This window comes from uncultured Fluviicola sp. (assembly GCF_902168135.1).
Taxonomy (GTDB): Bacteria; Bacteroidota; Bacteroidia; order Flavobacteriales_D; family Crocinitomicaceae; genus Fluviicola.
Window position 1 is genome coordinate 115343 of record NZ_CABHOL010000015.1, and the last position, 57671, is coordinate 173013.

The window sequence follows — 57671 nt, forward strand, 5'->3', positions numbered from 1 at the left end:
GCAAATCCGGTTGAGAACCAGGGAATGACAGGAACATGCTGGAGCTTTTCATCTTTGTCTTTCTTTGAAAGCGAATTGATCCGTTTAGGTCACAAAAATCCGGCTGAGCTGGCTGAAATGTATATTGTTCGCAAAGCTTACGAATCAAAAGCAGACCGTTTTATCCGTATGGACGGAAAAATTAACTTTAGCGAAGGTGGTGCATTCCACGATATTCCATACGTGATCAAGCGTTACGGAATTGTTCCGAAAAGTGTTTACACGGGATTGATGAACGGAAAAACGACTTATAACCATGAAGAATTGTTCGCTGTTTTGAACAGTTTCATGCAAACAGTTCTTGCTGAAGTTCAGAAAGGTCACGGAATCGGGAAAGAGTGGAAAAAAGCATTTTCTTCTCTTTTAGATGCTTATTTAGGTCCGGATGTAACAGAATTCACATTCGAAGGAAAAAAATACACACCGATGACTTACGCCAGTTCTTTGGGATTGAAAATGGACGATTATGTTTCCATTACTTCTTTCAGCAACGACCCGTTCTATGAGCCGTGTGAAATTGCTATTCCTGACAACTGGGCTTGGGGTGACAGCTACAACGTTCCTTTGGAAGATATGGTAACCGTTGCAGAAACTGCATTGAAAAATGGCTACACTTTGGCTTGGGGAGCTGACGTTTCCGAGAAAGGGTTCAACTTCCGCCAGGGTATTGCAATCGTACCGGAAGATGAATCTACGATCCAAACCCGTGGAAAAGACAACAAGTCGTTCAACGATGCCGGAGCTGCAAAATCATCCAATGCATTTTTAGAGCCGGTAAAAGAAAAAGTGATTACACAGGAGCTGCGCCAGGATGGTTACGACGGAAAAGTAACAACAGACGATCATGGAATGCACATTGTTGGGTTATTCAAGGATCAAAACGGTACGCGTTACTTCCTGGTGAAAAATTCCTGGGGGACGGATAATTTACCACAAGGTTATCTGTATGTTTCCGAGAACTATTTCCGTTTAAAAACGATTAACATTTACTTAAACAAAAACGGTTTAGATAAGGATTTAAAGGTAAAACTAAAATTATAAGTAAATAGTTTGGTGGAATCAGTTTTTTTGTTAGATTTGTCACATTACCACAAATTATTATAACATGGAAAGACTAACACCCGCTGAAGAGAAAGTCATGTTAAGACTTTGGAAACTGGAGAAAGCAACAGTAAAGGAAATTGTTGATATGTACCCAAATCCGAAACCCGCTTACAACACTGTCTCTACTATTGTAAGAATCCTTGAACGTAAAAAATTCATCAAGCACAAACCAATGGGAAGAGGTTACATCTACCTTCCGAAAATTGGCCGCGAGCAGTACCGCGATTACCTGGCGGACTACATTTTGAAGTTTTACTTTGACGGAAGCCGAAACGAGATTGTTTCTTTTTACAACAGCACTGTTTCACTCAACGAAATTTTATAATACACCTAAGGAAACCCTGGCGATACATGTCAGGGTTTTTTTAGTTCGTTTATTTCGAGACCACTATTTCCGGGTTGCGTTCCAGGATCGCCGATAGAAACAACTCATTCGTAGCCGGACTGATGTAAATTTCATCGTATTTCCCGAATTTGATGATCAACCCTTTCGCTGCAGTTGCCGGTTTTAATCCTGCGTACATGGTTTTTCCTTTTGCAATTTCACGGATTTCAGGGATCCTGATTTTCCCCCTGATCGGTCCGCTGCGGTAGATCAATTCTGTTTCCGTCAATTGATAGTACGTTCCGAAATAAATCCAAAGCAATAAAGCACTAATTAGCGAGAAAGGAATCACGACCCAAAAATCTGAGCGCTCAATCCAACCAAAGATGAGTCCGCAAATTGAAAACCCCATGAGAAATACCACTGATCCTAAAACCAAAAGACTGAAGAAAACACTTTTTCTACTGGAGAATTTCATACTTCGTTAGAATTGAGTGGTTTAAACTATTTACTCTATGATCAACCGCGTCAGGAATTGAGATCCGTTTTGGGTAATCTCCACCAAATAACACCCGGATTGCAAACTCGTATTCAGTTCCGCTTCGTTTCCGGAGAGTTCTTTTTGGTAAACCAATTTTCCCTGGATATCTCTAATTGCTAAAAGGGCATTTGAACTGCTCAAGCCTGAAATCCCAATCATTCCGCCTTTTTGAGAAGGATTCGGGAAGATGCTGACTCCCGAAAGTTCGTTGTCCGAAATTCCCAATACGCCGTCAATCACAAAGTTGTCGAAATAGAAGTTGTTCGAATAATTTGACGCAACAAACTCAAATTTAAAGCGTGTTTTGGTATCCATCGCAGTAGAAGTGTGTGGGAATGAAACATGCTTCCAGTGATTTTGAGCAGGTGTATATGCCGAGTTCTGCGCTGCAAAAGCGGTGATCAAAGCCGTATCTTCCATGATGATATTCTTCTGAATCCAGGTTTTACCGCAATCCCTGGAATAATAGATCTTCAATACTTCTGTAGCAGAATCCGGAATTGCTGCCGAACCATAAGCATAATCAAATGAAACTGTTACTCCGGTTGTGTTAGACAAATCAAACGCCGGCGAAACCAGGTTATCTTTATTTCCATTAATCTGCATCGGATCTGCCAAACAAGGATTCGTTGTATCCGGTTCATAGTGGTTTCCCAGGAGAAAACAACCCGAATTCTGCGTTCCGCTGGTTGGAATTCGCTGGAAATAACCACTGTCGTTATTTACATTCTCGCTCTGCCAAAAATTTCCCGACTGGTCAAAGTGCTGCACCGTTGGTCCTGTGTACTCCGGCCAGCTGCCACTTACGTAAACAACACCGCTTTTGGTGGTTGTACTCGATCCGTTTGCGTTGGTAACCGTCAATGTAACATCATAATATCCCGGATTCATGTAAGCAGTTTTCGGATTGGCAAGCGTGGAGCCAGACGGACTTCCACCGGGAAACGACCACTGATAACTCACCACATTCCCCTGACCGGAAGCATTTAAAAAGGATACCGAATCACCCACACAGGTAAACATTCCGAAAGTGGTTCCTAATCCGTAAGTTTTCACCCCAAAATCTGAAGACGGAACGGCTGTTGAAGCAGGCGGGGTTGCGCCAGCAGTTCCGGTTGCTGCTAAGTTTGCAGGTGTCCAAAGCTGATCCCGGCCATACAACGGGCTTTCAGCCACACTGCGCATCAATGCTGCCTGGCCTTTTGTAAACATGGCCCTGCAATATCCAAGCACCATAAAATTTTGATACATGTCCGGAACATCGTATCCCCAATAATTAAAGCTTTCCGCGTAGAGTGAATCGTTACAAGAATTTTGCGGGATCGAACACACATAATTCATGGAATGATGCGGCGTGTCAAAAATCCCGTCGGAGTAACCGCAATCATTGTTGGAAGGAATGGAGCTCTCGGTTTCCGTTAAATCAAACAAGCCAAAATAATGACCCATTTCATGCGTCAGGAAATGACGCATTGCGTTCCCTGCAGTTCCTATGCTTCCTACGTATGAATTCAGTAGCACAATGCCTTGCGTACAGGAGTCTGCATCTGATAAAGGATTCGTTGAAAAACCTGCTATCCCGGAATAATTTAATGTTTTAACCACCCAAATATTGACATAGTGATCGGAATCCCACTCATAAATCATAGAGTTTTCATCAGCCCTATTCGTCAGCGAACTAAAAATCCGATTTATTCCATTCGTCGGATTTCCGCTAGGGTCAATGGTTGCCAAGCGAAATTCGAAGTTTACGTCCCCCAGAATGGTATCAAAAGGAGCTGTTACAAGCGTAGTATCGTTATTCAATTTCTGAAAATCTGCATTGAGGTTTTCCAGTGCGTCCAAAATCTGCAGATCAGAAATATTTTCACTTCCGTATTGATGCAACACGTGAAAAACCACCGGAATGATCTTCAAATCAGTTGATTTCTGAGAATGAGTCAAAAGCGATTTGATTTGTTTGAGCGATTCTGTATCGGTATTCGGATGCTGACAAGTCAGAGTTTGCTGTGCGTTTAGCTGCAAAACTGCCCCCAGCAAACAAGCGATTAGCAAGGTAGATTTTGTTTTCATAACCGTAGTTTGGTGCAAGCTAAGGGTTTTTGCCGATAGTTGAAAGACAGGTGTTTGGAAATTGATTGAAGGGGGGATGTGGTTGAGGGAAGGGGGGGGAAGCATTAGAGAATGATTTCGTATTATTGATGTTTATTAAACTACTTCACTTTAATATTCTATTTATGACTTGGCAAGAATATCAAGCAGCCGTAGGAAAACTATACGAGCAAATGAACGAAATGGGAGTTGTCAAAAACAATGTTTATTTACCAGATAAGATCACTAATCAAAAACGACAAATTGATACTTTATGGGAGTTACAATTAGGAGATCACCAAATACGTATTATAATTGACGCGAAGAAAAGCGAAGAAAAAATTGATGTTAAAGATTTAGAAGGGGTTATGGGTTTAGCTCATTCAGTTAATGCTAACAAAGTTATTATCGTCACAAACAATGGTTGGACGGAGCCGACAGAAATCAAAGCAAAATTTCACGATGTCGATCTAAAGATTCTCACAATAGAGGAAGCTTTGGATCTTGTTGTTCCTAATAAATGGTTTATGTGCTATGAATGTCCGGATGAATGCGTAGTAATGGATAGTGATGGAGTATTGTACAGAGAAAATATAGACTTATTCTATGATTGGTACGCCGGTAAATGTAGAAGTTGTAATGATATTTATTTTCATTGCCCACAATGTGGAGATCGTAAAATATTTGAAGATAAGGAAGAAGAATACGAATGTAATTGCGAGCATGTTTGGAAAAAAGAAGGTGATAAATTATTTATTAAGTTCAACGATCTTCTTGACTTTCGAAGAATTGATAATGTAAAGCAAGTTCCGGTGGAATTCATTTTTTGTATGTTACGTTATCCAAAAGAGTATTGGGCACATTTAATATTCTCAGTTTTTAACATAGATACCGATAAAGGAAACGATGTTTTTGTTTCCATCGGTCCAAACGGACAATTTTCATTACCCGATGGTGTTGACGAGGATGGTCCTTATTTTTCTTGGAACATTAATTAATATTCAACTTAATAAGACAAATTAATAGGGAATACTACTTTATTATCATTTAAAAGTCAATATCTTTCATATTACGTAAATATTTTACGTTCAACAAAAAGTATTTTTGTATATATTACGTAGTTTCTATGAGTAGAACCAAATTTGATTTCACAGATTCATTGATTCAGAATCCAATTTTAAATAATCAGCAAATTAATCCCTCTTATAATTATATTGATTTATTTGCAGGTTGCGGAGGATTGTCTCTTGGTCTGCACAATGCTGGATGGAATGGTATTTTTGCTGTCGAGAAAAGCCCAGACGCATTTCAAACACTTGAGTATAATTTAATTATCAATAAAAAACACTTTTCGTGGCCTGAATGGTTACCTCAGAAAAACCTTGAAATTAACGAGGTAATTGATCGATATCGCTCAGAATTAAAGCTTCTAAGAGGAAATGTTGACTTGGTTGCCGGAGGTCCGCCCTGTCAAGGTTTTTCGATGGCAGGTCGCCGCAATGAAAATGATCTTAGAAACAACTTAATTAACTCGTACATAGAATTTGTAAAACTTGTACAACCTAAAATGATTTTTTTTGAAAATGTAAAGGGCTTCACAATGGAATTTAAAAAGAATAAAGAAAAAGGTGTCGCATACTCTACATTAGTAACTCAAAGCTTACGAAAAGCTGGATACATTGTGAAAGGACGATTGGTGAATTTTGGTGACTATGGTATCCCTCAAAAAAGAACACGTTTTATCCTTGTAGGATTACAAGAAAACAATCCAGAAGTAACCCAAGAAAAAGTTGATTCTTTTTTTGAAATGCTGGAGAGCAATAAATTTTCTTTCTTAAAGAAAAAAGGAATAACTCCAAATACAAGTTTAGAAAATGCAATATCTGATTTAGTAAAATCTAATGGACAGGCATCAACTCCAGACTATAAGAACTTTAAATCTGGAATATATGGTAAATCTTCTTGTGGTTTTCAAAAACTAATGCGTAAAGGAGTAAAAGATAATATTCCCGATAGCCATCGCTTTCCTAATCATTCCTCAGAAATTATAAAACGATTTTCAGAAATTTTGGAATCCACCAAGGACAGAAGAAATTTTGATGTTAGTAAAACCATTCGTGAGAAATTCAATATTAAAAAACACACTATTATTCCACTAAACAGTCAAGATAAAAGTCCAACAATTACTACCTTGCCAGACGACTATATCCATTATTGCGAACCCAGAATTCTAACAGTTCGTGAATATGCACGAATTCAGAGTTTCCCCGACACATATATTTTTAAAGGAAAGTATACTACAGGAGGAAAAAGGAGAACACAGGAGGTCCCAAGATACACGCAGATTGGAAATGCTATTCCTCCACTTTTTGGTGAACAAAGTGGTACAATACTAAAGCAATTATTAGCACCTCATGTCAAAGGTTAAATTTCGTACTAATGTACTTTTGAAAAGTATTATTGGTAAGGATTTAATTACCGACGATAATATTGCTGTATTAGAGCTTCTTAAAAATTCTTTCGATGCAGGATCAAATAATGTGGAAATTATTTTCAGGAAAGTTGTCTCACCTCTTGATGATGAATCTTATAAAAAAGAAAATGATTCTGAAATTTTAATTCACGACTCGGGAAAAGGAATGTCCCAATATGATTTGGAGAATAAGTGGCTTAATATTGCATATTCTGAGAAAAAGGAAAAGCGAGAGGAATATGGGAGAATTTTAGCTGGAAATAAAGGCGTGGGTCGCTTTTCTTGTGATCGTTTAGGAAAACATTTGGCTATTTACACCAAAAAACGCGGAAATTCTATCATTAAATTAGTTATACATTGGGAGCAATTTGAAATTTCAGATGATATTAACCTAAACATTCAGGATGTAGAATTAGATTTAATCGAGGTTTCTCAAAAAACTTTTGTAGCAGAAACAGGATTTCCACCTATGAGAAGTGGAACCTTATTATGGATATCATCTTTGAGAGAGAGATGGGATCGTGGAAAAATTTTATCATTAAAACGACAAATTGAACGATTGATAAATCCTAATCAATCGTTCAATGCATCTAAATTTGACATTATGCTTAAAGCAGATGAATTTTTAGATCTTGAGAAAGGCATATCTTATTCCGAAAGGGTTAATGGGCCTGTGAAAAATCGTATTTTTGAAAAACTTGATTTTAAATCAACTAGTATCCAATCTAAAATAAACAGTAGTGGAAAGTACATCATCACTGTTTTACAAGATCGAGGAAATACGATTTTTACTTTGGTAGAAAAAAACCCTTTTCATCATCTAAAGAATATAAGAATTCATTTATATTATCTAAATCCATATTCCAAAGCTTATTTTACAAAACAAACAGGGATGAGATCTTTTGAATTTGGATCAATATTCTTATTTATAAATGGTTTTAGAATTCCCCCATACGGTGATTATGGCGATGATTGGTTGGGGATGGAAAGTCGGAAAGGGCAAGGAAGAACAAGATATTTAGGAACCCGAGAAGTTATCGGTAGAATTGAAATCACTGATGAAGACGATGATTTCAAGATTATTTCCAATCGTTCGGGTGTTGTACATGATGAGATTTTCACGCAACTTACTAAAAGTAGTTCCCCTTTCGGATATTACTATAAAATATTCAGACGATTGGAGCGATTCGTCGTTGAGGGTATAAAATGGGATAGCGTTGTTGAAAAGAACAGTTTTAAATTAGAAGATGAAGTTTTGAATGATCCAACATGGGATGAAAGCAGAGAACTTTATACTGAAGATTCACTAACACGAAATAAGCGAATCCTAAGGGTTGTCGAAAATATAATTGATTCAAAAAAAGACGATATTTTACGTTTGAAAATAAACCAAAATTTTGTGGCTGAATTAATTGAAGTTCAGGCAAATAAAGCAAGGTTAGATCTTGAATTTATCATCGATGAATTGTCGAATAAAGAATTATCTCCCAAAGAACTTTCCACTTTTATACAACGTTTACAGATTACACAAAAAGAAGTAGATTCTTTCCCCGCTAATTCTAAATCTAAAGATCTTAATGAGGTTAATGATGACTTAAAAAATAAAATCGAAGAACTTGAGACATTGAACCAAATACTAGAAGAAAAAGAACGAGATCGACAAAGATTAGAAGCTGAACTTCAAATAGAAAAAGAAAAAAACACTTATCTACTTGCATCCAAAAGAACATTAAGTGATGATGCTAAGGGTCTTATTCATAACGTTAAATTAACAAGTAAGCGATCAAAACAAAATGCTCAAAACCTTTATGACTCAATTATTGAAGATCGTCTTAAAAAAAATATTGCTTTAAAATGGGCAAGTGAAATAATTTATAACTCTGATAAAGCTTTAAAAATCTCAAATCTAATAACTAGAGCGAATTTTAAAGCAAATTCGGACTACCAAGATGTTAATATCATAAAATTCATAGTACAGTATTTTGAATTATATAACTCAATGTATGAAGAAAATGAATTGATTTTTACAATTGAATCAATTGATGATGAGTTTACTAAAAGAATAAGTATTTTGGACTTATCTCTTATTCTGGATGACCTCATCTCCAATTCTGTAAAAGCGGGAGCTACAATAGTAAACATAATGATATCAAAAATCGATTCATCTTTAAGAATACTATTCTCAGACAATGGTTGTGGATTAGCCTCTAAGTTTCAAGATAATGAAGAGCTTATCTTTGATTTAGGCGTTACAACGACTGATGGATCGGGTATTGGACTGAATCATGTTAGAAAAACACTAGCAAAGATGCAAGGGACTATAAATTATTCCGGAAATCACCCTCAATTAAAGGGTGCTTCTTTTGAAATATTAATTAGCAAATCTTACACATAATGAAAACCCTACTAATCATTGACAACGACGATCAGACTGAAGCTATAGATAAAATTAATAGCATTGCCCAAAGATTTAATCTTGGAATTAATTGTATTCAATTTAATGTCGGTTTACCTGATGGCAATGATGTGGTCAACGAACAGGGTCGAATAGACTTAAATTTAGTAATGGAAAAATTTGAGAGAGAATACTCTTCAAGAAGATTCCACATGATTGCGTTTGATTTTAAGCTTAATGAACCCGAGGAAGAAAAAAATTTTGTAGATGGTGTTTCGTTGATTAAAAGGTTTAACTCTCTTCACCGATTAAAGAATTCTAAGAAAATTCTATATTCATCTGAATTAAATGAAATCGTTGAGACATACTTAAATGATTATCGGGATACATCAGATTTCGAATCGGCTTGGGGCAAGTTCAAGACTCTTATTAATCTTGAAATTGTTGATTTTTGTAAAAGAGAAGATTATGAAGAAAAGGTAGTTGAGCACATTAAGAAAGTTCATGATCAAGGAGATGATTTCTTAATTGAAGAACTTAAAGGAAACGGTGATCTTAAATTAAATGCTGCGGTTGACGTATACGAAGGATTAACACTAAATCAGATAGCAAAAAAAATAGAAGAAGATGATAACCTTTCTGAATCGTTCAAAAAGAAAATATTAGCGCTTACCATTGCACATCTCTCTCATCTGGACAACGAATGAAATTATATATTATTTTTCCTAAGGATTCAACCACCGATTTTCTGGAAGAGATTGTAAATTATCTGGAAGATAATCTAATAACCTCCTCAATAAAGGTTTTTAGATTAAAATCCGAGGCAGATCATAGACTTATTTTGGATAATGGTCAAGCGTTGTTTTCTGAAGATTCAACTGTATTATTTATGGGTCATGGTATGAGCTCGGCAATAAGTGGCGCATTAACTATTGATTATAATCATGGCGTTTTAATTCAAGAAACTGAACTAAGTTTATTCCAAAAGCGTAGACTCATATTATTAAGCTGTAGATCTAACGAATTCATCTTGAAATATTCTTGGGGAGCAAAGCTAAAAGGAAGTATTGGTTTTCCAAATCTTGTTACAGATGATTATGATAGATACGGTACAGAAGATCGTTGGATAAATGAAGTCACTGAACGAGATATTGAAAATTACAGAAACGACATCGTTGATGTATTAAAGTATTCATTAGAAGACTACCTAGAGCAGAAACTTTCTTTTTTTCAGCTCTATAAAAGGATCAAACTTAGAGCTCAGAGAAAACTTATTTCATATTGTAAAACACTACCAAATTCAAATAGAACAGCATATTGGCATATGTTAAATGATTTAAGTCATGGAGTTGTCATTACTGGTAATTGACTAAAAAATAAGCATTGTTTTTTTAGTAAGCAGATCTCGCACAACGGTTTCCTAGCCTTACAAATCAAAGCTGCAAAATCCAATATTCCCCAATTAATTTCTTTCGAAAATTCAGTATCAGCAATTTTATACGCCAAATCTTGTAGATAGGGATCATAACGTATATCAGCCATTTTTCGTTCACCAAAATAACGTTCTAACACGCGCGCCATATTTACATCCAAAAGCGGGCTTCGCTTTTCAAAGATCAATAACTCGATAGCATTCGCAATGTATTGTCCCAAGAAAGGTATTTCATCTAATGAAGACCGATCTTTTGGGAGAATTCCATTCCGTTTGACCATTTCAACCGCTAATGCATACAATCTTTTGGATCGTTGCTGGTACAATCCAATAGGTTTTAAATAATCTCCAATTCGTTCAGGACCCGCATCAACAAGTGAATGCCAACTTGGGAACTTTAACAAAAAACCATCATAATATTTTGAAATGGTTTCTGCTTTGGTTCGTTGCAAAAGAACCTCTGCTATAATCAATTTGTATTTGGAGAGTCCTGGCTTTCTCCAAGGAAAAATTCGTCCATTAACTAGGTACCAACCTAAAAGCTGTTCTTGAAAATATGCAATATTCGATTCTTCCTGTCGCATAAATACAAGTTATGCATTGATTATTTTGAATCTATTGGTTTTAACAAGTTTTAGATGTCTCAAGTTTAACCATACTCCCAAACAAAATCCCCCACCGTCTCCTCTTCCTTCTCATACTTCATTACCATCAGTGAAGTGATTCGGTTTACCCAGCCTGTGATCTCCGATTCAAATTCCAGTTCTTGCAAAAAATTCAGCTTAGGATCGGCCGGATCGAAATCGTTGAAATAAAAGAGCATGTCTGTTTTAAAACTGTCTGCATAGGAAGAACCGATGTCCTCCAGGCAGTTTTTCAATGCGCGGATTTTTTCATCACATGTGAGCATAAGTGTCTGTTTCTGACAAATATGCTGTTGGCAATCCGTAAGGTATTTACGTGCTAAATTCTCTTTTATTTCACCACAAAGAACTCATGAGCCGCCAAACTACGTATTTCAAGCAGCACTTCCTTCGAAAAGTGTAATTCCGGGATATCGTTGGTGCATTTTTTACAGAACATTGTTTCGTTTTCAGTTAATAATTACACTCACCACCCTCCTTTATCCTCCCTCGAGGGAGGAAATTTCTAACCCTCCTTTTTCCATTAAGGAACTCGTGATTATTCCACAATTTCCCCCAGCCGCTCAAATGCCTGGTCCATATTCATCACGTTGCTGTAAATCAGGCGCAGTTTGTCGTTTTTCTCACTCATCTTGCAGTCCTTCGGGTTGCTTTGAACGTACTTCAGGACTTGCGTGAAAATCGGCGACTCGTAGTATTTGCTCTGCGGATTGGACACAAAATAACCGATCATGGAGCCTTGTTTGATTACGAGTTTCTCGAAGCCGATTTCCTGAGCCAGCCAGCGCAGTTCGAAGGAACGAAGTAACTCTTTCACTACTCTTGGCAGCGGACCGAAGCGGTCGATCAATTGCTGCTTGTAATTTTCAATCTCTTCTTTGGTTTCGAGGTTGTCGAGGTCCTGGTAAATGCTCAGACGCTCGGATACGTTGTTGATGTAATCTTCGGTAATGCGCAGCTCGAAATCGGTCTCCAGGACGCAGTCTTTCACGAAGTGCGCGCCCATTGTTTCGGTGTTGCGGTCGTCGTAGAGGTCTTTGAATTCTTCCTCTTTCAGTTCGTCCATGGCTTCGTTGAGGATCTTTTGGTACATCTCGAAACCGATCTCGGAAATGAATCCGCTCTGCTCACCACCCAACAGGTTTCCGGCTCCGCGGATATCCAGATCTTTCATCGCAATGTTGAAACCGGAACCCAAATCGGAGAACTGGACCAAAGCTTCCAGGCGTTTGCGCGCTTCGGAAGTCAACAAACTGATCGGTTGTGAAATAAGGTAACAGAATCCTTTTTTGTTGGATCGGCCCACGCGTCCGCGCAGCTGGTGCAGATCACTCAACCCGAAGTTGTGTGCGTCGTTAATGATGATCGTGTTCGCGTTCGAGATATCAATCCCCGATTCAATGATCGTTGTGGCCAGCAAAACGTCGTATTCGCCCTGGATGAAATCCATCATGATCTTTTCGAGCTGTTTCCCCTCCATTTGTCCGTGACCGATTGCCACCCGGACTCCCGGACACAAGCGCGAGATCATTCCGGCCATTTCCTTGATATTCGCCAGGCGGTTGTGCACAAAATAAACCTGTCCGCCGCGGCTTACTTCATAGGAAATAGCATCCCGGATCGATTCTTCGTTAAACGTAATGACTTCCGTTAGAACCGGCTGACGGTTTGGCGGCGGTGTATTGATGATACTCAAATCGCGGGCACCCATGAGTGAGAATTGCAGCGTTCTCGGGATCGGCGTTGCTGTGAGTGTCAGTGTATCGACCGTTGTTTTCAGGGTTTTCAATTTGTCTTTTACAGCTACTCCGAACTTTTGCTCTTCATCGATAATGATCAATCCAAGATCCTTAAATTTCACCTTATCGCTGACAATTTTATGTGTTCCCACCAAAATATCGATCTCACCGCTTGCCACTTTTTTCAGGGTAGCCGTGATTTCCTTCGCAGATTTGAAGCGGTTGATGTAATCCACATTTGCCGGAAAATTCTTCAGGCGTTCCGCAAAAGAGCGCGCATGCTGATGACTCAGGATCGTGGTGGGAACCAGAATAGCTACCTGCTTGCTGTCGGCCACTGCTTTGAATGCCGCACGAATAGCTACTTCTGTTTTTCCGAAACCAACATCCCCGCAAACCAACCGGTCCATCGGCATGGGTTTTTCCATGTCCTCTTTTACGGCCTGCGTTGCTTTCAACTGATCCGGAGTGTCTTCATACATAAACGAAGCTTCCAGCTCATTTTGCAGGTAAGTATCGGGAGAAAACGCAAATCCGGGTTGACTTTTGCGCTTTGCGTACAATTGGATTAAGTCGAAAGCCAATTCCTTGATACGCTTCTTAGTCTTTTGTTTCAGCGTTGCCCAGGCCTGCGTTCCCAGTTTATTCATTTTCGGAGCAGCTCCGTCTTTTCCGGTAAATTTCGAAATGCGGTGCAAGGAGTGAATACTCACATAGAGCACATCGCCGTCTTTGTAAACCAAACGAATGGCTTCCTGCGGTTTTCCGTTCACATCAATGGTTTGCAGCCCGGAAAACTGTCCCACTCCGTGATCGATGTGCGTCACATAATCGCCTTTCTGCAGGTTATAGATTTCCTTTAAAGTCAGCGCCTGCTTTGCCTGGCGGAAACCTTCCTTCAGTTTGAAACGGTGGTAACGCTCAAAGATCTGGTGGTCGGTATAACAAACCAGCTTCAGCGAAGGCAGAATAAATCCTTCGTGCAAAGCAATATTCATAGGCTCAAATTCCACTTCTGCGCCAATATCTTCGAAAATCTGGTACAAGCGTTCGATCTGTTTCGGCTGATTGGAAAAGATCAGGTTTTCTGCTCCTGCTTTTTTACGGGCAATCAGGTCATCTTTCAACAGGTCAAAATCCTTGTTGAATGTGGGTTGATGAAGCGTTTCGAATTGAATGACTTCCGAAGCTTTGAATGCATATTCCGGTCCGATCTCCACAATAGCATGCACCGGAAGGCGCTCTTTCCAGTCGGAAGGATGCATGTACAATTCGCTCGGTAAACTGTGTTTGATCGTGTCTTTCGGAAGTGAGTCGTAAACGGTTACGGCCTTTTCGTAATCCTTTTCCAGAGCCGCTTTTACCAGGTCGTTGGATGCCAGCCAAATGGTCGTTTGTTTCCCGATGAACTCCAGGAAAGTCCCGGTTCCGTTCAGAACCAACTGGCGCTGCACATTCGGAACCACCGAAAAATGTGTGTGTGTTCCGACCGACAACTGGGAAACCGGGTCAAAAGTCCGGATCGAATCCACCTCATCTCCGAAGAATTCAACCCGGAAAGGCTGGTCATTCGAAAAAGAGAAAATATCGACAATTCCTCCGCGGATGGAGAACTGTCCGGGCTCATACACAAAATCCACACGTTCAAATCCGTATTCCAGGAGAAATTCATTGAAGAAATCAATGGAATAGCTTTTCCCGCGTTCCACACGCATGGTGTTTTCGGAAAGTTTCTTCTGAGTCGGTACGCGTTCGAACAAAGCCTGCGGATAAGTAACTACCCACGTGTTCTTCCCGGTATTGATCTTTTCCAGTACTTCGGCACGCGCCACCACGTTGGCATTGTCTGTTTCCTCCAATTGATAAGGCGTGCGGTAAGAAGCCGGGTAAAAGTAAATGTGCTTATTGTCCGGGTACAATTGTTCCAGGTCGTTGAGAAAGTAAGCCGCCGTTTCTTTGTCTTCCAGGATGAATAAATGATTTCCCGGAACCTGCTCGCAAACAGAAGCTGCCGCAATGGATTTGGAAGAACCGATCAGTCCTTTCCAGTGAATACGAATTTCTGCCTGCTGCAATAAATCAGCTGTTTGATCGAGTCCTTTGAGTTTTTTGAATCGTTGTAAAAATTGTGCCTGGTCCATATTTTGAATAAACAGTTTAGGGGACACAGCGCACTGTACCCCCTTATAAAAGTTGGTACAAAGTTCGTGAATTTTTCCTGGAATTGGTCCGTGGTAGTGGCGGAAAATTTTCCGCCACTACCTATGTTTTACTTTTTTGAAACCATTTTTTTCAAAATGAAAAAAGTTTGAAGACCTTTTTTATTCAAATCCCTTTAAAACCGGGCTTTCTGTTTTTTGGCACAGCATTTACTAAGTGTTGGCACGAACGAAAATTAAGAATTATGAAAACGACATATTTTGTGGTGTTGGCATTAGTGGGAATGTTGGGGATTTCAACTGGGTGCAAGAAGAAAGAAGGAACAAGTCAAATGACTGTGAAGATGGTGGACGCGCCCGGTGATTTCCAGCAGGTAAATGTAGAAGTGTTGCAGGTTCAGGTTCATCACGATGGGCAGGGCTGGATCAATCTTCCTACTGTAGCAGGAGTTTACGATCTGTTGACCTTACAGAATGATGTTTCTGCAACCCTTGTAAATGCGGGAACACTTCCTTCGGGAGATTTGCAGCAATTGCGCCTGGTACTGGGAGATGAAAACAATGTGATGGTAGATAGTTTATATTATCCTTTAGCAACACCTTCAGCACAGCAATCCGGATTAAAAATTAATTTGAACTCCAATTTCGCACCGAATACGCAGTATGAACTGGTACTCGATTTCGATGCAGAGAAAAGTATTGTGATCCAGGGAAATGGGTCTTATTCCTTAAAACCGGTTATCCGCGTTTTATCGATCAATCCTCTTTAGGTGTGGTGTAATAAGTAGTAGTAGTATGTCCACAAAAAGCCATTCGTCTCCGCGAGTGGCTTTTCTTTTTAGGGCAGGTCAGACATTTGCTTTAATCAACCTCTTATCTCTTCAAATAATCCAATTGCTCCGATCCGTCAATAAAACGATCATTTAACCAACTATAATTGCGACCCGGGCGTTCAGTGTTATTATTCACTTAATAACTCAATTATGAAAGCAATCATTACTTCACTTCTAATCCTGGGATCGGGCGGAGCTTTATTCGGACAAGGCTCGCTGACTGTCACATCCTCCAATGATAACGTTAAATTCTCCGTTTCGAATAATGGAATGTTCTTCAGCAACCCAACAATCAACGGCGGATACTTTGTGCCAAAAGACAGTTTGGTAAGTTCTATCTATTCCATGGCATTTATGGCTACCGGAACAGATGTCAACGGAAATCTCAAAGGCGCAGTTTCTCAATTCATGTATTCGGATTTTTCTCCGGGACCGTATTTGCCGAATGCCGTCAACTACAATGCTCAATCTTACCTGGATAAATACCAATCCTCTATATGGATGATTAACAAAGCACAAATTGACGAACACAAAGCTCATTGGATGGATCCCGGTTATGTGGTTCCGCCGTTTATTGCCTCCTGGCCTGGAAATGGAAACACCGGTAACGGCGAAAGTCCGCTTCTTGCTCCATTCCGTGATTTGGACGGAGACCACATTTATGAACCTGAAAGCGGAGATTATCCGTTGATTCGCGGAGACAGAGCTATTTATACCATTATCAATGATGGAAAAGGCGCACATCCTTCTGGGTTGGACCAGGCAGGAATAGAAGTGCATATGATGTTCTACCAATACAACGATTCTACTGATGCTGCTTTAACGAATACCGTTTTCTTCCAAACAACCGTTTTCAATCGTGGAACAAACTTTATGAATGATTTCCATGTGGGTCATTTGGCTGATTTCGATCTGGGCAATCCATACGATGATTATATCGGAACAGAACCGGGAAGAAACCTGATCTATGTTTATAATGGTGATCTGAACGACGAGAATTTCTCCGGAAAACCCGGTTACGGTGCATACCCCCCGGCTGCAGGAATCCTGACCCTCGACGGAAATTTAAGCTCTAATATTCAGATTACAAATGCGTCCGGTTTCAACACCCCTTCGAAATACCATAACGCCTTAAATGGTCTTTTACCGGATGGAAGTCCGTTGCTCGACGGGAACAATCAGCCAACCACTTATATTTACAACGATATTGATCCGACTATAGGATGGAACGAGTTTGCCGGTATTCCCAATCCTCCCGGAGACCGCAGAACAGTTGCCGCGCACGACGGAGTTGTTTTTGGTCCGGGAAAGATTCTTTGTTATAACAATGCGGCCATTTTTGCCAGAAGTTACGAAGGAAACTTAACTTCGAGTGTAGACAGTTTGTTCCATGTTGCCAACCACATTCAGCACTTCTACAACGAACAGAATTTCTATTGTGAAACACAGTTCCTGGGATTACAGGAAGAAGAAAAGCTGACCTTTTCCATTTACCCGAATCCTGCCAAAGAACAAATTCACATCGAAGGATTGACGGTTGGAACATACCGCATCATCAATCCGGAAGGAAAAGAGGTTCTTGCCGGAAACTTCGAAAATACGATCATTCAAATTGATTCACTGAAGAACGGTTTTTACATTCTGGAAATTACTGCCGGAGGAAAATACGACCGGAAACCTTTTGTGAAAGAATAAGATCCCGAAAATTCTTTTTCTGCTCAAAACCCTTTCTCGGCTGAGCCGAGAGGGGTTTTTTCGTTTTGTCGAAACTTTTTTGAAAAAATCAATCATTTGGAATGAACCTTTGATGACCGGCTGAGTAATCCTTTTAGAAACCAAGAGGTCAAGCGCGCTACGCTTACGCCATAGCTCTTGCCTTTGTGAAGCCATTGTGCCTTCGCTGACCGCATGTCGCCAAAGCTTTAGCGGCGGCACAAGCTACAGCATAAGCGTTTTGGCAAAGCAAGGTCAGCGCAGGCGCAGATTTTTTTAATTTAAGAACATGAAACACTTATTTATCGGACTTACTTTTTTAACCTGTTTCAATTCCTTTGCTCAGAAAGACGGAGACCAAAAACCGGAAACGGTTTACAGTATCGTGAAAGAAGAACGAGCATTAAAATGGTACGAAGACCAGCTAAGACTTTGGAAAGCAGAAGTAGATAAAAGTCCAAAGAACGGAACTGCCTGGACAAATTATTATGCTTCGGCAAGAGCGCTTCGAAACACCAATCCGCACGGATCAGAAGAGCGAAAAAAATACACCGAACTCTGTGCACAAATCGCGGGGGAAGTTCAAAAAGCCATGCCGAATACTTTTGAGGGCTATTTCATCCCTTTCATAGAAAACGAAGGGGCATGGGGAAACCCGGAAGGACTTTTAAAAGCTGCCGCGATCAACCCGGACGATCCGAGACTGTTGGACGAAATGCTGATTCATTATGCGATGGAACGCAACCAGCAGCAATTTGATGTGTACGGCCAGAAAATGTTCAATACCAACGAACTGCCCGTGGGATTGCTCAACTGGGGATACAATGTAGTCTCCGAACTGGACGAAAACGCAATCTTATTTACCATCGGAGACAATGACACATACGCTGCATGGATTATGCAGGCGGCTAAAAAAATGAGACGGGACATTACAGTTGTCAATACTTCACTCATTGAACTGGAAGGTTACAGAAACCGGCTCCTGAAAGAACTTGGATATCCTCCATTAACAGTGAAAGAGCCTGAATCCGACGAAGAATACCTGCAAAAGAAGAAGCAAATATATGCGCACTTTTTCCAGGGTAAAAGACCGGTTTATGTGGCAACAACGGCTATCAGCTTATTTGAAAAAGACTTTGGTGATAAATTGTACCTTACCGGTTTGGCATACAAATACAGTGACTCCAATTTTGACAACACAGCAGTCATTCGCAGGAATTATGAAAAACGGTATTTGCTGGATTACCTGAAAGAAGTTTTTTCCTATAACATCGGGGATCTGAAAGCACAGGAATTCAATGGAATGTATGTTCCTTCCATGATCAAATTGTACAAGCATTATTCGGAAACAGAAGAAACCCTGAAAAAGCAGGAACTGGAACTATTGCTGCTGAAAGTGTCTGAACAAAGCGGACAGCAAAGTGAGGTTTTTGAACTCCTTTCCGAACAAAATAAGCCGGTTTCCATTCTTTCAGCGGTGCTTGATTTGAAAACCCTGGAAAAAAACATGATCCCTGTTAACGGAAACATCTATATGGACAAGTATGAAGTAACGAACGGAGATTACAGCAAATTCCTGAATAATCTGAAAATTTCCGGTCAAACCGACTTGTACCAATCTGCTCTGTATGATTCTACCCAATGGATCAAGGACAAATACGCCGTCAGTTTCAATGATCCAATGATGAATTTATACCATTGGCATCCGGCTTATCAAGATTATCCTGCCGTTTGCATTTCATACGAAGGAGCAAAAGCATACTGTGAATGGTTAACCAAACAATACAATTTGCAGCGCAAAAGAACATTTACACAGGTTGTCTTTCGCTTGCCAACAGAGCAAGAATGGAGAACTGCAGCTGGTTCCGGAGATTCGAAAGCCATTACTCCGTTCCCAAACAATGAAATCAAGGAACCCGATGGGAAACATTACCGCGGAAACATACGCACCTCGAAAGAGCGCTTTTTTGATGACGGTGGTTTTCACCAGGTAAAAGTATCCAGTTATCTGCCCAACAAGCTCGGACTTTACAATACTCTCGGAAATGTTTCCGAAATGATCAGCACCAGGGGAAAAGCAATCGGAGGATCCTGGTACGACTTGTTTGAAGATTGTACTTTTGATAAAACACAAACGTATTCAAACCCGGACCCTGCAGTCGGCTTTCGAGTTGTGATGGAAATAATAGAAAAGTGAAAAAGCCTAAGTAACCTTGAAGAGTTTACATCATAAACAACAAAGCGACGAAGAGTTGATGGTTCAGGTAATGGACCATCATTCTCCTTTGTCTGCCAAACAAGCAGAATTGGCCTTGGAGGAACTGCACCGACGGTACAGCAAAAAACTGCTGGGTTACTTTATCAAAATGCTGAACAAGGATGTGGATTTGGCACAGGATTTTGTGCAGGAAATTTTCCTGAAACTCCTGGAGAAAAAACACCTGTTTAATCCGGAGAAGAAGTTTTATTCCTGGATTTTTACAATTGCTTCCAACATGTGCAAAACCGCTTACCGGCATCATGGAAAAACGGTTTCACTGCATCCGGAAATCAATCATCCGAGCGGTTTAGCTGAAAATCTCCTGGAGAAAAAGCTGTTCTTAAAGGCATTGCAAGACGCCATTGACGACCTGGAACACCATCACAAAACGGTCTTTGTACTGCGCTACCTGGAACATTTTCCCTTAAACGAAATTGCAGAGATCACGGAATCTTCCCTGGGAACGGTAAAATCGCGCTTATTCTACGCAACAAAGAAAATCACGGATCAACTGAAACATTTTGATCCGAGTTTTGAAACAATACTTTTTAAATTGAATTGATATGGAAGAGCAACACGAACGCTTATTCGATTTGATCGAATCCAAATCTTTTGAGGAACTTACCAACGAAGAGAAATCCTTCGTTCTGAATCACTTAACGCAAGCGGAATACAATCTTCAGCGAACTGTAATTGCTGCAGTACCTGCTCTCGAATACCCCGATCATGAACCGCTGGCTCTGGAAATTCCGAAAGCGAAAAAGCACTTTTTAAATCGTTCCGTTCCACTTTACCAGGTGTTGATCGGAGCTGCATGCCTGATCGTTCTTTTTATGGTGGGGAATCAAAAAAGTTTTTCCCTTAACTGGCGTTTCTCCGAATATCCTTTGGAAATTTCGGTGACCGGTGCTTCTTCCGGGAAAATCATTCACGACACGATCGTAAAAGAAATTCCGGTTTTCAGGACCGCTTCAACGATTATTCACGATACGGTCACTGTTGTGGAGCAGATTTTACAACAGCCGGAAAAACGCATGCTGGAAGTGAAAAATACGCTAGTCTACCCGGAATTGAACGAAAAATTGCTGGAAACGAAAAGTACTCCTTTCAAGGATGATCAGACGGCGCAATTCCTGCCCTCCATGAATATTGTGAACACCATGAAGTAGAATATTCACTTTTTAGCTTCGGAAATTCGTTCCAAAATTTGCTTTTGTAACAGATCATTGAATACCATTAAATCCGTCAGAAAAGTATGATAGTAATTGTTTTTTATCGTGTTATCCAACATGATTTTTTCCATGAATCTTTCTCGCAATTTTGAACGGATAAACGGATAGTGGTTTGCATAAACTTTTAAAAGCAACCTGTTCTCACAATCATTTATCAGACAATACTCAAAAATGCGGTTTTGATACCGGTTGTTTAATCTATTGAAGTTACTTCCATAATGAATGAGCACACTTTCGTGGACAGTTTTATTGATTTTTATTTTTTGAGGACCAAGATACATGAATAACAAATCAATTGCTTCAGGACGGTTTTCCATGAAAAGAATCCAGTTCGGAAAAATGACCCTCGGAAGCAATGGATGTAACTTCTTATTCGTCAAAATCAGATCATAAACCTTAAATAGAGCTGTATTTCCAAGTTTGTATTTTTGATTTGAAACAAGTTTTATTGCAAGTGCAAGATATTGGATACCAACAAATTTCTCCGCATATTCCAAAAAAACAAAAATCTCCTGTTGATCCTCTTCCGTTAACTTGTCTCCTTTGAATGAGTTTTTTAGCCTTCGAAAATGTTCTGCAGCCTCTTGAGCAATGTAATATTCCTGATTATTTATCATAGGGTCGTAATCCGCGGCGGCGGATGCTAAATTACATCTAATCTAATTCGTTTGAGTCATTTTTTCCAGGAATTCCCCTGGCAAACAATTGCTGTCCATAAAATACAAACAACAAAATCAATCCGCTTCCAAAGAAGATCAGTGCCAACGGGCGTGTTCCGTCATCAAAGAAAAATTCACCGATCATCCAGGTCGAATTTGCCAGGATCCAAAGGATTACCGCCAGGTTATGCATCAATTCGGAATAGGAGCTGCGCATTTTCCAGGTTAGCCAAAAAGCGACGGCAAGTGTTGGCAGGATCATAATCGTTCCCGGCCATTTCAGATCAGCTGCCCAGCAAATATCCTTGAGCAGCCAAAGCAAAATATGAAGGTTTTCTATTTTCCGGAAATCGAGGAACATTATGCCTTGGCACGTGCTGTTTCCAGGCAGTTAATCGCCTTTTCCATCATTTGTTTGGAACCTGTAAAGAATCCGCAGCGCTGATGTAATTGGTGCGGTTCCAAATCCAAAATGCGTTCTGTACCGTTGGTTGCCATTCCGCCTGCTTGTTCGGCAACAAAAGCCAATGGGTTGCACTCGTAAAGCAAGCGCAGTTTTCCTTTCGGGCTTTGGTTCGTTACCGGGTAAATGTAAATTCCCCCTTTAATGAGGTTTCTGTGAAAATCTGCTACCAAAGAGCCGATGTACCTTCCGGAATAAGGTCTTCCGTCAGCCTTAACTTCCTGGCAAAACGAAATGTAATCTTTTACTCCCTGTTCACATTCGTGAATGTTTCCTTCGTTCATGGCATAAATACGGCCCGTTTCCGGCATGCGCATATTCGGATGCGACAAACAGAATTCACCGATGGAAGGGTCGAGTGTAAATCCATTTACCCCGTGTCCGGTTGTATAAACCAACATGGTTGAAGAACCGTACAGAACGTAACCGGCAGCAACCTGCTGTGTTCCTTTTTGCAGCATATCTTCCAGGGTTGCAGGAGTACCTTTCGGAGAAATGCGTTTGTAAACTGAGAAAATCGTTCCTATCGAAACATTGCAGTCGATATTGGAAGAACCGTCCAAAGGATCAAACAGCACAATGTATTTTCCACTTTGAGCGCGTTCGGATGTAAAGGCTAAAAAGTCGTCATTTTCTTCAGAAGCAATTCCACAGATCTCACCACTTGATTCAAACACTTTGATAAACTGGTTATCTGCAACCACATCCAGTTTTTGCTGTTCTTCACCCTGGATATTCATATCTCCCTGGGCACCAAGGATATGATCTACCAATCCGGCTCTACGAACATCTCTTGCCACAATTTTTGATGCAATTGAAATATCGTTCAAAATGCGGGACAATTCCCCGGATGAGCCCGGAAATTCCGCCTGTCGTTCCATAATAAAATCGCTCAATGTGATGATGTGTGACATACCTGCTGTTTTTGCTTTTTGACAAAGATATGAAATAGCTTTCACCTTTTAGTGGATCGATTTAGCGGTGAATCCACAATTTCAAAAAATCTGCTGATTTTAAATAGATCAATCGAATCAAAAATGAGGTGTTTCGCCTACTGCTTATTGGTTTGTTCGCTGCATCCTGTAAATGAACCGGGGCAAATCCATAATTAAATCCGGGTTTTTCATAACTACTTACAACTACTGATGGTTTAATTTCGGAATACCGGTAAACGGTTATGTCGAATTAAACTTCCATCGTATGAAAACAATTTATTCTTTATTCATCGCAATAGGTATTTGCGGTGTAAACCAAGCGAATGCCCAGTGTGTTGTCAATCCTTTTCTCATCCGGTATTTCGAATTCAATGGTTCAGCTTACGAGATCGTGCTTGAGAACCAAAACTGGCAGAATGCAGCTTCCTGTGCTGTTTCCCGCGGGGGAAAGCTTGTTGAGATCAACTCTCAGGAAGAACAGGACGCACTATTCCAGGAAATCAACAATGTATTTTTTGATCATGCACAAACCGTTGCTCCGGACGGAGGTGGTGCATCCTACATGTGGTTGGGCGGCAATGATTCTTCTTCCGAAGGAAACTGGGTTTGGAACGGTGATAACGACACACAATCTTCTCCTTTCTGGATAGGTACTTCCAACGGTTCACCTGTAAACGGAAGTTACGAAAACTGGGGCAACGAGCCGGATAACTGGAACAACCAGGACGGTTTGGCAATAGCTGTTACCAATTGGCCTTTGGGTCAAGCCGGGCAATGGAATGATGTGTTTAATACCAATGAACTTTATTACATTATTGAATACCCTTCAACATCTCTTGACCTCCGGGAAAACACATCCGGCGCATTCGCTATGTGGCCAAATCCGGCAACCAGTCAATTAACCGTTTCTCTTCCAAACAAGGAAAGTAAGATCGTATTTACCGATTTATCCGGTAAGCTCCTTTTTACCAGTGAAACGAACTCAGAAATTACGGTGCTCGATATTTCCAACCTTGCGGCCGGTACGTACCTGGTACATGCAAACGGACAAGTTCAAAAACTTTTCATAGAGTAACAAAGACCGGCAGAGGGAACTAAGAGAAACTCTCCATTCTCTCCCCCTGCCGGCTTTGTTTATTAAGAGGTGTAATATTTGCTGAATTTGTCGAAAGAAACAAAGCAGGGATTCAAATAAGCTCTAACTTTGGGGCATGTTTCAAAAGTTCCGGTATTATATTTTGATGCACCTCATTATTTTCATGTGGGGGTTCACCGGAATTTTGGGAAAACTCATCCATATTGAAGCACAGTATTTGGTTTGGCACCGTATCCTGATCGCGTTTATTTCGCTGCTCATTGGTTTGTACCTGCTGAAAATGCCCATGAGGATCCGCAATCGAAAAACCATGCTGAAAGTTTTCGGGACCGGAATCATTGTTGCCCTGCATTGGATTACGTTTTACAGTGCTATTAAACTTTCCACTGCTTCATTGGGAATTTTGTGCTTGTCAACAGCTACCCTGCACGTTACCTGGATTGAGCCGATTGTCTTCAAAAAGAAATTCTCCTGGGTGGAATTCCTATTCGGCGCGTTGGTAATCTTCGGGATTTACTTTGTTTCTTCCGATTTCGACGAAACGCAATATTTAGCACTTGCTCTCGGGCTGACTTCTGCGCTTTGTGCCGGTTTCTTTTCCGTTTTTAATGCGAAGCTGGCAGAAGAGGTTCCTTCATCTGCTATTACGCTTCATGAAATGGGAATCGGATTGGTCTTCCTTTCCGGGATGCTTTTGTACAACGGAAAACTGGACAGCAACTTGTTTAAAATGACCGGAAGCGATTTTGCCTGGCTTTTGTTCCTGGGTGTTTGCTGTACGTCCTTTGCATTTATTGCCACCATCGAGGTGATGAAAAAACTGGGGGCATTTACGGTTTCTCTAAGCATCAACCTGGAACCGGTTTACACCATTTTACTGGCTATTCCGATTTTACATGAGGATGAGCTGCTAAACGGAAATTTCTACGCGGGTTCTGCTATGATTATCATCGTGGTAGTTGCCAATGCAATCTACAAATCGAAAATGCGGGAGCGGGAGTTGAAAAGACTTCAGTCATAATCCACAGATCAATTCGTATACGACTTTAAACTGGCAGGGACGTGAAGCTTCACGTCTCTGCTATATGCTTTCGGGATTAAATCCCCAGGAAGAGTCTCCACTCTTGCGACTGGTGTTCGTTCATTACGCGCGGGAATTTATTCTGAGATCCCAACTTCCCTTTTTCCTCCATGAACTGGTAGAAATTAGTTACATCCGTTTGGTAAGACGCCGGGGTTTTCAGAGTATCGTATTTTCTCACCGAAGCGTAATCATCATTCAATTCGCAAAGTAAAGCATCAACGGTTTTCATAACCAGCTCATTGTCCATAGACTTGTCCGTTCCGAAACACCAATAATGTCTTTGTTCTTCCGTGTTTGCATAAAGGCAGAACTCCGGAATGGCCACGTTGAGTTTCTCTCCGGCTTTCATGATTGCCATATTGATATTGTCAAGCGACAAGTGCTCGCCCACTAAACTTAAATACTGTTTGATACGTCCGCTAATGCGAATTTCCCGTCGTTCCAAATCCACAAACTGAACCAGGTCTCCAACCAAATAGCGCCACAATCCGGCATTTGTTGAAATGACCAGGGCATAATCTTCTTTCGTGGTTACCTCATCAACAGACAATGCTTTTGCTTCAGGTTTCAGATTCCCGTATTCGTCAAAATTATCCCGGTTAAACGGTACAAATTCGAAGAAAATCCCGGATTTCAACAGCAATTGCATTCCATTGCTTTCAGCTCTTTTCTGGTAGGCAAAATATCCTTCCGAAGCGAGGTAAGTATTCAGAATATGCACCTTTTTTCCACAAACCTTTTCAAAGCGTTTCAGGTAAGGTTCCATATAAACTCCTCCCGACAGGTACAATTCCAAATTCGGCCAGATATCGTGGATCGATTCTACCTGGTATCTTTCAATGATGCGTTCCATCAGCATAATGCACCAGCTCGGAATTCCGGCAATGGTACTGATATCCCACTCCGGTGCTTTTTCCACCATACGGTCCATCTTCTTATTCCAGTCTTTTATCGCTGCTGTTTCTGCATCCGGTTTGGTAAGCGGAAGCAACACAACCGAAGTATGTTTCTTGAGAATTCCGGACAGATCGCCTTCAAAGTGTTTTCCTTTTTTTTCCGGTTTGGAAGATCCGCCGACCGCTAAAAACGATTTTTGATAGAATCCATCGGAAAGGTTCAGGTCAGCAGTTGCTGTAAACTGTTTAATTGTATTGCGCTGGAATGAACGGATCATTTGTTTGGTAACAGGGATCCGTTTACTCGGTGAACCTGTTGTTCCTGAAGAAAGTGCAAAATATTTGATCTTTCCGGGCCAGATTACATCTTCCTCTTCGTCCAGGCAGCGATGTAACCAGGTTTGGTAAAACTGGTCATAATCACGAATCGGAATGGTTCTTTGGAATTCTTCCACTATGTTTTCTGAGTCCAAAATGGATTGGAAATCATAGTGATAGCCAAATTTCGTTTCCTGCGCAAATTTTAAGATCTTCGAGAGGACTTTTATCTGATCTTTGAAATCAAGTCCTTTCAACGCATTTCTGCGCGCAGAAAATTCGGTAGTCTTTTTCAATAATTTCCCGATTATTGGCATTTCTTCTTCATTTTGTAATCCTTACAAAAGTGAGAAAAAACCACGACTTATTGTTTTATTAACGTCTTATTTTTAATATTGGTCCAGGAAATAGAATCAAGCTTCTAATGCTTTGATTACATTTGCACTACTATATAAAACCCACAAAAACTCCTTATGGAAAAAAAGACCATTATTGTTCCCCACGATTTTACACCGGTTGCGGAAAATGCTCTGAACCATGCGATTAATACTGCAAAGATTACCGGTGCGGAGATTTTACTATTACATGTTGTAGCAAAAGACAAGGCTGTTAACGAAGCGGAAGAAAAATTGAAAGGTATTGTAGAGCAGCACAAGGGACAGATAAAGATTACAGCTTACGTCCGTGTTGGAAATATTTTTGACGATATCGGTGATTTTGCTTCGGAAAACCATGCTGAACTTATTTTTATGGGTACACATGGTCAAACCGGGTGGCAGCATATTACCGGAAGTCATGCCTTGAAAGTAATTACCCATTCTACGGTTCCATTTATTGTTGTACAGGAAAAACCTATCCGGGAAACCGGTTATGACGATATCGTGGTTCCATTGGATCTAAACAAGGAAACGAAGCAAAAATTGGCTTATGTTGCAAATATCGCTACTTACTTCAAATCGCGTGTTCACGTAATCACACCTGACGAATCGGATGAGTTCCTGCGCCACCAGGTGAAAGCAAATATCCAGTTTGCAGTGCGTTTCTTCCACGAAAGAGGAATCGATGTGACGACAAAAGTTGTCCCAAACAGCGGATTTGATAAAGAAGTGGTAAAACATGCCGTATCATTGGATGCCGATTTGATCGCTATCATGAATTTGAACCGCAATAACATGCTGGGTGTTATTACCGCAAACCATGAGCAATACATTCTTACAAACGATGCTCAAATTCCAACATTGATTGTGAATCCGGTTGCAGGGAAATACGGAAGCAGTGTTTTATTCAGTTAAGATTTTACTTACCGTTTTTATATTAAAAAAACCCGTCTCGGATAAGCCAGGACGGGTTTTCTTTTTCTAGTCTTTACAAAACCGGTAGGTAAATCCTCCGGTCCGGTCTTCCTGTATCCAAAGGGTGTCTCCCACATGGTTCAGCATGAACCCATAGGAAATCCCGCTTAATTTCATTGTCAGCTTGTTCACTCCCAACGTTTGGGACATTTTCATTCCATAGATGTAAACGCCCTGGTAATAAGTGGTGTCATTACGCTTCCAATCCATATTCTTATAATCCACAATCGTTAAAACCTGTCTGTTTGATGACGACGCCGTATCTTCTGCAAAAGTAGAATCCTGAATGGTGGAAACCCAATTCCAGGTTCCTTCGATATTGTTGGATGGTTCTACCGTATCTTTTCCACAGCTGCAAAGCAGCACTAATAATCCAAAAACACCAATTCTCATTGTCAAATTTTTACCAAAAATAGCCTTGTTTTTCCATTCCTCCTAATCCAATAGCGACTTGATTAATCCTTGTACTCGTTTCTTTCCAGACGTTCTTCTACTTCCTTGAGGTTTTGCATTTTCTTGGTTTGTCTGCTGGCAATAGCCGTAGGTGTAAAATACTTATGCATATTCAGGAAAGCAACCTGCATCAGGTCCCATTGTCTGTCGCCCTGGATCTTCCCGTGCTCACGCAGCTCTCTTCTGAGGCGGTCGGAGATTTCATGGAAATCATCCCTTCCCAGGTAATCCAAATCGGCATCGCAGATAATCTGTTCCAGTTTATTTTTCGGCTGATGCGGGATCTGTGTCACGAAAATCAGTTCTTTAATCTGGGCAATGTGTTGATCCGAGTAGCCGTATTTCGGAAGGATCTCTTCAGCCATTCTCGCTCCTATCGGTTCGTTTTTTTCATAGCTTTCCACGAATCCGGCATCGTGGTATGTCGCTGCTGATTTCAACAGGAATAACCCTTCATCGGTAACGCCTTCCAGCAAGGCATAACGTTCAACGGCACGAACAACATCTTTGGTGTGTTCAATACTGTGGTAATGCAGCATCGGCGACAAGCCTTTCTCCAAGACCTTAATAATGTGTCGTTCCGCTTTGTAATAATTAATGCTACTGTATAAATGCAGGTTGACGATCTGCTGGAAACGGTCATTCGGGTACAATCCTTCGCCGTTGATTGAAAGTTCGGGTTTGATGCGTTCTACCGTAAACATTTCTATCAATCCTTTACTCTTCGTTTTTACCTTTCCGCGATACGTACATTCGAAGTATGGTTCAATGAGCTTAAAGGTAGATCCGGAAATCGTTACTCTTCCGGGTTCACCCATCATTTCCATCCGCTGTGCCTGGTTTACAGTTGCTCCCCAAATATCATAGGCCAGTCGCTCCGAGCCGATAACTCCGGCCGTCACTTCCCCTGTATTGATCCCTAAGCGCAATTCCCAGTATTCTTCACCGTTTTTCAATGCCTCCTCCCGCAGTGTATTCATGTAATCCTGAATTTGCAGCGCAGCTAATACCGCATCTATCGGGTTGGTATTGTTACGCACAGGAACACCACCGGCACACATGTAAGCATCACCGATAGTCTTGATTTTCTCCAGGTTATTCTTTACGATAATCTCATCGAACTTCCGGAAATATACATCCAGCTTATTTACCAGGTCAGTTGGTTTCAACCCTTCAGCAATTTTCGTGAAGCCGACAAAATCCGTAAATAGTACAGAAACCGTTTTATAAGCTCGTGCCGAAGCGCGGCCTTTTGTTTTAAGTTCCTCCGCTGTAGATTCCGGGATGATGTTACGAAGCAGGGTCTCTGTTTTATCTTTTTCGATCTGAAGCAAACGCTTCTGTTCTTCTACTTTCGTTTTTTCTTCTTCAATGACTCTCTTCTGAGATTCGATCTTCATGTTCTGAGCCCGGATCTCTTTGGTTCTCTCCACAATCTTCATCTCCAAACGCACCTGGTCTCTTCTTGCCAAATCGATTCGTGAGCGGATGAAAACAATAATGATCAGGGTCAAAACGATCAAAACGATTACCCAAAACCACCATTTCCACCAGAAAGGGGCTGCGATCTCGATATTCATCTGTGAAGAAGCCTGCACCCAATTCCCGTCGATGCGCTTCACATAAATCTTCAGGACATAAGAGCCCGGAGTCAGTGAAGTAAAGTGAATTTCACTGGAAGAACCCAGGAATACGGAACCTTCGTCCAGACCTTCCAATTCGTACTTGAATTGAAGCAGGTCGCGGTTGATCAAATCCGTTGGTAAAAAACGGATCGTGAAACTTCGCTCATCGTACCCCAATTTGATATTCGACTGAAAGGAAAATGATTCTTTAAACGGTGCTCCTTTATCGCCGGGCTTTAACCAGCGATCATCGAACCGGAACTTCAAAAAGTTGACATATACTTTGTCCTTAAGCTCCTGTAAATTTTCCGGATCGAAAAAATTGTATCCTTCAATTCCTCCGAAATACATATCTCCGTTTCCGGAAAGCAGGTATGCACCGGTATTAAACTCGTTGCTCATTAATCCGTTCACTTCGGAATAATTGGTGCAGCTTTCCTCGGTCTTATTGAATTTACACAATCCCTTATTGGTACTTAACCACAGATTACCGCGGCTGTCCGGAAGGATCCCGTAAACAAAATTATTCGGAAGTCCCTGCTTGCGGGTATATGCCTTTACTTCACCGCTCTGCAGATTCAGCTTCAGCAATCCCGATCCGGAAGAACCAAGCCATAAGGTTGTTTCGTTTTCCTGGTAAATGCTGGAGATAACATCCCGACTGGCTTTCAGAATGGATTTATTCATCGGGTAAGGAATAATCCGCTCTTTTCCGTTTTTATCTATGGAAAGCACGTTGATTCCTCCTACCCCTGTTGCAAAATAGTAAGTGTCATTCTGTCCTCTATATGCCACCCGGCAAATTCCGGCACCGATCGTTGTTTTGGGTTTTTTCGGATCGTAAACAAAGGGTTGAAATTCACCGGTTTTGATATCGTAAAGCAGAACTCCGCCTTTTGTAGCCAGGAAATAGTGTGACTCTTTGTAAGGTGTAATCTGGTAAATTTGCTGAAAACCGGATGGATTGGAAATTCCTTTGTAATTGATTTTTTTAAAGGTTCCTTTTCCATTTTGGATCTTTAAATCATACAATCCGTCATTCGCCCCGACCAAAAAGTGCTTATCCGTTATGTGGTGAATGGAAACAATGCTGTTCTCATTAAAATCACCGGACTTTGAAATGTAGTAATGTTTGAATTTCCCGGTCTTACGGTCCAATTCTGAAATGGCAAAATCTGTTGCTATGTATACTTTCGAGTAATCGGAAGATTCTGCGAAACCCCAAACACTTTCGGAAGGCAATCCCAGGTTCAGGTTGGCTGCCGGGCCCACTCCAAAGAAGGAATCGTTTTTCGGATTAAATCCGCTCAGTCCTCTCAATGTCCCTATCCATATTGTTCCGTTTTCATCACAAAACAATTCATTCAGCTCATTAAAGAGGATGGCATTCTTCTGGAAAATGTCTTTTTTACTGACGGTAACCCTATAACCATCTCTGGAATTACTGACACTGATCAATCCGTTGTTTACCGTAGCGATATAAAACTCATTGATCGATTTCACATACACATCCGAGAACTCTTCTATGCCATAATCTTTCCCGATGAACTTTAAGAACGGGATTAGTTTGTGGTTTTGGGTGTCGAACAGCCAAAGTCCTTCGTTACTGGAAAAAATAAGACTGTTTTCCGTAAAGGGTTCCGCATCTGAAACCAGCCAGGTTTTTCTGTTATTCGCAGGTGTGAGTTGTTTCCATGCTTTTGTTATCAGGTTGTAAACATATACTCCCACATCTTCAAAAGAAACTATCAGTTGGTCTTTTGAAACGAATTTGATATAATGGATGCGTTTGGAAGGAATAGCTCCCGTCAGAAACGAGACTTTTTTGGTTTTTTGATCGTATTTCGCTAATCCGTGCGTGGAAGATCCCACCCAAATATTTCCGTTGTGTTCTTCCGAAATACTTTCAATGGAAAGGTTGTTATCATCTGATGCAAGGAGTGACCGGAAGGTTTCTTTTTTGGGGTCGTAAACGGAAATACCGTCTGCCGTTCCAAACCACAATAGTCCTTTTTGATCTTTCAGACCACAGTGTATATAGGAACTAGCCAGTCCGGGAGTGTCATCCGAGGTAAATACTTCAAATTGTTGCCCGTCAAAACGGTTCAGACCGTCCTGGGTTCCCAGCCATAAGGTCCCTGCTTCGTCTTGCACAATAGTCGTCACCGAACTCTGTGAGAGTCCATCGTTAATAGAAAAATTTCTAAAACGATACGAGACTTGACTTACCGCGCTAGTAGTAGCAAACGCAACAACAGCTCCAATTCCTAGTAATCGAACGAGCATAGAGTACTTTATTTCGTTTGTTTCAACGAATAATTCACCGAAAAAGTTTCACCGTCAAAGCTTTACGCTTTCTGATCTGCGCTTCCTGCTTTCACAGCTGCCGCTGCTGCAGTTTCCATATCGCGATCGAACAGGTAAAGCCCCCCCTTGTCTCCGCCAATCAGGCGCAATTTGTCCAGAATACTGCGACCCAGCGCTTCTTCTTCCAATTGCTCGGAAACATACCACTGCATGAAGTTATGTGTGGAATAATCTTTTTCCTGTAAACAAATATCAACAACACCGTTGATGCTTTCGGAAACCCCCACTTCATGCTCCAGCAGCAATTCAAAAACACGCTCCAAAGAATCGTATTCTCTTGGCGGCTCCGGAATTGAAGGAACAACAGCTACACCTCCGCGCTCATTTACAAATTTGATCAGCTTCAACATGTGGAACCGCTCTTCGTCTGAATGTGTGTACATGAACTTTGCCGTCCCGTTCAGTCCCTTTGTTTCTGCCCAGGAAGCCATAGCCAAGTAATATTGAGAGGAAGATGATTCTTTTTGAATTTGATCATTTAATGCCGCTTCAATTCGCTTATTCATTGTTATAACTTTTTATTCTGTTTCTATCAAAGTTAAGATTTTCAGCTGAAAATCAAGTTAAATCCATTCTTTTTTGATTTCAAGATCAATCGGTGCGTAGTTGATGTATTGAACAATACGCGGGCTATGAGCCAAATTCGGGCTGCTCCCGTGTGGTAGTGCCTGATGCCAGATAATAAAATCTCCCGCTTGAGCAGCAATGGGTTTGGCTCCAAGGGCATAAAAGTCCTGATCCCTTGGATTTTCACCATCCGGCAATGAGCTCAGCCAAGCTTCAATCTTTCGGTGAAATCCGGGAACCAAAGTAAATGCACCCTGATTTTCAGCTGTATCGGTCAAGTACAAAATTCCCTGAAGGCCTAAAGGGATTGGCTGCTTCAAACTCACGTCCCAATGCAAAGGAAAACCCTGATAAGGGTGTGATTCTGTAACCGGTGGATTAAATCCGCAACGATCCGTGTTCAGCCACAAATCCGTTCTGTTCCACAATTGTTCATACGCTTTCAACACCTTTGGTGAGCGCCGGTTTTGCTCCAACAATTCATGCTGGAAGAGTTGAACCATCACTCCTTGTTTCTCCGGATGAGCCGTATACCAGGTTTCAGGTCTTGATAGGTCTGCACCAATAAAGTCACAAATTACTTTTACTGTGGCTTCACAATCTTCCTTTGGAATGGCCCCACGGATTATCAGGTAACCGTTTTCCTCCCAGAAATGAAGTTCTTCTTCACTAAGCACCTGCTCGATTTCTCTTTTTTTCGGCTCATCCCGCTGAAGGATTCGAGCATTGAATTGCCGGATATTTTCTTCCGGTATGCTCCCTCCGTTCACTTCCAGAATCCAGTCTTCAAACTCGTCAATGGATGCTCCGCCGATATACAAGTACCGAACTGTTTGTTCCAGCCCAAGGTTCAGTGCAACCAACAAAGTATAATCCAACTGCCATTCTTCCGACATATCCGCATTGTTCAATATTCCGTTCCGGATGGCTTGTTGTTTTTCCCAGTAACGTTTTAAGTGCATAATTCCCAAACGGGTTGTTTCAACTGAGGCTGAAAAAGGTTTGTTCATGTGAAGCGGTTTTTTACGAAGTTAGCATTTGACAACTACAATGTCCGCATAAAAGCACTAATTCTCCAAATGTCATTTGGGTTTTGTATTTTTACCATACAACATTAGTTATGGGTAAAAAAAGACCAACAAAAAAAATAAAAGATAAATCGACCAAAAAACTAAAAACCGGCCTCTATCACATTATTCGAAAATTATTTGAACAACACCAGGATGCACTTCTGAATTACAAGCAGGTGTGCAGTTTGCTGCATGTGCACGACAGCGAATCCCGCAAATTAGTTGTGGCTTTACTGCGTGAATTGGAAACTGAAGGTTTTTTGCGCAAGAGCGGACATGAAACGTATGCTTATTCCAATACCACGGAAACCATTGAAGGAGAACTGGAGCTGACACAGCGCGGTTCCGGATTTGTAGTGGTTGGAAAAAATGAAGCGGATATTTTCATCGCGCCTCACAATATCGGTCACGCCATTCACGGAGATATTGTGCGTGTGGCTTTGACAAAAAAAAGCGGCAACCGGCCGGAAGGTAAGATCATGGAGGTAGTTTCGCGCGAGCGGACGCAGTTTGTAGGTACGATTCACATGTACGACAAACACGCATTTTTAATTCCCGACAATACGAAAACGGGCGTGAAAATTTACATTCCTTTCGAAAAGCTCAACAAGGCAAAAAATAAGGACAAGGCGCTGGTAAAAATCACGGTTTGGCCGAAGTCTGCTGAGTTTCCTTTCGGAGAAGTCATCCAGACCCTGGGCGGAAATTCTATTCACGATACGGAAATGATCTCTATTCTGATCGGACAGGGAATTCCCATTGAATTTGAGGACGACGTCATGAACGAAGCGGAACAGGTAACGTTGGAACTCGATCCGGTGGAAGTCGCGAAGCGACGCGATTTTCGGGATATTTTGACTTTCACCATCGACCCGGTGGATGCAAAAGACTTCGATGATGCTTTGTCGATCCGCAAACTGGAGAACGGTCATTACGAGATTGGTGTACACATTGCGGATGTAAGCCAGTATGTGAAACCGGATTCTGCCATGGACAAGGAAGCTTATAAACGCGGAAACTCCGTTTACCTGGTAGACCGTGTCATCCCAATGCTTCCGGAACAGCTTTCAAACATGGTTTGTTCCCTGCGTCCGAAGGAAGATAAATTCACGTTCTCCGCAGTTTTCGAACTGGATGAAAAAGGAAAATTGTATAAAGAGTGGTTTGGTAAAACAGTCATTCATTCCGACCATCGATTTGCCTATGAAGACGCTCAGGAAATCCTCGAAGGTGCAGAAGGCCCATACAAGGAAGAACTGCATATTTTAGATAAAATCGCAAAAATCTATCGAAAAGAGCGGTTTAAGCATGGTGCTTTGATGATCAACTCGGAAGAGATCCGATTCAAACTGGACGAAAACAAAGAACCGGTTGATGTGGTTGTGAAGGTTTCGAAAGATGCACATCAGCTGATCGAAGAGTTCATGCTATTGGCCAATAAGCGTGTGGCCATGTACGTTGGAATGCCTCAAAAAGGAAAAGATCCTGTTCCTTTCGTCTACCGTGTTCACGACAAGCCCGATCCGGAGAAAATCGCATTATTCAGTTTGTTTTTGGATAAATTCGGTCATTCTTTGGAATTCACAAGTCCGGAAAAAGCCGCTCAAAGCATCAACAAATTACTGAACGATATCCGTCTGAAGAACGAATACAGCATTATTCAGCAGATGGCTATCCGAAGCATGGCCAAGGCGACCTACGACACGGACAACATCGGTCACTATGGTTTGGCTTTCCAGTATTATACGCACTTCACCTCACCGATCCGCCGCTATGCAGATTTGATGGTGCACCGCATTTTACTCGAATGTTTGGAAAACCGCCCACACAAGTACAACAATGCTTTGGAAGACATCTGCAAACGCATTTCACGCACGGAGCGCAAAGCAACGGAAGCGGAACGCGAATCCAATAAGTACTTCCAGGTAGTATTCGTCCACGACAAGATCGGGGAAGAATTTGACGGAATTGTTTCCGGTCTGGCAGAGTTCGGGCTGTTTGTGCGCATGACCGAAAACGCCTGTGAAGGAATGGTACCGCTGCAGGAACTTCCCGGAGACCGCTATACCTTTGATGAAAAAACGATGACCATTGTGGGTCAGAAAACCGGTAAAACGTTCCATTTCGGGGATAATGTCCGGGTGAAGATCTCGGAGGTGAGTCCTAAGAAGCGGACGATTGATTTGGAATTGGTATCAGTTTCAGAGTGAGAAAGATAAAACAGAATGAGGCGCTATCCTCACTCTCAAAACTCAAACTGATTTAAATTAGCGTTCGGAGGATTTTTGCAATGTTCTTTGCATCATCCACTCCGCGGTGATGTGTTCCTTCCAATTCGATCCGAAGATGCTGTAATGCACCATCCATTCCTTTTTCATGTCCCAATTTGTTTTTCAATGCAAAGAGCGTTTTTACATTGATGTGAGATGGACCGAGGGGATAACCGACTCCCAGTTCGGAACATTGGCGCTGGATGTGTTTCAGATCGTAAGCCCCAAAGCTTGCCCAGGCCCTGCTCTGCCCTTCATATTCCTTCTTAATAATGGAACATGCTTCTTTGAAGGAAATTCCTTCGTTTCGGATCATTTCCGGAGTAATGGTGGTTAACTCCGTACAGAAATCGCTGATCTCGGAACGTTCCGGAATAACCAGGATTCCCCTATTGTCGGAAATTTCTCCCGAATGGACATCCAGTAAACAGATCCCGAATTCGATAATATCGTTGGTCATTCCTTGTGGAGGAGCTGTGTTCCAGCATGTGGCTTCCACATCGATCACGATAATTTTGTCTAATTTTTTTGCCATTTTTTAATTGTTTAAATTGTTAATTAAACACGACTTTCCTTTCTAGAAAATTCCCCGGCAAAATGAATGATTTAGGTTCAGTAGTCGTGGTTGTTTGCATATATTGGAAGCAAAATTAGTGAAAATTACTTTAAGACTCTCAATCCTGAAAATTTCCTGGGAAGTTCTTCTTTGATGAAAGTATCAAAAGCGAAATGGATAAATTGAATGGAAGTATTCCATTCAGCTTCATTAATATAAAGATTCCAATAAACATTATTGCTGTCTTTGCATAACTCATATCTTATTCCTTCATACCGGAAACTTAAAAATAAGTAGCCGGTAACATTTGATATAGCTAAGCTGGAAAATTCATGCTGAATTAGCGAATCCACTTCTTCTTTATCATTTTGGCCATCGGGGAAATGTTTTTCCAAATATGAAGCTGGAATTTCTTTCATGGTATACGAAAAAACCGTATCTGCTTTAATGGCAACTATTGACCGGAGAAAAGCATTAAGATCTTTCCCGGCTATTCTTCGATCTTTGAAAATTTTTGGGTGAGATACACTATCACTTATCAAATTTGGACCAAATCCGCCAACCCAGGTTTTGACTTCCTTTTTAGTAATGCTATCCTGTGATATTTCCCATTGCCCTACCCATTCTCTGAAGCTTTCTTTGCATTCAAACTTTGTTATGCGATAAACATGTTTCTCCTTTTCATAGTTTATCTTCTCCTTTCTTCCACAAGCTCCTCTTTTTTCTTCTCCGTCCATTTCGGGACTGCATTTATACCCGATCCTGTAAAAAATAACAAGGGAATCGACCTCCTGCGAAAAGCCGTTAACACCAATGAAGATCATCCATGCAAAACTCAGTATTTTCATTTTTTGGGTATAGATGGTTTTTCGTGGATGATTCCATAAATTCCCGGCGGAGCCGAAAAATTTTGATTTTCTGAGGTTTTCCTTTCGATAACTATTGTTTTTTCAGGCGGAATGAACCCGTTTGCAATACCGCATCATCTTCAATAGTGTAAAGCGAATCGCCCGAAATGACGATGTCAAATTCAACCTGGTCTCCCTCTACGAAGCTATAGGCACAACCGTAGCTGGCTTTGATTGTTAATGCTTCCCCCGTAATGGGATGTGTGTGGTCCGTTAAGATATACGCCGGCGTATATTCGTTGAATAAACGGTCGTCTATGACATAAGTTATTCCCGTTTTACTGGTTTTTCGTCCGGTCATCAGGTCTTCGTTTTCATAACGGGCCAGGATCATCTTTTTATCTATCAACGAAGGCGGATCCACGCTGATCCATAATGAATCCAGGTTAAACGGTTTAAAGACAAATTCTCCGAAAGTCAGTTTACAGTTCACATGATAAGTGGAATCATTTATCGCTTTGATTGTTCCGGAATGTTCTCCGTAACTATCGTTTCCTTCATTTTGATAGGTGAAAATAACTTTGTTTCCCGGTAAAATTTTCAGGTAGCATAAGTAGCTTCCTCTGTCGGAATAACCTTTGTAAAGTTGTTCCGTTTTGAAACCATAGTTCTCTTTTTTTTCTGAATCAGAACAGCCTGCTAGCAGAAACAATATCGTTGGTATAATTAATCGCATCATATTTATAAGGCATTGCTTTCCCGGCGGAGCCGAAAAAATTTTGAGTTTTAAGCTTTCTATCTTAAGAGTTCCATCATATTCTCCGGTTTAGCTAATTCGGTAAATCCAACTTGTTTGTACAAACCGTGTGCATCAGCCGTTGCCAGTCGTATAACCCTGACATCTTTTAAAGCATCACATTCCAGGATGTGTTTCATCAGCATTTTGGAATACCCATTTCCCCGGTATTTTTCGTCAATGAACACATCCATCAAATAAGCAAATTGGTAATAATCCGTCACAACGCGCGCATATCCGATTTGCTGCTCATCAAGTAACATGCCGAAGTTCAATGAGTTTTCGATACAGGTACGCATGTTTTCCATGGTGCGGTCCTTCGCCCAATAGGTTTGTGCTATGAAATCCGTAATGTATGCGATATCCAAACGATTTTTGTCGGAGGTGATAATCAGATCTTCCATGAATTAAAAATAAACAATCCATATAAAAATAGTAGGGGTTTAAGATTTTAAACCCCTACACCCTAACATATGAACGTAAATTGTGGAAGAATCTGAACCGGTTTGGTAACAATTGTTCCGTTTTTGGTTAGACCTATGCCTTCAGCATAGATATTTTTATGAACCGCAAAGAATGAAAGAACGCAAAGGGAGGATTATTAAAACTTTGCGCCTTTACTCCTTGCGGTAAAAAAATTAGTGTATTACCTGAACCGGTTTGGTAACAACCTGTCCATCTTTATAAATTACCGACAGGTAATAAATTCCTGCTTGCAGATTCCTGCTTTTCAATTCAAATCCCATACCTGTTTTTACCTGGTCTATTTGAATTTCTTTGCCGGAAACATCTTTCAGGGTTAATTGGCTTACAGTTCCATTTGGGATATAAACAGCGAAAGAACCTGTATTCGGATTCGGGAAAACGGAAAAAGCGTTTTTATCGGTTGCATCTATTCCTAAATGGTCCATCAGGTAATTTCCGGCCGCAAAAACGTTGGGCAACGGCCCGATTTTTTGTGAAAGCGGAAATAGTGTCCCTGCAACCTGGGGTTTTCCGGTGTGAACCAATAAATCCCGTATTTGATCTCTTGATAAAGGATTTCCGGTAACGCTTTTATGCAGGGATTGTATTAACGCAACTGCTCCAACTACAATCGGAGAAGCTCCGGAAGTTCCTCCGAAATCGTTTGAATATTCCTTGTTAACTCCCTCGGCTGAATAAGCATCTCCATAACCGGTTGTAACAACTCCTTCCCCATTTCCCTGCAAGTCAATCCGGCTTCCGTAATTGGAAAACCACAGCCTGGAACGTGATGCATCATCGATACCAACAGCTCCGGCTCCCACCATAATAGCTTCCGACCAGTTCTCTTCCAGGAAAGGATAATGTCCGTTATTGTCCATACTGAAAATAGGGTCATCCAAATCCTGATTGCCATTTGCGGCAGCTTCCACTACAATCAATCCATTTCCGGATATTAACTGGATGGCATCGTAATACGGTTCATACCATTCTACCGGTACATAATCCGGATTTGCATCGGGGCCGGCAATTTGCTGTTCGATCAGAACGATATCTCCCGGATCCAATTCATTCATGGTATTGATCAGCGCTTCTTCCAGGAAATACGTTTGGTCGAAATAAGCACCTGAAAAAAACAGCTGGCTTTGATAAGCAATACCGGTGGTTCCTACTCCATCATTCAAAGAACCGATTTCTCCCAATACGGCCGTTCCGTGATCCGGTCCGAACCCGGGATCTTCCGGCTGTGGTCCTATGATAGTAACCGTTGGAAGATCATCATGAAGGTCGTTGAACATGTATTCAATATCGCAAACTTTTACTCCTGCTCCGTAGACAGAATACGCACTCCAAAATTCCTGTGCATGAATTCCCGCTTCCTGGTCGTACAAATAAAGCTGCGTCGGTTGAAAATCAGGTACTGCCGGCAGGCTTAATTTCGGTGGAATGCTCACATACTTAATAGCACTCAATCTCGTTTCTATTTCCTTTTTAACCGATTGGATATCTTCATCAGCATTTAAGTGAAATTCAAAAAGTGTGCGTGGGTCCGAAAGGTTCTTTTTCAGGTTTTGTTTGGCCTTTTGGTAATAAGCGTCCAATTTTTCCGGGGAAATGGAATAAAAAGGTTCCCAATGTCCATATTGTCCAAGATCCGGGAAAGCACCTGATTCAGAAACCAGTTTCCCGTCTTGGGCATATACTGCTGTTCCGTCCAGGAACTTCACGTGTAATATTCTATCCGGATTATTTTGAGCGGTAACCGTAAAAAAGGAGAAAGATAAAATGGTAAGCAGACGAAATTTCATAAGCGCGATCTTTTCGTCAATGCTAGGAAATATATCTCAACTTTCTGTACAAATAATTTGTAACCTGAAACTTATTGAGGGAAAGGTAATAAAGGAAATGTAACCGGGCGGCTGCTTAAAGCATTTTGATGCGATTCGTCAGTTCATCTCTGTATGAACCTCCGATCGGAATGAGTTTGCGGTCATTTTCCAACTGCAGGTTCGGAAAGTCGATCGATGCAATTTTATCCAGACGAACAATAAACGAACGATGAACACGAATAAACTGGTCTGTACCCAATTTTGTTTCGATATCCTTCATGGTTGAATGGATCGTGTAACGTGTTTCATTGGTGTTGATAACTACGTAATCCTTCAAAGCCTCAATGAAATAAATATCGTTCATATTCAACTTCACCAATTTGCTGTTGGATTTTACGAAAATGAACTCATTGAGTGAATCTTTCTCTTTGTTTTCAACAAGCGAATAAAGCATATCGCGTTCGCGTTCCACCTCTTGTTCCTTCTTGTGTTTGTATAGAGCCATTTCAATCGACGTGTGTAAATCGATTTCTTTGAAAGGTTTTAAAATATACCCGTATGGTTCGGTAACTTTCGCTTTGGATAAAGTGGCTTCATCTGCATAAGCTGTTAGATAGATTACCGGAATGGAGTATTGGTTACGAACAATTTCCGCTGTTTCGATCCCATTCATTTCTCCTTTCAACATGATGTCCATAAGGACAATATCAGGCTGATTTGCTTCCAATAATTCAAGTGCTTTCTCACCCGAAGGAGCCGCACCAACAACGTGGTAACCAAGCTTTTTCAAACTTGACTGGATATCCTTCGAAACAATGAATTCATCTTCTACAACTAACACATTAGCCTTCGTCATTCTTTACAGCTTTGGAGTCAAAAGTAATTAATTTTGAGCGTTAATTACAATCTGTTCTAATTATTTCGTAGACACTTCACTTTCGTTCGTCTATTCGAATATAAACTTTAACTATGAATTGTGCAAATTAGTCTTCAAAAGAGCGAAAACAAAATAAATAGAATAAAATCTTTTTTAAAAAGAAATCTATTATATCTATTAGGGGTGTTAATTCGTGTAAAACTTTCAATAAAAGGATTCGTTTTTTAAACTTATGAGTTCATTCGATAGATTTATTGACAATCGGAATACATCTTTTGAAGTTCTATCACAAGACTTTACGCAGATATGAACAAAATGAGTTAAATTGTTAATGTGGATAAAATAGTTTGGTTTTACTCTGTTAATATGTGTTTAACATGGTGATAAAAGAGCGATAATTTGATCAAACTTTTGAGTGCTTTATTCAAAAACTTGTACATATGATCAAATAGTTCGAATATCCTAGAAATACTTATTGAATCTTTCCAACAGATATTGACAATTTGGATTTAAAAGGTGTGTAAAACTACTTTTAACAAGAGCAACAAAATCAGCACTTTCCGGGAATGCATTTTTTCTTATTGTTAATTGATTGTTCCATTTGTTGATAAGCCTTAACTTTGAGAAAACTTTCAGTATTATGTCACAAATCATTCCTATAGGAGCAGATCATGCAGGATTTCAGTTGAAATCAGAAGTTATTAAACATTTGGAATCAGTGGGTTACCAGGTAAAAGATTACGGATGTTACAGTGAAGAAAGCATTGACTATGCTGATTTCGGTCACCCGGTTGCCGATCACGTGGAAGCAAATGAAGGGTCCAAAGGAATTGTGATCTGCGGAAGCGGGAACGGAATTAACATGACTGTTAACAAACACCAGGGAATTCGCGGAGCACTTTGCTGGAAGAAAGAAATCGCTCAATTGGCTCGTGAACATAATGATGCAAACATTTTGACACTTCCTGCGCGATTTGTTTCTGTAGAAGAAGCATTGGAAATGGTGGATATTTTCTGGAACACCGATTTTGAAGGTGGAAGACACCAGAAGCGTATTGATAAAATCCCGATGTGTAAATAGTAAATGTTCAAAAGTTTCAAGAGGTTCGAATATTGAACTTTTTGAACATTTCAACTCTTATTGATAAAGTATGAAAGGAATCACCAGTCTTTTATTTTCAAGTGCCTTGTGCGTTTGTTTTTCCCAGCAGGTTGATGTACCTAAAAAGTACAGCTCTTATATAGATGAAGCAGATCTGAAAAAAAACCTCACAGTTATAGCTTCCGATGAATACCTGGGAAGAGAAACCGGGAAACAGGGGCAGAAAATGACTGCTGAGTTCCTGAGTGCTTATTTTAAGAAACTGGGTTGTTCTTTTGCACCGGGAATGTCGGGTTATGAACAATACTTTGATGTCATTGAAAGTACACCCGGTGGAACAATGAGCCTAAACGGATTGAACCTGAATTTCAAAACAGATTTTATCTATTATTCCTGTAAGTCGAAAACAAGTTTGGAGAATCTGCCGGTGTATACAAACGAGCAGCTGACAAAAGCGGGAAAAGAACCTTGCTACCTGATATATATGCTAAAAAGCCTGGAAGTGCGTAAAGAAGTTGCTGCTTTGAAAAAAGATCTTCCGAAGCATGTAAAAGGAATTATTTTAGTTTCCGATCAGTATACTACTTTATATGAGTACATGGAACATTACGTTACGACGAAAAGCATGTACCTGGCGGATGAAAAGAGAAAGGAAGAATTCCCGATCCTGTTTGTGAATAAGTCTTCTTTGCAAGGCCTGAACAAAAAATCGAATGGATTTCTTTCCGGAACGGGGAAGATATCGAAACCAACGAAACCGGTTTTTACATTAAATGGTCAGCTGAATACGCAGGAAGAACGATTAAAAAGTTCCAATGTATTGGCTTATATAGAAGGAAGTGATCCCGTTCTTTCAAAGGAAGTAGTGGTTATTACCGCACATTATGATCACATTGGTGTAGATCATGGAGTTGTATACAATGGTGCGGATGATGATGGAACAGGAACAGTTGCTTTGCTGGAATTGGCAGAAGCATTTATGGAAGCGAAGAAAAACGGAGAAGGTCCGAAACGTTCCATCCTGATCATGCCGGTTTCGGGTGAAGAAAAAGGACTGCTTGGTTCTAACTATTATTCTTCACATCCGGTGATTCCTTTGGCAAATACGGTTGCCGATCTGAATATAGATATGATAGGCCGGAATGATATCGGACATGAAAAGGATACCAATTACATTTATATCATCGGTTCGAATATGCTGAGCAATGACCTGCACGATGTAAATGAAAAGGCGAATGAAAAGTATACGCGCGTCAAATTGGATTATAAGTTCAACAGTTTATCTGACCCGAACCAATTCTATTATCGTTCGGATCATTACAATTTTGCCAAGCACAGTATTCCTGTAATTTTCTACTTCAGCGGAGTTCATGAGGATTACCATCAACCTACAGATGACGTGGAGAAAATCATATTCTCTAAAGTGGAAAAAATAGCGCGCCTGGTTTTTTATACGGCTTGGGAACTTTCAGACAATCCTAAAAGAATCCGGTTAAATTAATAACCCAGCAGGGATTCAATCAGTGCATTTGTTTTTTGAACGTATTCGATATACACTTCCCCTGTTCCCGGTCCGTTGAAACCGGTATGAATGCGTTTTACTTCCCCGTCTCTTCCAATATAAATAGAGGTAGGGAAAGAGATTACTTCATTGAGCATTTTAAATTGTTCGGAAGCAATTCCTTTGGAGGCTTTTCCTCCGACTAAAAAAGTGAAGTCTAAATTTTTACGTTCTTTCAGAGTAAGGATCTTTTTAGCCTGGTCTTCAAAAGTGTCGGCAGTTTCATACCCGATAGATATGATTTCCAATCCTTTGGAATGGTATTTTTCGTACAATTCCTTGTAATAATTGGTTTCGTCCATGCAATTCGGACACCAGGTCCCCATGATTTGAATGATTACCACTTTTCCTCTTGTTTCGGCATTCGGGAAGGAATAATCTCCTCCGTTCACAGTTTTCAGGTTGAAGCTGAAAGGAGTATTTTCCTTCTTAAGAACGGTAATGGAATCCGGATCACGCAATTCAAAATCGGGATTATAATTTGCAACGAAATCCGTAGAATAATGTTTACCGCTGTAAAAATAACCCTGAACATGCTGCTGATCCTTTAAAGACCCATTCAGTAAAAATGCATGTGAACCATCGAAGGCAGAAAGGTAGAATTTAGATCCTTCAATAAATCCTTCTAAAAAACGGTAATCACCGGTTTCTGTTCGGAATGTTCCAGTCAGATGATTGTGATCCTGGGAAATAATTCCAAGCGCACTTTCTTCGTCATTGGTTTCAGGAGAAAAATGCGTTTCCCATTTTCCGCTTAGATTTCCACCGGGAGCCTCTTTTTTTCGTGCTTTTGGATTGAAATTAGCGAAAAATGGAATTTTGTAATTGACTCCTTTGTTGTAGTTGAACCAAAATCCGCGGATTTCCTTTTTCTTATGAGTGATGAAACGCAATTCGGAATCAAAGCTCGGGAAAGGTAAAACAATGGTATCTCCCTTTTTAATTCCGTTCGTTAATTCGATTCTTTCTTCGGCATTGTTAACAACCAGGAGTGTTCTTTTTTGTTTTTTCTCCACGGTTAAATGAACCGGCAATTGGGTTGTTTCATTTAGTTGAAGATAAGCTGAATAGGATCCCGGAAGAAGCGGGATCTTTTGAGAGTACACGGTTGTTGCTGATAAACCCATCAGTAACAAGGAGGAAATACTTATTTTCATTGGGGTGCTAAAGTGCTACTAAGATAAATTTTATTTTGAAGAATTCTGTCACATGCAACCTTTTTTGGTAGTTTAGAGTCTATTGATACAGCAAGTGCTATGGATGATTTAACATTGGTAAATGAATGCGCCAAAGGAAATTCAAAAGCACAGCGAGCGTTGTTTGATAAGTTTGCTCCCAAGATGCTGGCGGTTTGTCAGCGTTACCTGAGAAATAACCAGGAAGCTGAAGATGTATTACAAGATGGTTTTGTAAAAGTATTTCAGAAGATTGTGGATTTCAAAATGGAAGGATCTCTGGAAGGATGGATCAGAAGGATTGTTGTAAATACAGCTCTGGATACCATCCGGAAGAACAAAAAGTTATTGGATGACATACAAGTCGAAGAGGTTCAATACAAAGTATCCTTTACAGACCATCAGTTTGATGGAATGGACCTGGCGCAGTTAATGAAACTGATTAACGAAATGCCGGATGGATACCGGATTGTATTTAACATGTTTGCAATAGAAGGTTATTCGCATAAAGAAATAGCAGATACATTGGGAGTAACGGAGAATACCTCCAAATCACAATACTCGCGTGCACGAGCTTTTCTACGCACTCAATTAGAATTATTAGAACGTGATTGAAAAAGATAATATACAAGAACTGTTTTCGAAGGCATTTGAGAACCAGACTGCCCCGGTGAGGCCGGATTTATGGGCTGGTGTTCAGGCTAAGATGGCTGCTGCAGGTGTTGCTTCTACGGCAACGGTTGCAACTAAAGGTCTTTCTGCTTTGACAAAATGGATCATTGGCTCAGCTGCGGTTGGAACTGTAGGCGTGGTCACTGCTGTTGTTGCTTTGAATTCAGGTGAAGAAAGTGTGAACAAAAAGACGGATTCTCCAAAAGAAATCTCTCAGAATGTGATCACAACCAGTCCGGAAGAGAACAAATCTGAAGACACGAAATTCGCACCACATACCGGCTATACAAAACCGGTAGTTGTTGAAGATAAACAGTTTGCAGATATTCCTCAGACAACGAATCCTAACAGTAAGGAATATATCAAGGAAGATTTCGTTAAGAATGATGATATTCCGCAGGAAGCAGCTAAACCGGATAAAGTGAAACAGGAAGAAACGCACGTTTTAACCGATAACTTTAGAAAAGAGTCAGCTGGAAAAACAGATTCTAAAAAAGAACCGGCGGAAAAGAAGGATGATGTAAGAGAAACACCGCCTACGAAACATCCGGAAGATTCGAAGGAACCTGTTTTCGTGAAACTGGAAGCAAAAGTGACTAAGTTCCCTAGTATTTTTACTCCAAATGGTGACGGAAGTAACGACATTTATTTTGTAAAAGCGGAAAACATTAACGACTTCCAATTATTGATCATTGATCAGAACAACCGTGAAATGTTCCGTTCAAATGCCCCTGGAGAAGAGGAAGGATGGAACGGAAGAGATAAATCAGGAGATGAAGCACCGAGCGGAAGCTACGCAGCAATCGTTACAGGAAAAGATCAAAACGGGAAAAGTTTCCGGGACATTCAATTGTTCGAATTAAGACGCTAATAATTACACGTATACTGAAACAAAGTGAAAGAGCATTCGTCTTTTGACGGGTGCTTTTTTGCTTATTAAAACCACATAGGTACGGAGTTCACATAGATTATTATCGCAAATAATAATTAAAATTTGCGCATAATATGAACAGTAGAGAGACAAAGAATTTTTGTTTTCTGTAACCCACAAGGAATTTATTCTGTTTTATTCAAAGAATGGTAAAGCGTATTACTATGTGCTCTATGTTTCTATATTGTGACAAGAAGAATTTTATGAAAACAAAAAGTTCCGCAGTTATGTGAAGCTTTTCGAGGTCTCGTCTCCCGCACATGCGGGAAACCGGAGCACACGGTTTTGTAGATATTAAAAAACAAAAAACCCTGACGATTACTGTCAGGGTTTCTGAGGTCTCGTCTCCCGCACATGCGGGAAACCGGAGCACATGGTTTTGTAGATATTAAAAAACAAAAAACCCTGACGATTACTGTCAGGGTTTCTGAGGTCTCGTCCGGATTCGAACCGGAGTACACGGTTTTGCAGACCGTTGCCTAACCGCTCGGCCACGAGACCGTCTTGTGCCGGCAAAAATAGTAATTTTTCTTTAATTCCAATGAAAATGGTTGTTTTTGTTAAACCAATCCGTCTTTAAATTAATTCAATTTTTTGAACCTTTTTTACCAGGTTCCCGACTCAATAATAATTGCAACGTTATCTACGTCTCCGTTAATGGGAGGACAAATCTTAGTCACTTTTACACGAAGCGCAATTAACCCTTTGATCTCTTGCTCAATACGTGAAACAATTCGCTGGCCGACATGTTCGATCAGCTTGGAGCGAATAGCCATTTCTTGCGTTACAATTGCATTGATGTGTACATAATCGATTGTCTGGCTCAATTCGTCGTTCAGAGCAGCTTGAGAAAAATCGGTTTTCATGCAGACATCTACTACGTAGTTTCCGCCAATCTTTCCCTCTTCCTCCAAACAGCCGTGATAAGCGTAGAGTTTTATTCCGTTGACTTCTATCAGATGATTCATCCCAGTTTTGCTAATCCGTCGTTCATGCGGTTCAAACATTCCTCCTTGCCTAAGTAAGCGGCAATTTCAAACATAGAGGGCCCCATTCCTGCTCCTGTTACCAGCAAACGGAATAAAGGCAGCACAGCTCCGATTCCCAAAGATTTCTCTTCCAGGAAGGATTTAAATGCCGTTTCAATGCTTGGTGCATCGAATGTTGAAAGTGCTTCCAGTCTGCTTTTCCATTCAGTCATCAATGCAGCAGAATCTTGTTTCCATTTCTTGGAAACTGTCTGCTCGTCATAAGAAGCCGGCTTATTAAGCAGGTAAGATCCTTCTTCCATCATGTCTTTAATGAAGGTTGCACGCTCTTTCATTAAGTGGCAGAACTGTGCTATTTTTTCATCACTTTCCGCAAGATTAAATTGAGATTTGAGCATTTGAGCTAAATCTTCATCGCTTGTTGCTTTTAAATATTGTTGTTGGAACCACTTGGTTTTATCCGGATCAAACTTCGCTCCTGCCTTGCTTACACGATCGAGGCTAAATGCTTCAACCAATTGGTCAAGACTAAAAATCTCTTGAGTTGTTCCCGGGTTCCATCCAAGGAAAGCGAGCATATTGATGAACGCATTATTCAAATAGCCGCTTTCACGGTAACCGGTAAATGATTCCATGTTTCCTGTTTTCGGATCTTTCAGGTTTCCTGAAATTGGGAAAACCGGGAAGCCAAGACGGTCTCCGTCTCTTTTGGAAAGTTTACCGTTTCCATCCGGGCGAAGCAATAATGGAAGGTGTGCAAATTTAGGAGCATCCCATCCGAATGCCTGGTAAAGCAAAATGTGAAGCGGTGCAGACGGAAGCCATTCTTCCCCACGGATTACGTGAGATATTTTCATCAAATGATCATCCACAATATTCGCTAAATGGTAAGTTGGAAGTCCGTCACTTTTGAATAACACTTTGTCATCCAGGTTGTTCGTGTTTACTACTACCCATCCACGGATGATATCTTCGAATCGAACATCTTCATTTCTGGGCATTTTCATTCGGATGACAAATTTATCACCGGCCTCCAATCTTCTTTTTACTTCATCAGCAGGAAGCGTCAGGGAGTTTTTCAATGAAGAACGTGTGATAGAGTTGTATTGCCAATTGGGCATCCCCATATTTTTTGCCTGCTCGCGAACTGCATCCAATTCTTCAGGAGTATCGAATGCATAATATGCTTTATCGTTTTCAACAAGTTGAAGCGCGTAAGGTTTATAAAGATCCATGCGTTCACTTTGAACGTAAGGGCCGTAGTCACCACCTATACCCGGACCTTCGGTAGGCATGATACCACACCATTCTAGAGATTCCATGATATATTCCTGTGCTCCGGGAACGAAACGCTCCTGGTCGGTATCCTCTATTCGAATAATGAAAGTTCCATTATTGTGTTTTGCAAAAAGGTAATTATAAAGTGCTGTTCGAACACCTCCCATATGTAATGGTCCGGTTGGTGATGGTGCGAAACGAACACGTACGTCTGACGAACTCATGCTTGTAAATTTTATGCAAAAGTAATTAAATAATGACCTCGTTCGGCAAAACGGTAAAGTGTTAAAAGTGTGTTTGATTAACCTTTTTTATGAGTAAAGTGTACGGCTTGAAAAAATTTGAAGAAGATGTTCTGTATGAACTTTTCTACTTTAGTAAGTTATTCGTATAAGAATTATTTTTATGTCAGCTTTTGATCGCTTAATTGAGCAAATAGACGCCTTCATCCGGAAGTATTACAAGAGTGAGATCTTGAAGGGTGTTTTGATCGTCGTTGGCTTTTTATTGGCCTCCTGGTTAACGGTGAGTGTCCTGGAGTATTTTGGTCGTTTCCCGAGTTCCGTTCGATTTATCTTGTTGATTTTATTCCTGGGAATGAACGGTTATTTATTGGTGCGTTATTTTGCGCTCCCGTTAATGCGTTTGTACTCTTTTGGAAAGCGAATCAATCGAACGCAGGCCGCGAAGATTATCGGTGCCTTTTTTCCGAATGTTTCTGACCGCTTGCTGAACACGCTGCAGTTGAATGAGATTATAAACGAAAATGACCGCAGTTTTGAATTGATTCGTGCGAGTGTTTCACAGAAATCTAATGAGCTGCTTGCTGTTAAGTTTGAAGAGGCGGTTCGTTACGAGGAATCGAAGAAGTACTTAAAGTATGTAATTCCGATTGTTTTGCTTTTTGGAACGATTGCTGTTTTTGCACCTGGATGGATCACGAAGGGTTCTTCCAATGTGGTGAATTTTTCCCAGGCTCAGGAGGCTCCGTTTGATTTTAACCTGGTAAACAGAAAAGATAGATTGCGTGAAGGAAGCTCTTACAATGTTGAAGTAGATATCACCGGATTATATGTTCCTGAACATGTGTTCCTGGTTTCGAACCGGGGCCGCTATAAAATGAACAAGACCCGAAAGAACCGGATGGCTTTCCCTATCGAAAATTTGAAAACAGATTTTGTTTTCCATTTTGAAAGTGAAGGGTATCAGTCGAAGGAGTTTGAGGTTAAGGTTTTGGGAAATTCATCTTTGGGAAAAGTTGTAGCAACGTTACATTACCCGAAGTACCTTCACAAGAAGGATGAGCGCCTTTTGAACATTGCAGACCTGGATCTTCCTGAAGGAACGAAAGTCGATTGGAATGTAGAGACACGCAATGTGAGTTGGTTTAAGGTGTTGAGCAAAGGTTTTTCCAAACAGTTCAATACCGGAAACGGAAACTTTGAAACTGTTTATAAAGAGGATGGTTCGATGAATTTTGTTTTGAAGAACAAAGATCTGAACGTTTTGGACACTTCGAGTATTCGGGTTCATGTAATCAAAGATGCCTACCCTTCTATCCTGGTTTCTGAAAACGTAGATTCAGTAAAAACATCTGTTCGTTTGTTTGAAGGATTGATATCTGATGATTACGGATTGACGTCCTTGTACTTCATGTACACCATTAAAAAGAAGAACGGAACGGAATTGAAGCGTAAAATGTTGGTTGATAAGTACACTTCTACCAATGATAAGTTTTCATTTGCTGTGGATTTCAGCAGAGATAATATCGATGTGGAGGACAAGATTTCTTATCATTTCCAGGTGTTTGATAACGATGGTGTGAACGGATCAAAAAGCACCTCTTCTCAAAACTTCGTTTATGAACTTCCTACACTTACCGATTTGAATGAGAAACGCGATGAAGTTCAGAAGGAATTGAAGAATTCGCTGAAAGATGTTTTCAAGAAAACGGAACAGTTCCAAAAGGATGTGAACAAGCTCCAGAAATCATTAATGAACAAATCAAAAAGTGATTTCAAAAACATGGAACAGGTTCAGTCTTTGAAACAACAGCAACAATCTCTGCAGGAGGAGTTACAATCCATTAAAGACAAATTGGATGCTAGTAATGAGGAGAAGAATAAACTGAGTGAGCAGGATGAAGAGTTATTGAAGCAGCAGGAACTGATAGAAGAATTACTGAAAGAAGTAATGGATGATGAGCTTAAGAAGCTGCTCGATGAACTGGAGAAATTGATGGAGAAGAATGATCAGCTTCAGATGAAGAATGAAACCGAGAAGTTGGATGCCTCCAGTGATGAGATGAAGAAGCAATTGGACCGAACGATGGAGATGCTCAAGCGTTTGCAGGTGAATGAGAAGATTGACGATTTGGAAAAGGAGTTGGATCAATTGGCCGAGGAACAGGAAAAGTTAGAAAAGGACATCAAGGAGGAGAAGCTTTCTGAAAAGGATGCTTCAAAGAAACAAGAGGAGCTGAACAAAAAGTTTGATGAGCTGAAGCAGGATATGCAGGAAATGCAAAAGTTGAATGAAGAATTGGAACGCCCGATGCCAATGGATTCGTTTGAGCAGGAACAGCAGGAAATCTCCGAGGAAATGAACGATGCTAAGAGTAAACTGGATCAGGGGAAAAAATCGAAGGCCGGAGAAAATCAAAAGAAGGCTGCTGAGAAAATGAAGGAACTTTCAGACCAATTGAATAATCAGCAGGAAGCGGCAAACAAAAAGCAGAATGAGGAAGATATGGGTCTTATCCGTTTGTTGTTGGAGAATTTGATGTCGTTGAGTTTTGACCAGGAGTATGTGATGAACCGATTTGGAAAAGTGAAGGATATGGACCCTTACTATAATAAGTTGGGAAGAAAACAACGAAGCATCATTGACGACAACAAGTTGATAGAAGATAGTTTGATGGCATTGGCGAAAAGACAAACGAAGATTGCCCCGTTTATTGACAAGGAATTAAAAGATATCCGCACCAACTTTGGTCTGATTACAAATGAGATTGGCGAACATAATCGCAGGGGAATGCAGCAGCATCAGCAATATGTGATGACGAGTTACAACAACTTAGCATTGATGTTAAATGAGAGCTTGCAATCGATGCAACAGCAGGCTCAACAAAAACCCGGTTCGGGTTCTTGTGACAATCCGGGTGGCGCCGGACAAAAACCAAGCGCTGGGCAAATGTCTTCCGGAGACATGAAGGAAATGCTGAAAAAGCAGCTGGAGCAAATGAAGAAGGGAAACAATCCCGGAGGAAAAGAACCTGGAAACAAACCTGGTCAGGGCAACCAGGGAATGCCCGGATTAGGAAATAAGGAAATCGCAAAGATGGCTGCACAGCAAACAGCAATTCGTCAGCGCTTGGAGCAGTTGCGAAATGAGATGAACAAAGAGGGTCAGGGAAAAGGGAATCAATTGAACCCTTTGATCAAGGAGTTGGAGGAACAGGAGAGACAATTGATCAATAAACAGTTTTCTCCGGAGATGATCCGTCGCCAGCAAGATATTTTAACGCGTCTTTTGGAAAGTGAAAAAGCGCTGAAAGAAAGAGGGTTTGAGGAAAAACGGGAATCCACTTCAGGAAAAAACGTGAATTATGGTAACCTTATTCGATTTGATGAGTATAAGCGTAACAAGCTTGGACAAGTTGAGTTGCTGCGTGCGGTTGATCCTTTGTTGACAAAGTACTACAAAGACAAAGCTGGCAAATACTTCAATCAGTTCTAGTATACGTAGAACATTAAATGAATAGAATGAAAGAAGGGTTTACTTTAATTGATTCGTTAAGCATTCCTTCAGAATTGAATAATTTGCCGGTAGTAGAGTCGATGATCGATAAAGCTTGTCAGACGGTTGGTATCGATGAGGACATGTATGGAAATGTATTGATAGCAGTAACTGAAGCTGTGAACAATGCGATAATTCATGGAAATGCCATGCATGAGGGTAAAGAAGTGAAGTTGGAGTTTTATGAAACCAGTGATGGTTTTGGATTTAGAATTTGTGATGAAGGTGTGGGCTTTGATCATCTGCACCTCCCCGATCCTACTTCCCCTGAAAATATTGAAAAGGAAAATGGAAGAGGAATTTTCCTGATGAGAAACCTGGCGGATGAAGTAATGTTCAACGAAAAGGGGAATGAAGTAAGTGTCTTTTTTAATAGATAATGGTAGAGATTTTTTTCGAAGATATTGAAGAAGTTCCGGGTGTTAATCCGGAATTTTTGTTTGCATGGTATTCAAATGTATGTGAAGTAGAGTCAAAAGTGTTGGGTGAAATCTCAATTATCTTTTGTTCGGACGAGCACTTGTTGGAAATGAATAAGGAATACCTGGAGCATGATTATTACACGGATATCATCACATTCGACTACACACAGGATAATGTGGTTTCTGGTGATTTGTTTATCAGTGTTGATCGTGTTCAGGACAATGCGGATGAGTTTGATACTTTGTTCCGGGATGAATTGCATCGGGTGTGTGTGCATGGGTTGTTGCACCTGTGTGGGTACAAGGATAAGACGGAAAGTGATGAAGAGTTAATGAGATCAAAGGAGAATGAAATGCTGGAGCTTCGTAAGTTTCACGTGGAACGTTTGGGTTGATGTTTGTTTTGTTTCACGTGGAACATGGATTTGTTTTCGTGAAACTTTCTGGTCTGTCTTTGAAAAATCAAATGTTAATGAAACGTAAGTTTCACGTGGAACATTTGAAGGCTTGCCGAGATGATAGTAATTTTGTTCCACGTGAAACATGAAATAGTTATGTTGAAGAATTATGATGTCATTGTAGTGGGTGGCGGACATGCCGGTTGCGAGGCTGCAAATGCAGCTGCAAAACTGGGGAGTTCGGTGTTGTTGATTACAATGAATATGAATACGATTGCTCAAATGAGTTGCAACCCCGCAATGGGTGGTGTGGCGAAGGGGCAAATTGTTCGTGAGATTGATGCGCTTGGTGGTGGATCCGGAATTGTTTCGGATTTGTCGGCAATTCAGTTTCGTATGTTGAATCGCTCAAAAGGTCCGGCAATGTGGTCGCCAAGGACACAAAATGATCGGATGAAGTTCGCGGAAGAGTGGCGATTGCTGCTTGAGCGAAATCCAAATGTTGATTTTTGGCAGGACATGTGCAACGGATTGATCGTGGAAAACGGATCTGTTGTGGGTGTTCGCACTTCTCTTGGTATTCCGGTTTATGGAAAGGCCGTTGTTCTGACAAACGGAACATTCCTGAACGGATTGATTCACTTGGGCGAGAAGCAGTTTGGCGGTGGAAGAATTGGTGAAAAAGGAGCTACGGGAATCACTGAGGATTTGGTTGCTTTGGGATTTGAATCCGGAAGAATGAAGACTGGAACACCTCCGAGAATTGACGGCCGTTCGCTGGACTATTCCAAAATGGAACTGCAGGATGGTGATGAGAACCCAAGTAAGTTCTCTTACGGAAATACGGAAGCTCTGAAGTTTCAACGTGCATGCCACATTACTTACACCTCTACCCTAACGCATGATTTATTGCGTGAAGGATTTGATCGCTCTCCTATGTTTAACGGAGCTATTAAAAGCAGCGGACCAAGATATTGTCCCAGTATTGAAGATAAGATCAATCGTTTCGCTGATCGGGATCGACACCAGATTTTTGTTGAGCCGGAGGGTTGGAATACAGTTGAGATATATGTAAATGGTTTTTCGACCAGTTTGCCAGAGGATGTTCAATTGAAAGCATTGAGATCTATTCCCGGATTTGAACAGGCGAAGATGTTCAGACCTGGATATGCAATCGAGTATGATTACTTCCCCCCTACCCAACTAAAGCATACGTTGGAAACCAAATTGATCAATGGATTGTATTTTGCCGGGCAAATAAACGGAACCACAGGATACGAGGAAGCGGCTTGTCAGGGATTGATGGCCGGAATTAATGCTGCTTTGAAGGTTCAGGAAAAAGATCCGTTTATTCTTTCAAGAAGTGAGGCTTATATCGGTGTGTTGATTGATGACTTGATTACCAAGGGAACGCAGGAACCATACCGTATGTTTACTTCACGTGCGGAGTATCGTATTTTGCTGCGTCAGGATAATGCAGATGTTCGTTTAACTCCGATTGCTTTCGAACTTGGTTTGCAGGATCAGGAAGCTATGGATCGTGTAAATAGAAAGGTGAATGCTGCAAAGGAATTAATCGGAGCCTTGCGAAAAGAAGGCGTTAGTCCGGAGGTTGCAAATCCGGTTTTGGATTTGGTTGGAAGCTCTCCCCTTTCTCAGCAGGTTAAATTGGCCTCAGTGCTTACACGTCCGCATGTGACCATGGAGCATGTGCTGGAAATGAGTCAGAATGTTCGTGAGTTGGCTGAAAGGTTACACGTGGAACATGATGAAGCTGTTGAGCAGGCTGAAATATTGTTGAAATATGAAGGATATATTGCCCGTGAAGAGGAAGTGGCTTTAAAGCTTTCTCGCCTGGAGGAAGTTTCAATTCCAAGCAGTATGGATTATTCCGGATTGAAATCTTTGTCTTCGGAAGCCAAAGAGAAGTTAAGTAAGATAAAACCTGTGACTATTGGCCAGGCATCAAGAGTTAGTGGAGTTTCCCCTAGCGATATTTCTGTTTTATTAATTCATTTAGGAAGATAGTTTCACGTGGAACATTTAAATCAAACCTCTTGCCCTTCATGTGGAGCGCAATCTTTTAGTACTTATCTAACGGTGAAGGATCATTTCCTTTCCAAAGAGAATTTTAAACTGGAGCTGTGTGCTTCCTGTAATTTGTTGTTCACAAACCCGCGACCAAGCCTGGAAAGAATAGGTGAATATTACAAGTCCGAAGAATATGTTTCACACAGCTCAACTAAAAAAGGATTCGTTAATAAAGTCTATGGTTGGGTCCGCTCTTACACGTTAAAGAAGAAAATTTCTTTGTTGAAGGAGCTAACAACCGGAAAGAAGCTTCTTGACATCGGAGCAGGAACCGGTCACTTTTTAGCGAAAGCAAAAGAATCAGGATATACTGTTTTGGGTTTAGAACCGGATGAAGATGCTCGTAGAGTTGCTATGTCGGAGAACGGAATAGAACTAAAGGATCTAAGTTTGCTTCATGACTTGAATGAATCGTTTGATATTGTTTCCATGTGGCACGTATTGGAACATGTCTACAACCTTCAGCCGGATTTGGAAAAGATCGCTTCTTTGGTGAACCAAAATGGAGTTTTGATAATTGCCGTTCCGAATTATACCTCTTTTGATGCACAGTATTACAAAGAGTATTGGGCCGCTTACGATGTTCCTCGTCACCTCTATCATTTTTCTCCAAAATCAATTATTCCTTTAGTTGAATCCAAAGGACTGAAATTTGAGAAAATGCTTCCGATGAAATTTGATAGTTATTATGTTTCGATGCTCAGTGAAAAATACAAGGGTGGTTCTTTGCTAAAAGCCATGCTAATTGGATTTTTATCCAATAGGAAGGCTAGGGAAGGTTTGTCGAGCTCTCAGATCTATATTTTCCGTAAGAAATAGCGTTTTTAAGCCCTTTGAAGGGCTTTTTTTATGTTTGGAAGGGAAAGACCCTGGTTGTGGGTAGATCAGGCAGGAAATCAAGTGAAATTTTTAACTTTTTGGCTGGTTTTGCAGAACAAAGCAGTTAGACTTAGCGTGCGTCAGCAATTATTGGTAACATTTTATTTTTTTGGAAAGATCATTGAGCGGAGTCGAAATGATCTTTTTAGGAAAATTAATTATTCGGCTCAATCCAATCTCCGTTTTCCCGAATTAAATCAATTAATGCGTCTACAGCTTCTTTTTCTGAAACATTTTTCTTCACAACCGTTTTCTCTTTGTAAAGAGTGATTTTCCCAGGACCGGTTCCTACGTATCCGTAATCAGCATCGGCCATTTCTCCCGGACCGTTTACAATACAGCCCATAATGCCTATTTTAATTCCTTTGAGATGGGATGTGCGTTCCCGGATCTTTGCTGTGGTCTCTTGTAAGTCGAATAAGGTTCTTCCACAGGATGGACAGGAAATGTATTCTGTTTTCGAGATGCGCGTACGTGTTGCCTGCAGAATGCCAAAGGATAAACTGTTCAGGTCAACCACCGATTGTGGTGCTGTGATCCAAAGCCCGTCTGCAAAGCCGTCAATAAAATGAATTCCGGCATCTGAACTGGCATATAGTTGGAGCATTTCCAGCTCTTTCAACTCGTAGTTTAGTTTGAGTATAACGGGTGTTTGGTTGTTTAATTCCGCTAATTCATGTTGAAATTTGCGGATTAATTGGGTTTTTTGCCTTTTTTCCGTTTGAATAACATAAATGATTTCTGCTGTTGGTAATTCTGAAACGATAACTTGCTCATCCAGGTTAATGAGTAAAAAGACAATTCCGGAGGGTTTGTATTCCTGGTATTCTCGCAATGTACATAGCGGATATGCGTCGATTCTACTGTGC

47 protein-coding genes and 1 tRNA gene (2 of these 48 running past the window's edge) are annotated in these 57671 nt (G+C 40.8%); 25 read left to right on the top strand and 23 right to left on the bottom strand.

Going from position 1 to position 57671, the window contains the following annotated elements; translation table 11 throughout:
- A protein-coding gene (locus QZT69_RS03580; RefSeq protein WP_294670583.1) for a C1 family peptidase crosses the window boundary here: on the top strand, positions 1–1080 show its 3' portion. 117 nt of this gene lie to the left of the window's left edge; 1080 of the gene's 1197 nt are visible here — the last part of the coding sequence; the start codon falls outside the window, past its left edge; the stop codon is at positions 1078–1080.
- Positions 1081–1144: 64 nt separating this feature from the next.
- On the top strand, positions 1145–1468 hold the full coding sequence (locus tag QZT69_RS03585) for a BlaI/MecI/CopY family transcriptional regulator (RefSeq protein ID WP_294670585.1): 324 nt from the start codon (positions 1145–1147) through the stop codon (positions 1466–1468).
- A gap of 49 nt (positions 1469–1517) precedes the next feature.
- Here QZT69_RS03585 and QZT69_RS03590 read toward each other — a convergent pair whose 3' ends face one another.
- A complete protein-coding gene (locus tag QZT69_RS03590) occupies positions 1518–1946 on the bottom strand; it encodes a PH domain-containing protein (RefSeq protein WP_294670586.1) in 429 nt (142 codons plus the stop codon).
- Positions 1947–1976: 30 nt separating this feature from the next.
- Positions 1977–4082 carry a M43 family zinc metalloprotease gene (locus QZT69_RS03595; protein ID WP_294670588.1) on the bottom strand — a complete coding sequence of 702 codons (2106 nt, stop codon included), beginning with the start codon at positions 4080–4082 and terminating at the stop codon, positions 1977–1979.
- A 164-nt stretch (positions 4083–4246) separates the two neighbouring features.
- Between QZT69_RS03595 and QZT69_RS03600 the strand changes: the two genes are divergently transcribed.
- The 5 genes from QZT69_RS03600 (at position 4247) to QZT69_RS03620 (ending at position 10337) form a co-directional block, all read left to right on the top strand.
- Positions 4247–5098: a restriction endonuclease gene (locus QZT69_RS03600; protein WP_294670590.1), complete on the top strand. Its 852-nt coding sequence runs from the start codon at positions 4247–4249 to the stop codon at positions 5096–5098.
- Between the two features lie 128 nt (positions 5099–5226).
- On the top strand, positions 5227–6528 hold the full coding sequence (locus QZT69_RS03605) for a DNA cytosine methyltransferase (protein ID WP_294670592.1): 1302 nt from the start codon (positions 5227–5229) through the stop codon (positions 6526–6528).
- On the top strand, positions 6515–8968 hold the full coding sequence (locus QZT69_RS03610; protein ID WP_294670593.1) for an ATP-binding protein: 2454 nt from the start codon (positions 6515–6517) through the stop codon (positions 8966–8968). The genes QZT69_RS03605 and QZT69_RS03610 overlap by 14 nt, the downstream gene beginning before the upstream one ends.
- Entirely contained in the window at positions 8968–9675 is a 708-nt protein-coding gene (locus tag QZT69_RS03615; protein WP_294670595.1) for a hypothetical protein, read from the top strand. The genes QZT69_RS03610 and QZT69_RS03615 overlap by 1 nt, the downstream gene beginning before the upstream one ends.
- Complete coding sequence (locus QZT69_RS03620; protein ID WP_294670596.1) at positions 9672–10337, top strand: hypothetical protein; 666 nt, start codon at positions 9672–9674, stop codon at positions 10335–10337. The genes QZT69_RS03615 and QZT69_RS03620 overlap by 4 nt, the downstream gene beginning before the upstream one ends.
- Here the strand turns inward: QZT69_RS03620 and QZT69_RS03625 are convergent.
- The 3 genes from QZT69_RS03625 to mfd form a co-directional block, all read right to left on the bottom strand.
- On the bottom strand, positions 10310–10984 hold the full coding sequence (locus tag QZT69_RS03625; RefSeq protein ID WP_294670599.1) for a hypothetical protein: 675 nt from the start codon (positions 10982–10984) through the stop codon (positions 10310–10312). The genes QZT69_RS03620 and QZT69_RS03625 overlap by 28 nt on opposite strands.
- 65 nt (positions 10985–11049) lie before the next feature.
- Complete coding sequence (locus tag QZT69_RS03630) at positions 11050–11310, bottom strand: hypothetical protein (protein ID WP_294670600.1); 261 nt, start codon at positions 11308–11310, stop codon at positions 11050–11052.
- Positions 11311–11582: 272 nt separating this feature from the next.
- A complete protein-coding gene (gene mfd, locus QZT69_RS03635) occupies positions 11583–14924 on the bottom strand; it encodes a transcription-repair coupling factor (protein ID WP_294670602.1) in 3342 nt (1113 codons plus the stop codon).
- Positions 14925–15187: 263 nt separating this feature from the next.
- Between mfd and QZT69_RS03640 the strand changes: the two genes are divergently transcribed.
- From QZT69_RS03640 to QZT69_RS03660, 5 genes are all read left to right on the top strand, one after another.
- Positions 15188–15712, top strand: a complete 525-nt coding sequence (locus tag QZT69_RS03640; protein ID WP_294670604.1) for a DUF4382 domain-containing protein — start codon at positions 15188–15190, stop codon at positions 15710–15712.
- Positions 15713–15925: 213 nt separating this feature from the next.
- The gene (locus QZT69_RS03645; RefSeq protein ID WP_294670606.1) at positions 15926–17470 is read left to right on the top strand and encodes a T9SS type A sorting domain-containing protein; all 1545 of its coding nucleotides are present in this window, start codon (positions 15926–15928) and stop codon (positions 17468–17470) included.
- A gap of 307 nt (positions 17471–17777) precedes the next feature.
- The gene (locus QZT69_RS03650; protein WP_294670608.1) at positions 17778–19685 is read left to right on the top strand and encodes an SUMF1/EgtB/PvdO family nonheme iron enzyme; all 1908 of its coding nucleotides are present in this window, start codon (positions 17778–17780) and stop codon (positions 19683–19685) included.
- Between the two features lie 16 nt (positions 19686–19701).
- The gene (locus QZT69_RS03655) at positions 19702–20310 is read left to right on the top strand and encodes a sigma-70 family RNA polymerase sigma factor (protein WP_294670610.1); all 609 of its coding nucleotides are present in this window, start codon (positions 19702–19704) and stop codon (positions 20308–20310) included.
- Position 20311: 1 nt separating this feature from the next.
- Entirely contained in the window at positions 20312–20917 is a 606-nt protein-coding gene (locus QZT69_RS03660; RefSeq protein WP_294670612.1) for a hypothetical protein, read from the top strand.
- 717 nt (positions 20918–21634) lie between these two features.
- On the opposite strand, the gene QZT69_RS03665 is transcribed toward QZT69_RS03660, so the two are convergent.
- Positions 21635–21961 (bottom strand): hypothetical protein, encoded by a 327-nt coding sequence (locus tag QZT69_RS03665; RefSeq protein ID WP_294670614.1) that lies wholly within the window; start codon positions 21959–21961, stop codon positions 21635–21637.
- A gap of 38 nt (positions 21962–21999) precedes the next feature.
- Positions 22000–23016: a class 1 fructose-bisphosphatase gene (gene fbp / locus QZT69_RS03670; protein WP_294670616.1), complete on the bottom strand. Its 1017-nt coding sequence runs from the start codon at positions 23014–23016 to the stop codon at positions 22000–22002.
- A gap of 286 nt (positions 23017–23302) precedes the next feature.
- Here fbp and QZT69_RS03675 point away from each other — a divergent pair, with 286 nt between their 5' ends.
- Both QZT69_RS03675 and QZT69_RS03680 read left to right on the top strand, forming a co-directional pair.
- Entirely contained in the window at positions 23303–24112 is an 810-nt protein-coding gene (locus QZT69_RS03675) for a T9SS type A sorting domain-containing protein (RefSeq protein ID WP_294670618.1), read from the top strand.
- A gap of 136 nt (positions 24113–24248) precedes the next feature.
- Positions 24249–25154 (top strand): DMT family transporter, encoded by a 906-nt coding sequence (locus tag QZT69_RS03680; protein WP_294670620.1) that lies wholly within the window; start codon positions 24249–24251, stop codon positions 25152–25154.
- A 76-nt stretch (positions 25155–25230) separates the two neighbouring features.
- On the opposite strand, the gene QZT69_RS03685 is transcribed toward QZT69_RS03680, so the two are convergent.
- The gene (locus QZT69_RS03685; protein WP_294670621.1) at positions 25231–26748 is read right to left on the bottom strand and encodes a GH3 auxin-responsive promoter family protein; all 1518 of its coding nucleotides are present in this window, start codon (positions 26746–26748) and stop codon (positions 25231–25233) included.
- A 156-nt stretch (positions 26749–26904) separates the two neighbouring features.
- Between QZT69_RS03685 and QZT69_RS03690 the strand changes: the two genes are divergently transcribed.
- Positions 26905–27723, top strand: coding sequence for a universal stress protein (locus tag QZT69_RS03690; protein WP_294670623.1), 819 nt, complete (start codon positions 26905–26907; stop codon positions 27721–27723).
- A 66-nt stretch (positions 27724–27789) separates the two neighbouring features.
- Here the strand turns inward: QZT69_RS03690 and QZT69_RS03695 are convergent, their stop codons facing one another.
- The 4 genes from QZT69_RS03695 to QZT69_RS03710 all read right to left on the bottom strand — a co-directional run bounded on the left by QZT69_RS03695 (position 27790) and on the right by QZT69_RS03710 (position 33805).
- Positions 27790–28176, bottom strand: coding sequence for a hypothetical protein (locus tag QZT69_RS03695; protein WP_294670625.1), 387 nt, complete (start codon positions 28174–28176; stop codon positions 27790–27792).
- Between the two features lie 62 nt (positions 28177–28238).
- Positions 28239–32147: an adenylate/guanylate cyclase domain-containing protein gene (locus tag QZT69_RS03700; RefSeq protein ID WP_367241815.1), complete on the bottom strand. Its 3909-nt coding sequence runs from the start codon at positions 32145–32147 to the stop codon at positions 28239–28241.
- Between the two features lie 62 nt (positions 32148–32209).
- Entirely contained in the window at positions 32210–32734 is a 525-nt protein-coding gene (locus tag QZT69_RS03705; RefSeq protein WP_294670629.1) for a ferritin, read from the bottom strand.
- A 57-nt stretch (positions 32735–32791) separates the two neighbouring features.
- Complete coding sequence (locus QZT69_RS03710) at positions 32792–33805, bottom strand: phytanoyl-CoA dioxygenase family protein (protein ID WP_294670630.1); 1014 nt, start codon at positions 33803–33805, stop codon at positions 32792–32794.
- Between the two features lie 110 nt (positions 33806–33915).
- Between QZT69_RS03710 and rnr the strand changes: the two genes are divergently transcribed.
- Positions 33916–36075, top strand: coding sequence for a ribonuclease R (gene rnr, locus QZT69_RS03715; RefSeq protein ID WP_294670632.1), 2160 nt, complete (start codon positions 33916–33918; stop codon positions 36073–36075).
- A gap of 52 nt (positions 36076–36127) precedes the next feature.
- Here the strand turns inward: rnr and QZT69_RS03720 are convergent, their stop codons facing one another.
- The 6 genes from QZT69_RS03720 to QZT69_RS03745 form a co-directional block, all read right to left on the bottom strand.
- Entirely contained in the window at positions 36128–36670 is a 543-nt protein-coding gene (locus QZT69_RS03720; RefSeq protein ID WP_294670634.1) for a 3'-5' exonuclease, read from the bottom strand.
- Between the two features lie 125 nt (positions 36671–36795).
- The gene (locus QZT69_RS03725) at positions 36796–37539 is read right to left on the bottom strand and encodes a hypothetical protein (protein ID WP_294670636.1); all 744 of its coding nucleotides are present in this window, start codon (positions 37537–37539) and stop codon (positions 36796–36798) included.
- Positions 37540–37630: 91 nt separating this feature from the next.
- Positions 37631–38278 carry a hypothetical protein gene (locus tag QZT69_RS03730; RefSeq protein WP_294670638.1) on the bottom strand — a complete coding sequence of 216 codons (648 nt, stop codon included), beginning with the start codon at positions 38276–38278 and terminating at the stop codon, positions 37631–37633.
- 56 nt (positions 38279–38334) lie between these two features.
- On the bottom strand, positions 38335–38739 hold the full coding sequence (locus tag QZT69_RS03735; RefSeq protein ID WP_294670639.1) for a GNAT family N-acetyltransferase: 405 nt from the start codon (positions 38737–38739) through the stop codon (positions 38335–38337).
- A gap of 234 nt (positions 38740–38973) precedes the next feature.
- On the bottom strand, positions 38974–40608 hold the full coding sequence (locus tag QZT69_RS03740) for a S8 family peptidase (RefSeq protein ID WP_294670640.1): 1635 nt from the start codon (positions 40606–40608) through the stop codon (positions 38974–38976).
- 115 nt (positions 40609–40723) lie between these two features.
- Complete coding sequence (locus QZT69_RS03745) at positions 40724–41485, bottom strand: response regulator (protein ID WP_294670642.1); 762 nt, start codon at positions 41483–41485, stop codon at positions 40724–40726.
- Between the two features lie 661 nt (positions 41486–42146).
- Here QZT69_RS03745 and rpiB point away from each other — a divergent pair.
- Positions 42147–42587: a ribose 5-phosphate isomerase B gene (gene rpiB / locus QZT69_RS03750; protein ID WP_294670644.1), complete on the top strand. Its 441-nt coding sequence runs from the start codon at positions 42147–42149 to the stop codon at positions 42585–42587.
- A 70-nt stretch (positions 42588–42657) separates the two neighbouring features.
- Positions 42658–44109 carry a M28 family peptidase gene (locus QZT69_RS03755; RefSeq protein ID WP_294670646.1) on the top strand — a complete coding sequence of 484 codons (1452 nt, stop codon included), beginning with the start codon at positions 42658–42660 and terminating at the stop codon, positions 44107–44109.
- Here QZT69_RS03755 and QZT69_RS03760 read toward each other — a convergent pair.
- The gene (locus QZT69_RS03760; RefSeq protein WP_294670648.1) at positions 44106–45296 is read right to left on the bottom strand and encodes a peroxiredoxin; all 1191 of its coding nucleotides are present in this window, start codon (positions 45294–45296) and stop codon (positions 44106–44108) included. The genes QZT69_RS03755 and QZT69_RS03760 overlap by 4 nt on opposite strands.
- Positions 45297–45425: 129 nt before the next feature.
- Here QZT69_RS03760 and QZT69_RS03765 point away from each other — a divergent pair, with 129 nt between their 5' ends.
- On the top strand, positions 45426–45959 hold the full coding sequence (locus tag QZT69_RS03765; protein ID WP_294670650.1) for an RNA polymerase sigma factor: 534 nt from the start codon (positions 45426–45428) through the stop codon (positions 45957–45959).
- Positions 45952–46887, top strand: a complete 936-nt coding sequence (locus QZT69_RS03770; protein ID WP_294670652.1) for a gliding motility-associated C-terminal domain-containing protein — start codon at positions 45952–45954, stop codon at positions 46885–46887. The genes QZT69_RS03765 and QZT69_RS03770 overlap by 8 nt, the downstream gene beginning before the upstream one ends.
- Positions 46888–47377: 490 nt before the next feature.
- Here QZT69_RS03770 and QZT69_RS03775 read toward each other — a convergent pair.
- The 3 genes from QZT69_RS03775 to gltX form a co-directional block, all read right to left on the bottom strand.
- A tRNA-Cys gene (locus QZT69_RS03775) sits at positions 47378–47448 on the bottom strand.
- Positions 47449–47552: 104 nt separating this feature from the next.
- Positions 47553–47915 (bottom strand): dihydroneopterin aldolase, encoded by a 363-nt coding sequence (gene folB / locus QZT69_RS03780; RefSeq protein ID WP_294670654.1) that lies wholly within the window; start codon positions 47913–47915, stop codon positions 47553–47555.
- Positions 47912–49438: a glutamate--tRNA ligase gene (gltX, locus tag QZT69_RS03785; RefSeq protein WP_294670656.1), complete on the bottom strand. Its 1527-nt coding sequence runs from the start codon at positions 49436–49438 to the stop codon at positions 47912–47914. Before gltX ends, folB begins: the two co-directional genes overlap by 4 nt.
- Before the next feature lie 181 nt (positions 49439–49619).
- Between gltX and QZT69_RS03790 the strand changes: the two genes are divergently transcribed.
- From QZT69_RS03790 to QZT69_RS03810, 5 genes are all read left to right on the top strand, one after another.
- On the top strand, positions 49620–52952 hold the full coding sequence (locus tag QZT69_RS03790; protein ID WP_294670658.1) for a hypothetical protein: 3333 nt from the start codon (positions 49620–49622) through the stop codon (positions 52950–52952).
- Positions 52953–52978: 26 nt separating this feature from the next.
- Positions 52979–53392, top strand: a complete 414-nt coding sequence (locus QZT69_RS03795; RefSeq protein WP_294670660.1) for an ATP-binding protein — start codon at positions 52979–52981, stop codon at positions 53390–53392.
- A complete protein-coding gene (gene ybeY / locus QZT69_RS03800; protein ID WP_294670662.1) occupies positions 53392–53829 on the top strand; it encodes an rRNA maturation RNase YbeY in 438 nt (145 codons plus the stop codon). Before QZT69_RS03795 ends, ybeY begins: the two co-directional genes overlap by 1 nt.
- Positions 53830–53988: 159 nt before the next feature.
- Positions 53989–55860 carry a tRNA uridine-5-carboxymethylaminomethyl(34) synthesis enzyme MnmG gene (gene mnmG / locus QZT69_RS03805; protein WP_294671361.1) on the top strand — a complete coding sequence of 624 codons (1872 nt, stop codon included), beginning with the start codon at positions 53989–53991 and terminating at the stop codon, positions 55858–55860.
- Between the two features lie 6 nt (positions 55861–55866).
- Positions 55867–56742, top strand: a complete 876-nt coding sequence (locus tag QZT69_RS03810; protein WP_294670664.1) for a class I SAM-dependent methyltransferase — start codon at positions 55867–55869, stop codon at positions 56740–56742.
- Positions 56743–56956: 214 nt separating this feature from the next.
- Here QZT69_RS03810 and ispG read toward each other — a convergent pair whose 3' ends face one another.
- Positions 56957–57671: the 3' end of a (E)-4-hydroxy-3-methylbut-2-enyl-diphosphate synthase gene (gene ispG, locus QZT69_RS03815; protein WP_294670666.1), read on the bottom strand. It continues 1196 nt past the right edge of the window; 715 of the gene's 1911 nt are visible here — the last part of the coding sequence; the start codon falls outside the window, past its right edge; the stop codon is at positions 56957–56959.

What these genes read in the sequence shown, in the direction of transcription:
- QZT69_RS03660 (WP_294670612.1), top strand. Translation starts at nt 20,312, where the DNA reads ATGGAAGAGCAACACGAACGCTTATTCGATTTGATCGAATCCAAATCT.
- mfd (WP_294670602.1), bottom strand. Translation starts at nt 14,924, where the DNA reads ATGGACCAGGCACAATTTTTACAACGATTCAAAAAACTCAAAGGACTC.
- QZT69_RS03695 (WP_294670625.1), bottom strand. Translation starts at nt 28,176, where the DNA reads ATGAGAATTGGTGTTTTTGGATTATTAGTGCTGCTTTGCAGCTGTGGA.
- QZT69_RS03745 (WP_294670642.1), bottom strand. Translation starts at nt 41,485, where the DNA reads ATGACGAAGGCTAATGTGTTAGTTGTAGAAGATGAATTCATTGTTTCG.
- QZT69_RS03595 (WP_294670588.1), bottom strand. Translation starts at nt 4,082, where the DNA reads ATGAAAACAAAATCTACCTTGCTAATCGCTTGTTTGCTGGGGGCAGTT.
- QZT69_RS03680 (WP_294670620.1), top strand. Translation starts at nt 24,249, where the DNA reads ATGTTTCAAAAGTTCCGGTATTATATTTTGATGCACCTCATTATTTTC.
- QZT69_RS03755 (WP_294670646.1), top strand. Translation starts at nt 42,658, where the DNA reads ATGAAAGGAATCACCAGTCTTTTATTTTCAAGTGCCTTGTGCGTTTGT.
- QZT69_RS03615 (WP_294670595.1), top strand. Translation starts at nt 8,968, where the DNA reads ATGAAAACCCTACTAATCATTGACAACGACGATCAGACTGAAGCTATA.
- QZT69_RS03725 (WP_294670636.1), bottom strand. Translation starts at nt 37,539, where the DNA reads ATGAAAATACTGAGTTTTGCATGGATGATCTTCATTGGTGTTAACGGC.
- QZT69_RS03740 (WP_294670640.1), bottom strand. Translation starts at nt 40,608, where the DNA reads ATGAAATTTCGTCTGCTTACCATTTTATCTTTCTCCTTTTTTACGGTT.
- QZT69_RS03735 (WP_294670639.1), bottom strand. Translation starts at nt 38,739, where the DNA reads ATGGAAGATCTGATTATCACCTCCGACAAAAATCGTTTGGATATCGCA.
- QZT69_RS03795 (WP_294670660.1), top strand. Translation starts at nt 52,979, where the DNA reads ATGAAAGAAGGGTTTACTTTAATTGATTCGTTAAGCATTCCTTCAGAA.
- QZT69_RS03650 (WP_294670608.1), top strand. Translation starts at nt 17,778, where the DNA reads ATGAAACACTTATTTATCGGACTTACTTTTTTAACCTGTTTCAATTCC.
- QZT69_RS03710 (WP_294670630.1), bottom strand. Translation starts at nt 33,805, where the DNA reads ATGAACAAACCTTTTTCAGCCTCAGTTGAAACAACCCGTTTGGGAATT.
- QZT69_RS03600 (WP_294670590.1), top strand. Translation starts at nt 4,247, where the DNA reads ATGACTTGGCAAGAATATCAAGCAGCCGTAGGAAAACTATACGAGCAA.
- QZT69_RS03790 (WP_294670658.1), top strand. Translation starts at nt 49,620, where the DNA reads ATGTCAGCTTTTGATCGCTTAATTGAGCAAATAGACGCCTTCATCCGG.
- QZT69_RS03640 (WP_294670604.1), top strand. Translation starts at nt 15,188, where the DNA reads ATGAAAACGACATATTTTGTGGTGTTGGCATTAGTGGGAATGTTGGGG.
- QZT69_RS03590 (WP_294670586.1), bottom strand. Translation starts at nt 1,946, where the DNA reads ATGAAATTCTCCAGTAGAAAAAGTGTTTTCTTCAGTCTTTTGGTTTTA.
- QZT69_RS03685 (WP_294670621.1), bottom strand. Translation starts at nt 26,748, where the DNA reads ATGCCAATAATCGGGAAATTATTGAAAAAGACTACCGAATTTTCTGCG.
- QZT69_RS03675 (WP_294670618.1), top strand. Translation starts at nt 23,303, where the DNA reads ATGAAAACAATTTATTCTTTATTCATCGCAATAGGTATTTGCGGTGTA.
- QZT69_RS03690 (WP_294670623.1), top strand. Translation starts at nt 26,905, where the DNA reads ATGGAAAAAAAGACCATTATTGTTCCCCACGATTTTACACCGGTTGCG.
- rnr (WP_294670632.1), top strand. Translation starts at nt 33,916, where the DNA reads ATGGGTAAAAAAAGACCAACAAAAAAAATAAAAGATAAATCGACCAAA.
- QZT69_RS03585 (WP_294670585.1), top strand. Translation starts at nt 1,145, where the DNA reads ATGGAAAGACTAACACCCGCTGAAGAGAAAGTCATGTTAAGACTTTGG.
- QZT69_RS03730 (WP_294670638.1), bottom strand. Translation starts at nt 38,278, where the DNA reads ATGATGCGATTAATTATACCAACGATATTGTTTCTGCTAGCAGGCTGT.
- QZT69_RS03620 (WP_294670596.1), top strand. Translation starts at nt 9,672, where the DNA reads ATGAAATTATATATTATTTTTCCTAAGGATTCAACCACCGATTTTCTG.
- QZT69_RS03625 (WP_294670599.1), bottom strand. Translation starts at nt 10,984, where the DNA reads ATGCGACAGGAAGAATCGAATATTGCATATTTTCAAGAACAGCTTTTA.
- QZT69_RS03760 (WP_294670648.1), bottom strand. Translation starts at nt 45,296, where the DNA reads ATGGGTTTATCAGCAACAACCGTGTACTCTCAAAAGATCCCGCTTCTT.
- folB (WP_294670654.1), bottom strand. Translation starts at nt 47,915, where the DNA reads ATGAATCATCTGATAGAAGTCAACGGAATAAAACTCTACGCTTATCAC.
- ybeY (WP_294670662.1), top strand. Translation starts at nt 53,392, where the DNA reads ATGGTAGAGATTTTTTTCGAAGATATTGAAGAAGTTCCGGGTGTTAAT.
- QZT69_RS03610 (WP_294670593.1), top strand. Translation starts at nt 6,515, where the DNA reads ATGTCAAAGGTTAAATTTCGTACTAATGTACTTTTGAAAAGTATTATT.
- fbp (WP_294670616.1), bottom strand. Translation starts at nt 23,016, where the DNA reads ATGTCACACATCATCACATTGAGCGATTTTATTATGGAACGACAGGCG.
- QZT69_RS03720 (WP_294670634.1), bottom strand. Translation starts at nt 36,670, where the DNA reads ATGGCAAAAAAATTAGACAAAATTATCGTGATCGATGTGGAAGCCACA.
- rpiB (WP_294670644.1), top strand. Translation starts at nt 42,147, where the DNA reads ATGTCACAAATCATTCCTATAGGAGCAGATCATGCAGGATTTCAGTTG.
- QZT69_RS03630 (WP_294670600.1), bottom strand. Translation starts at nt 11,310, where the DNA reads ATGCTCACATGTGATGAAAAAATCCGCGCATTGAAAAACTGCCTGGAG.
- QZT69_RS03765 (WP_294670650.1), top strand. Translation starts at nt 45,426, where the DNA reads ATGGATGATTTAACATTGGTAAATGAATGCGCCAAAGGAAATTCAAAA.
- mnmG (WP_294671361.1), top strand. Translation starts at nt 53,989, where the DNA reads ATGTTGAAGAATTATGATGTCATTGTAGTGGGTGGCGGACATGCCGGT.
- QZT69_RS03705 (WP_294670629.1), bottom strand. Translation starts at nt 32,734, where the DNA reads ATGAATAAGCGAATTGAAGCGGCATTAAATGATCAAATTCAAAAAGAA.
- QZT69_RS03645 (WP_294670606.1), top strand. Translation starts at nt 15,926, where the DNA reads ATGAAAGCAATCATTACTTCACTTCTAATCCTGGGATCGGGCGGAGCT.
- gltX (WP_294670656.1), bottom strand. Translation starts at nt 49,438, where the DNA reads ATGAGTTCGTCAGACGTACGTGTTCGTTTCGCACCATCACCAACCGGA.
- QZT69_RS03605 (WP_294670592.1), top strand. Translation starts at nt 5,227, where the DNA reads ATGAGTAGAACCAAATTTGATTTCACAGATTCATTGATTCAGAATCCA.
- QZT69_RS03700 (WP_367241815.1), bottom strand. Translation starts at nt 32,147, where the DNA reads ATGCTCGTTCGATTACTAGGAATTGGAGCTGTTGTTGCGTTTGCTACT.